Genomic DNA, 56885 nt, shown 5'->3' on the forward strand with positions numbered 1-56885 from the left:
GTCGGCGCGGCGATTGCCCTCAGTGAGCACGACTGGCCGTGGCGCTGGGGCATTACCGGCAGTACCGGTTACGCACTGGCAACTCAGCAACCCACGCTGCATGCCGCCAGCGATCTTGATTTAGTTATTCGCGCGCCAGAGCCGCTGGCGCGCGATGCGCTGCAACGCTGGCAGGCGCAAACCGACACGCTGGCCTGTCGGGTCGATACGCAGATAGAAACGCCGTCCGGCGCGTTTGCCCTCAGCGAGTGGCTGCGTGAAGGCCGCGCGCTGGTTAAAACCGTTACCGGGCCGATACTGACCGCTTCACCCTGGAGCAGGGAGCTACAATGAAAATACTCTTTACCTTTCCCGGCCAGGGCACTCAGCGTGCCGGGATGTTACAGCACCTTCCCGACGGCGACGCCCTGTTAAACAGCGTGCGTGCAGTGCTGGGCGACGAGACTGACCAGCTCGACAGTGCCGATGCACTGCGCCACACGCGCGCCGTGCAGCTCAGTCTGCTGATCTGCGGTGTCGCCTGGGCGCGCGAGCTGATTCGCCGTGGGGTGAAACCCGATATCGTCAGCGGTCTGTCGATTGGCGCGTTTCCTGCTGCGGTGATTTCCGGCGCGCTGGATTTCAGTGATGCTTTGCGGCTGGTGGCACTGCGCGGCGATCTGATGGAGCAGGCTTATCCGGAGGGATATGGCCTGACCGCCATCACCGGCCTGACGCTGAGTCGTCTGGAAAAACTGCTGCCCGGCAGCAACACCTATATCGCCAACCTGAATGCGGAAACGCAGATTGTGATTGCTGGCCGCGACGAGGATATGGCGGTAGTCGCGCAGAAAGCGCTGGATGCCGGTGCCAGCAAAGCGATTAAACTCGCGGTGAGCGTGCCGTCGCACTGCGCGCTGCTGGATAAGCCCGCCGCAGAACTGGCGCGCGCATTCGGGTCCGTCAGCCTTTCCCGTCCCCATTGCGCTTACCTCAGCGGTTCAACCGGACGCGTGATTTGGGAGCCGGAGAAGATTGCCGACGATCTTGCCTTTAATATGGCGCGTACGGTGCAGTGGAATGATGCGATGGTTTCAGCCAATCAGCGCGATGCCCGACTGGCGATTGAGATGCCGCCTGGCAATGTGCTGACCGGCCTGACGCTTCAGGCGGGCTGGCAGGGCGACGCGATTTGTCTGGAGCGCAACAGCGTTGAGGTTGCACTCCATCTGGTTAAACGGCTGAGTCAGTAAGGCTGCGGGCGTACATCCGCCCTTCTGCCGCCAGTGCCAGCAGGTCATTATCCCGTTCGCGGCGATGTGAGTAGACAATCGAGATCTGCTGACGCATCTGGTAAGGCTCAGCGAGCGTCAGCAGCTGAATGTTGTTTTCATACACCTTCTTCATCCGTCCCGGAATCAGCGCCAGGCCGACGCCCGCCTGCACCAGGCTTATCATCGAGAAGATGTCATTCACCTGGGTGACCATGCGCGGTTCAAATCCGGCTATCTGGAACGCCTCCTGCGAACCGGCATAGGTGGCAAACCCTTCAGCCAGCGAGACAAAATCACGGTCGGCATAATCACGCAGATCCACCGGACCGGCTCCGTCCCGCATCTCCCCGGCCGGTGTGGCCAGAAAGATCCTGTCCTCAAACAGCGGAATCACATCAAAATGCGCGTCGCTGAGTTCGCCGTCATCGGTGGCGATCAGAATCGCATCCAGCGCATCATCTTCAAGCATATTCAGCAACATTTGATTGGAACCCATGGTCAGATCGAGCTCCAGCGTGGGCCGACGTAGCTTCATGCCCATGATCAGCCGGGGAATGGTCTCCAGCGTCAGGGAGTAGAGCGTGCCAAGTCGCAGACGCCCTCCGCCGATGCCTGCGACTTTGCGCGCCTCTTCAATGCCTTTGCCCATCAGGGTGGTCACATCGCGACAGTAGTCCAGCAGCGTCCAGGCGGCAGGTAGCGGCACCAGGTTGCGGCCCTTGTGGATAAACAGCGGGCAGTCGATGCCCTCTTCCAGCGTATGCAGTGCGCGATGCACGCTGACGCTGCTCAGCGCCAGCGCTTCCGCCGTACGGGCGATATTGCCCTTGCTCATAAACATCATGAAGACGCTGAGTTTACGGAAGGTAATTTCCTGGTTGATGTTGTCACTCATTGCTGCTGTTGCCTGTAGGGTCATTTTGCTTTCCCGCATAGTAGCGATTCTCAGCCAGGGTGTAATGATCTGGCTCGCACAAGAGGCACTTACGGAGGCAGAGGCGATAAGAGGCTGAACCTTCTGAAAGAGGAGCGGGATAGACGGTGAGCAAAAAGAGCAACGGAGAGTGCGGCCGATCCCTCGGCCGCAAAGAAAGTCAGAAACCTGACTGCACGCGCCTTACAACCTTACTGGCGAGATATTCCAGATCTCATCAGCGTACTCCTGAATCGTACGGTCCGACGAGAAGTAGCCCATTCCGGCGATGTTTTTAGCCGCGCGGCGTTGCCACTCATCCGGTTTACGGTAGAGCGCATCCACTTTATCCTGGGTATCCACATAGCTGCGATAATCCGCCAGCAACTGGTAGTGATCGCCGAAGTTGACCAGTGAATCGAACAGATTGCGGTAGCGGCCCGGATCCTGCGGACTGAACAGACCGGAAGCAATCTGAGTCAGCACCTGATGCAGCTCTTCATCCTTTTCATAATAGTCACGCGGGTTATAGCCCCCTTTACGCAGGGCTTCGACCTGCGGCGTGGTATTACCGAAAATGAAGATGTTCTCTTCACCGACGTGATCCAGCATTTCAACGTTGGCCCCATCCAGCGTACCGATGGTCAGCGCGCCATTCAGCGCAAACTTCATATTACTGGTGCCGGACGCCTCTGTCCCTGCGGTAGAGATCTGCTCAGAGAGATCGGCCGCCGGAATAATGATCTGTGCCAGGCTCACGCTGTAGTTCGGGATGAAGACCACCTTCAGTTTGTTCTTCACCTGCGGATCGTTGTTGATCACATTGGCGACATCGTTGATCAGATGAATGATGTGCTTGGCAACGTAATAGGCCGACGCCGCTTTACCGGCAAAGATATTGACGCGTGGCACCCAATCCGCCTGCGGATCGGCCTTGATACGGTTGTATCGGGTGATCACATGCAGCACGTTGAGCAACTGGCGTTTGTACTCGTGAATACGCTTGATCTGCACATCAAACAGCGCGTTCGGGTCGAGCACCACGTCCAGATTCTTCGCCACCCAGTCGGCCAGCCGACGCTTGTTCTGATACTTGGCGACCGCCACTTTTTCAATAAACGCCGGATAGTCGATCTGCGCCTTCAGCTCGCCCAGCTGGCTGAGATCGGTGCGCCAGTTGCGGCCAATCTCCTCATCCAGCACCTCTGACAGCGCCGGGTTCGCCAGCGCCAGCCAGCGACGCGGAGTGACGCCATTGGTTTTGTTACAGAAGCGACCAGGGAACAGACGGGAGAAATCGGCAAACAGCGACTGTACCATCAGGTTGGAGTGCAGCTCCGAAACGCCGTTTACTTTGTGGCTGACCACCACCGCCAGCCAGCCCATGCGTATCCGGCGGCCATCGTTTTCGTCGATGATCGAAATGCGCGACAGCAGATCCAGGTCATCGGGATAGTGATCCTGAATGGTCTTAAGGAAGAAGTCGTTAATTTCAAAAATAATGCTGAGGTGACGCGGCAGGATCTTGCCGATCATATCAACCGGCCAGGTTTCCAGCGCTTCGGTCATCAGCGTATGGTTGGTGTAGGAGAAGACCTGACAGCAGACGTCAAAAGCGTTGTCCCAGCTGAATTTATGATCGTCGATCAGCAGACGCATCAGTTCGGGGATCGCCAGCACCGGATGGGTATCATTCAGGTGAATAGCGATTTTATCCGCCAGGTTGTCCCAGGTCTGATGCATCCGCCAGTGACGATTCAGAATGTCCTGCACCGTCGCGGAGACCAGGAAATATTCCTGACGCAGGCGCAGCTCGCGGCCTGAGTAGGTCGAATCATCCGGATAGAGCACGCGCGACACGTTCTCGGAGTGGTTTTTATCTTCCACCGCCGCAAAGTAGTCGCCCTGGTTGAACTTGCCGAGGTTGATTTCGTTGCTGGCCTGCGCGCCCCACAGCCGTAAGGTGTTGGTAGCGTCGGTGTCAAAGCCCGGAATGATCTGGTCATAGGCCATCGCCAGGATCTCTTCGGTCTCCAGCCAGCGCACTTTCGCGCCTTCGTGCTGGACGCGGCCACCAAAGCGCACTTTGTAACGGGTATTGAAACGCTGGAATTCCCACGGATTACCATATTCAAGCCAGTAATCCGGCGACTCTTTCTGCTCACCTTCCACAATGTTCTGTTTGAACATGCCGTAATCATACCGGATGCCATAGCCACGGCCCGGCATGCCCAGCGTCGCCAGCGAGTCGAGGAAACAGGCTGCCAAGCGACCCAGACCACCGTTGCCCAGCCCCGGATCGTTCTCCTCTTCCATCAGCTCGGCCAGATCCAGACCCATCTCATCCAGCGCCTGGTTGAGATCGTCATAAATCCCCATCGCCAGCAGCGCATTGCCCAGCGTGCGGCCCATCAGGAACTCCATCGACAGGTAATAGACCTGCCGGACATCCTGAGAAAGCTGAGCACGGCTGGAACGCAGCCAGCGCTCCACCATCCGGTCGCGCACCGCCAGCAGCGAGGCGTTAAGCCACTCATGCTTATTGGCGATAGAGGGATCTTTGCCGATGGTAAACATCAATTTATAGGCAATCGAATGCTTTAAGGCATCAACCGTCAACGTTGGTGAGGCGTAAGTGAAAGGTGCATTCATATCCAGTTTTCCCAATCCGTTACATCAAACGTTGGTAGAGATCGCGGTAGGCTTGTGCTGCCACCTGCCAGCTAAAGTCCATCGCCATTGCCTGGCGCTGAACATAGCGCCAGAGCGAAGGACGGGACCACAACACAAACGCGCGCCGGATAGCCCGAAGCAGTGACCAGGCGTTGGCATCTTCAAAACTGAATCCACTGGCGATGCCGTCGGCCAGGTTCTCCAGTGAGCTGTCATTCACGGTATCGGCCAGCCCGCCGGTGCGGCGTACTAACGGCAACGTACCATACTTGAGGCCATAAAGTTGTGTCAGACCGCAGGGCTCAAAGCGACTCGGCACCACAATCACGTCCGCGCCGCCGACAATGCGGTGTGAGAACGCTTCGTGATAGCCGATCTGCACGCCGACGCTGCCCGGATGCTCTGCCGCCGCCGCCAGGAAGCCCTGCTGCAGTTCAGCATCGCCCTGGCCCAGCAGCACCAGTTGACCGCCCTGCGCCAGCAAGCCGGGCAGCGCCTCCAGCACCAGGTCCAGCCCTTTCTGTTTGGTCAGACGGCTGATCACGCAGAACACCGGCGCTTTATCATCCACCTTTAGTCCCATCGCCACCTGCAGCTGACGTTTGTTCTCCGCTTTCGCTTCCAGCGTGTCGCGGTTATAACGCGCGCTGAGCAGCAGATCGTGCGCCGGATCCCAGATAGAGGGATCAACGCCGTTGAGAATGCCGCTGAGACGGCCTTCACGCATCCGCTGTGCCAGCAGGGTTTCCATGCCGTAAGCATATTCGGCAGAAGTAATTTCATGGGCGTAAGTCGGGCTGACCGCCGTGATATGGTCGGCGTAAAAAAGTCCCGCTTTCAGGAAGGAGATCTGACCGAAGAACTCCAGCCCGTGCATGTTAAAGAACGACCATGGCAGGCCAATCTCTTCCATGTGGTGCGCCATGAACAGCCCCTGATACGCCAGGTTGTGCACGGTGAAGACCGATTTAGCCGGACGACCACGCGCTTCCAGATAGGCGCAGGTCAGGCCTGCGTGCCAGTCATGGGCATGCACAATATCGGGACGCCACATCGCGTCCATGCCGCACGCCAGTTCACAGCCAACCCAGCCCAGCAGCGCAAAGCGCAGATAGTTGTCGACATACGCAAACTGCGATTCGTCATGGTAAGGACTACCCGGACGATCGTAGAGGCCGGGAGCATCAATCAAGTAGATGCCCACACCGTTAAATTCACCAAATAGCAGACGTACATGACCGGCAAATGTTTCTCGCTCTGTCACGACCTGGAGATCAGGTATGCCTTTGCGCAATGCGGGAAAAGCGGGCAGTAGTACCCGCGTATCCGTGCCGCCCGCAATTTGTGCCTGAGGTAATGCCCCGACTACATCAGCCAGTCCGCCCGTTTTTAGCAGCGGGAAAAGTTCCGAACAGACATGTAAAACCTGCATCCTCGACCTCATTAAGTTATCCGACACGCTCCGCGTGCCGATTGCGTAAGTTTCGCTTATCGCTTACAGCCCCGCTTTGGCCAGCCTGGCCAGCATGGCGCGGGTTACCAGTACGATGCCTTCATCCGAACGGTGAAACCGGCGACTGTCTTCATCCGGGTTTTCGCCAATGACCATGCCTTCCGGTAACTCGCAGGCACGATCAATGACGCAGCGACGCAGACGACACGATCGGCCCACTACCACATCAGGCAGCAGTACAGTTGAATCTATATTGCAAAAAGAGTTAACGCGTACCCGCGGGAACAGCACCGAATTGACCACCACTGAACCGGAGATGATGCAGCCCCCCGAGACCAGCGAGTTCATAGTCATCCCGTGACTGCCGGAACGGTCCTGAACAAATTTGGCCGGCGGCAGCGGCTCCATGTGGGTACGAATCGGCCAGGTGACGTCATACATATCGAGTTCAGGCATCACCGATGCCAGGTCGAGATTGGCGCGCCAGTAGGCTTCCAGCGTCCCGACATCGCGCCAGTAAGGCGGCGCATTGTCATCGTTCTGTACGCAGGAGAGCGCAAAGGAGTGCGCATAGCCTTCGCCGCTTGCCACGACTTTCGGCAGGATATCTTTGCCGAAGTCGTGGTTAGAGCCTGGCGTCTGCAGATCCTCTTCCAGCAGTTCATAGAGATAGTCTGCGTTGAAAACGTAGATCCCCATGCTGGCGAGCGCCTGGGTGTCATCACCCGGCATGGTGGGCGGTTTCGCGGGTTTCTCCACGAAGTCGATCACCATATTCTCTTCGTCCACCGCCATCACGCCAAACGCCGTGGCTTCATGCACCGGCACCGGTAAACAGGCGATGGTACATTTCGCCTCGTTGACCACGTGATCCAGCAGCATGCGTGAATAATCCATCTTATAAATGTGGTCCCCGGCAAGGATCACGATGTACTGCGCCTGATAGCGGCGAATCACATCAAGGTTTTGCGTCACGGCATCGGCCGTCCCGCGATACCACTGTTCGGTCGAAAATCGCTGCTGCGCTGGCAGCAAATCGACAAACTCATTCATCTCTTCATTGAAGATCGACCAGCCACGCTGGATGTGCTGAGTCAGGGTATGAGACTGATACTGAGTAATCACGCCAATCCGTCGGATACCGGAGTTGACGCAGTTGGAGAGGGCAAAGTCGATAATGCGGAACTTGCCGCCGAAATGCACCGCCGGTTTGGCACGTTTGGCCGTTAAATCGACCAGGCGCGTGCCGCGTCCGCCGGCGAGGATCAGAGCAACCGTCTGTGTAGGGAGCTGGCGGGCCAGCATCAGGTGATCTGTTCTATCTAACTTAACCATGTCTGACTCCTTATGATTGCTTTTGGAACACGCACACACCGTGTGCGGGACCATGCCAGACAGTTAGCAGGATGGGGTTGTCGTCCCCGGCGAAAGGAGGAAGGGCGCGCCATTCTCCGTCTGGTAACACGATGTCATTCACCGTATCCGTGGCGTTTATTGTTATTAACCAGCGGCCGGACAGCAGGATCTGCAATCTGTGCATCCCCTGTGCCCATTCATCGTGTTGCAGTGGCTGGCCACCGGCATTGAGCCACTGCACATTGCCGTCACCGTCATGCCACCAGCGATCTGCGGTCAGCGCCGGAATGCGCTGGCGCAGCTCGATCAGTGCAGCGGTGAATCCGACTAATCCCTTCTCATCCGCCTGCCAGTCAAGCCAGCTCAGGGCGTTGTCCTGACAGTAGGCGTTGTTATTGCCGCGCTGGGTGTGGCCGCGCTCATCGCCTGCCAGCAGCATCGGCGTGCCCTGTGACAGCAGCAGCGTCGTCAGCAGTGCCCGCACGCTGCGACGGCGACGTTCAATCACGTCGAAGCTGACGTTCAGCCCCTCTTTGCCGTGGTTGTGGCTGTAGTTATCGCCGTGACCATCACGGTTATCTTCCCCGTTCGCTTCGTTGTGTTTACGTTCGAAGCTCACCACATCCCACAGCGTAAAGCCGTCGTGGGCGGTGATCAGGTTAACCGTGGCGTGTGGCGACCGGTCATCATGCTGGTAGAGATCGCTGGAGGCGGCAAAGCGACGGACGAACTCGCCGTTGCTTATGTCGCCGTGCAGCCAGTAACGTCGCGCGGTGTCGCGAAACTGATCGTTCCATTCGGCAAACGGCGGCGGAAAACGACCAACCTGATAGCCGTCAGGGCCGATATCCCAGGGTTCAGCAATCAGCTTGACCTGAGAGAGCAGCGGACAGGCGCGTATCGCCGCAAAAAATGGCGCATCACGCTGGTAATCCGGTGTGCGGCCCAGCACCGGCGCGAGGTCAAAGCGGAAGCCGTCGACGTGGCAGACCCGCACCCAGTAGCGCAGCGCCTCTAAAGCCCACGTCATCACCTGCGGATGATGGATATTCAGCGTGTTGCCGCAGCCGGTCCAGTTCTGATAATCGCCCTGCTCATCGAGCCAGTAGTAGCTGGCGTTGTCGATGCCGCGCATGGAGATTGTCGGGCCAATCTCATCCAGTTCAGCGGTGTGGTTGAACACCACATCCAGCAGCACTTCGATACCTGCGGCGTGCAGGTTTTTGACCGCCTGCTGAAACTCCTGCAACGGCGTCACGTCCGGCTGACCGGAGGCGTAACGGGGATCCACCGCCCAGAGCGCAAAGGGGTTATAGCCCCAGTAGTTGCTGAGACCGAGCTGCAGCAGTCGCGGCTCGCTGGCGAAGTGCGCCACCGGCAGCAGCTCAAGGGTAGTAATCCCCAGACTGCGCAGGTAATTCACCATAACAGGATGACCGAGCGCCGCGTAAGTCCCGCGCAGCGTTTCCGGAATTTCCGGATGCTGCTGCGTCAGGCCGCGCACGTGGGCTTCGTAAATCACCGTGTTACCCCAGGGAATACCCGGTGCGACGTCGTCCTGCCAGTCAAAATCCTCCGCGACGACCCGTGACTTCGGCGCAATCGCCGCGTTGTCATGCGGATCGGGCTGCGCCTCGCCGCCATGAAACAGCGGGTCATCCGGTACATCGCCCTCAACCGCGCGGGCGCAGGGGTCAACCAGCAGCTTCGCCGGATTAAAACGGTGTCCCTGCTGCGGTGCCCAGGGACCATGCACCCGGTAGCCGTAGCGCTGTCCTGGCTTCAACGCCGGAACATAACCATGCCAGATATCCCCGCTGCGGCCAGGCAGGTCAAGACGCTGTTCTGCACCCTGCTCATCAAACAGGCAGAGCTCTACGCGCCCGGCATGCTGTGAGAACAGGGTGAAGTTAACGCCTTTGCCATCGTAACTGGCACCCAGCGGTTCGGGATCTCCGGCAGTGATGGTCATTCAGCCTCCCGCACCAGCCATACCGTTGCCAGCGGCGGCAGATTGAGGCTCAGCGACTGCGGTCGCCCGTGGCTCTCCTGCTCATCGGTATGCACACGATGGTTGCGCACGTCGCTGCCGTGATACTCATGCTGATCGGTATTCAGCACTTCACGCCAGTAGCCAGGCTGGTTAACGCCAAAGCGATAGCCCGGACGCGGCACCGGCGTAAAGTTACTGACCACGATCACTTCGTTGCCTTCACGGTCACGACGGACAAAGGCGAAGACGGAGTGTTCCGCATCATTTACCACCAGCCACTCAAAGCCTGCCGGATCGAAGTCGAGCTGATGCAGCGGCGTGTAGTACTGATAGGTGTGGTTGAGATCGCGCACCAGACGGTGAACGCCGTGGTGCCAGTTGTCGTCCCCTTCCAGCAGATGCCAGTCGAGGCTGACATCGTGGTTCCACTCGCGACCCTGGGCAAATTCGTTGCCCATAAACAGCAGTTTCTTGCCGGGGAAGCCCCACATCCAGCCGTAGTAAGCACGCAGGTTGGCGAACTTCTGCCATGCATCGCCCGGCATACGATCGAGAATCGAGCGCTTACCGTGCACCACTTCGTCATGCGACAGCGGCAGCACAAAGTTTTCGGTGTAGTTGTACATCATGCCGAAGCTCATCAGATCGTGATGGTGCTTACGGTAGATGGGATCGACCTTCATGTAGTCGAGGGTGTCGTGCATCCAGCCCAGATTCCATTTGAACCAGAAACCCAGCCCGCCGTCTTCGGTGGGACGCGTCACGCCAGGATAGTCTGTCGACTCTTCGGCCATGGTCACCGAACCGGATGCCACGGTGCCGAGCGTACGGTTGGTGTGACGCAGAAACTCAATCGCTTCCAGGTTCTCACGGCCGCCATACTGATTCGGCACCCATTCCCCTTCGCTGCGGCTGTAGTCGCGGTAGATCATCGACGCCACCGCATCCACACGCAGGCCATCAATGCCAAAGCGCTCCGTCCAGTAGAGCGCGTTGCCCGACAGGTAGTTGCTCACTTCCCGGCGACCAAAGTTGTAGATCAGGGTATTCCAGTCCTGGTGAAAGCCTTCACGTGGGTCGCTGTGCTCATAGAGCTCGGTGCCGTCGTATCTTGCCAGACCGAAATCGTCGCTGGGGAAGTGGCCCGGCACCCAGTCGAGCAGCACGTTGAGGCCCGCTTCATGGGCGGCGTCAATGAAGGCGCGGAACTCGTCACGGGTACCAAAACGTCGGGTCGGCGCATACATGCCCAGCGGCTGATAGCCCCAGCTGCCATCAAACGGATGTTCGTTGATCGGCAGCAGTTCGATATGGGTAAAGCCCATCTCTTTGACGTAGGGCACCAGCTGTTCAGCCAGCTCTTTGTAGCTCAGCCAGAAGTTGTTGTCGGTGTGACGACGCCAGGAGCCCAGATGCACTTCATAGATGGAGATCGGCGCGTCAAAGGCGTTGGCCGCCTTGCGCTCTGCTTTCATCTCAACCGGCTCTGGCAGACCACAGATCATCGACGCAGTTTGCGGACGCATCTGCGCCTCAAAGGCGTACGGGTCCGCTTTGATGCGCAGTTCGCCATTGGCGTCGATGATTTCATACTTGTAGAGCTGGCCGTTGACCGCGCCCGGTACAAACAGCTCCCAGATGCCCAGTTCCTGACGCAGACGCATCGGATGACGGCGGCCATCCCAGAAGTTGAAATCGCCAACCACTGACACGCGACGGGCGTTGGGTGCCCAGACGCAGAAGCGGGTGCCGAAGACGCCATCGATGACGTCACCGTGCGCGCCCAGCGTCTCATAAGGGCGCAGGTGCGTCCCTTCTGCCAGCAGCCACAGATCCATCTCCTGCAGCAGCGGACCAAAGCGATAGGCATCGTCTACCAGGTTTTGCTGGCCGTGCCAGTTCACCGCCAGCTGATAGCGGAACGGGTTTTTGCGGCGCGGAATAACGCCACTGAAGAAGCCACGTGCATCTTCACACACCAGCTGAGCCAGTTTGCGCCCGGTGGAGGTTTCAATGACCCACACTTCAAGCGCTTCGGGGAGCAATGCCCTGACTTCAAGGCCTTGCTGAGTTCGGTGCATCCCTAGTAACGAAAAAGGGTCGGCATAATTACCCGCAAACAGGGCATTGATCGCATCGCGATCGGGAAGCTCTGACATGACTTTCTTCCTGTGATAATTGGCAGCCGAAATGAACGCGACACAGCCTGTCGCGGTTCACCTGCGCTGCTCTTCATTGAGCCATACGTACAACGACAAAGAAGTCAGGCCATTCCGTGGGAAAAGTGTTTTTGCCGTGTACCACAACCATTTAATCCGGAAAGCACAAGAGTTACCTGTGGCACATCATGGTTAAATCATAGCTTGGTCACGGCACTTGCCATGGACTAAAGCAAAATAATCTTTACCGACCGGCAAAAAAGGGAAGTTGATCACTGAGTAAGCGAAACGGTAGATTGTTTCGTGTACGACAAAAACAAAAAAGGCCGGATAAACTGATGATTATGGTCATTTATGTTGCCTGGAGCGCCCCGACTGATGAAGCTGCATTTTTCACCGGAATGAAACAGAGCCTCTGCCACCGCCAAATCTCAGAGTTCAGGATCGCTGGGTGCAGAGGACGATTGAGAAAAGCTACCTGATAATGTGTTGTAAAGCGATGGTTAGCAGTATGTTTCTGACATGAAATGGATTGAGTCATAAAAAAGTTGAGAATTGAATCTGCTTCACGATCCTAAATTTTGCCCAAAATAGCCGTACATCTGTTTTTTACTTTGAATTAGCATGTAAATTCAAAAATTTTAGAAGTAAAGGACTGCTATGTCTTTACAAGGAAAGTTTGTCATAAACAATGCTGATTACTCTCCTCTGATTTTTCCGGGCTTAGGCACTTTTTTAGCGTTTTCTGGTAATGATATTTACCGTAATAAGGGTGGCTGCGGGATGATAATAAACAAAGGGCCATTACCTGCCGGACACTACTACATAGTCGACAGACCTTCTGGTAGTTGGGTCAATAGCGTCAGAGCATGGGCAATTGACGAAATAAAAAGTGCATTCAAATATCATGTTGATCATTCAGAATGGTTTGCCCTTTTCCGCGTGGATGGGATGATCGACGATAGCACCTTTTTTCGAGGAGTAACGCGAGGAGGCTTCAGGCTTCATCCCGGTCAGGTTTCAGAGGGCTGTATTACGCTGGCCTGGCAATCAGACTTCAACATGCTGAGAAATGCTCTATTAAGAACATCTAAAATCTCGGTTCCTGGCACAGACTTAAAAGCCTATGGCACCATTGAGGTAATCACTTATGGCGACACTTGCCCGTAGATTAGGAAAATTAGCCTTCTTCCTTCTTCTTTTACTTATCGTTGGTCGGGCTATGGGTGAGCCTTATAACTGGATTAATTATGATTTCGCTTTAAAGCTAGGCCATATTTTATATGGCTCCGGTGAAATTGGCGCAGAGGCAATAGATGATACGTATTTCTATATGAGTTTCCTCACTAATATAGTTATCACTGCGGCAATTTTTTTCATAACAATGAAGTTGATCAGAAAAGTAAGGTGATAATAGGATGCCAATTCCTGCTTACATGTGGCTCAAAGATGATGGCGGTGCTCATATTAAAGGTTCTGTTGATGTATGGGATCGTGATGGCAGCATTGAGATTGTTGGTTTCAGTCATGGACTGAACATTCCTGTAGATAGTGCTAACGGCAAGATAACCGGCAAGCGTTCACACTCACCGATGATGATTGAAAAGGAGTTTGATAGCTCCAGTCCATATCTTTATAAGGCGGTTGCTACGGGCCAGACGCTGCAAAGTGCGGAAATCCGCTGGTATAAAATCAATCATGCCGGGCAGGAAGAGTGTTACTTTGTCATGACTATTGAGGGGGTAAAGATCACTGGCGTGAATCCTGGCATGCCAAACGCTAAAATGTCCGGTAATGCGCAAATCAACCATATGGAATCAATATCCATGATGTATGACAAAATCACATGGCGTTATGTTGATGGAAATGTCCAGTATACCGATGACTGGAATATACGAGCATAGAACATCGGATAGAAATGCTTCACTGAAGGGCATGAATGTGTAAATAAACGAATAAAAATATAATAGCCTGAATTTATACTGACTACTACAACTCTAAAATGGCGTACCAGCATCATCGTACAGGTATTTTCTTCCAGAACGAGATTCGCATACATTACTTTCATTCTAAACATTTCCGAATGTAATGGCGCAACTATTTTTTTACGTCATTAACTCTGCAAGCACAGAGGGTTAACATACTAAAGAATGAATAAGTCATTCAATTTTGAACATTGTCACATTTCGAAAATGAAGCGGTAAAAGTTAGCAAAACATGATTGAAAACCAGACAAGTTAGTCGTATTAAAAAAAAGACATCAATTAAGATGTCTATGTGAATAAGGAAATTAACAATGGCAAAACATTGGTCAGGGCAACCATGCCCTAAGACTGGAACTTATGGCCAGTATCAAGATACTGACAATTCATACGCAGGAACTGCATATGATCGCCATGTGAAAAAAGATGATCCATTTCCGCCAAGCAAAAACAATCATCACTTCAAAGAAAAGTGATACTGAATAGAAAAAGCCCCTCGGGGCTTTTTCTTTTTTACCACCGTATTACATCCTTATTGACCACCGTACCATCATTCCCATCCCGTCATTTAAAATGCATTAGCGTCTAAAAAAGCCTGCATTGCGCATGCCTGATAAATGATGATTTTTGGGCGGTTAGGACCTTAATGAAAAGTGTTTGCAGATTCAGTCTGACGAACACAATTTCTAAGACACTATGTACTCCATTGAGCAGCGACAGAATGTGCATATTGCTGTGATGCAAGTCTCTGCCCAAAGCCATCCATCAAGCTCAAAAAACACACCATAAAACGCAAAGAATTTTTTGGCTGAAGTCAAAATTATCCATAGACTGGACTAACAACAAAAAGCCCGTAACCATCAACAATGATTACGGGCTTTCATATAGCTATCAGACAGTTAATCGATCATCTTTGCCTAATCTGATCGGCATTGATCATAAATCCGGCCTTTGGCGATGTTTTCTGTTTAGCTGGTTAACAACCGCAGCATGCGACGTAGCGGTTCGGCTGCGCCCCATAACAGCTGGTCGCCCACCGTGAAGGCGGAGAGATATTCCGGCCCCATATTCAGTTTACGCAACCGGCCAACCGGCGTGGTCAGCGTACCGGTGACAGCGGCAGGCGTCAGTTCACGCATCGTCAGTTCGCGGTCATTCGGCACCACTTTGACCCACTCATTGTGAGAGGCCAGCAGCTGCTCAATTTCAGCCAGCGGCAGGTCGCGTTTCAGCTTCAGCGTAAAGGCCTGGCTGTGGCAGCGCAGTGCCCCGACGCGCACGCACAATCCATCCACCGGAATGACGTTACGGGTGGCGAGGATCTTGTTGGTCTCAGCCTGGCCTTTCCACTCTTCGCGGCTCTGACCATTTTCCAGCTGTTTGTCGATCCACGGGATCAGGCTGCCCGCCAGCGGCACACCGAAGTTATCGGTCGGCAGAGTGCCGGAACGGGTGAAGTCGGTCACGCTACGCTCGATGTCGAGGATGGCGGAGGCCGGGTTCTGCAGCGCAGGCGCAACGTGATCGTGCAGCATGCCCATCTGGGTCAGCAGTTCACGCATGTGGCGCGCGCCGCCGCCAGAGGCCGCCTGATAGGTGGCAACCGAAGCCCACTCCACCAAGTCCTGAGCAAACAGGCCGCCCAGCGACATCAGCATAAGGCTGACGGTACAGTTACCGCCGACAAAGGTTTTGATCCCACTGTCGATACCCTGGCGAATCACCGCATGGTTGACCGGATCGAGGATGATGATGGCATCATCTTTCATGCGCAACGTGGAGGCCGCATCAATCCAGTATCCCTGCCAGCCGCTGGCGCGCAGCTTTGGATAGACGTCACTGGTGTAGTCGCCACCCTGGCAGGTAATAATGATATCCAGCGCCCGCAGCGCCTCAATATCAAACGCATCCTGCAGTGTGCCCTGCTGTTTGCCCGCAAATGCGGGTGCCGCCTGACCATGCTGCGACGTCGAGAAGAAGACCGGATTGATTGCATCAAAATCACGCTCTTCACTCATGCGGGACATCAGCACGGAGCCGACCATACCGCGCCAACCAACAAAACCTACATTCTTCATGTCGTGTCCGTCTAAGGCAGTTACACCTGCTTTTCATTTCAGAGGAGAGAGCGGCGTGCTATTTTCACGCCGCTCTGCGTAATAATAAGATTTACCTGTGTCCCTTCACTCTACAAAATGCAGGCCGGGTAGCAAGTGAATTAATTCGATTACGCTAACTTTTTCAGCAGCGTAACTAATAACTCCGCTTTTTCGTGAACAACATGGCGTAAAACCGATGACTGAAATGATTTCAGCGACAATATTATTGTTGTTAATTATGGATCCGCTGGGCAATCTGCCGATTTTTATGTCGGTTTTAAAGCATCTGGAGCCGAAACGGCGGCGAGTGGTGCTGATCCGTGAAATGTTGATTGCCCTGATCATCATGCTGCTGTTCCTGTTTACCGGTGAACGCATCCTGGCGTTTTTGAATCTGCGCACTGAAACGGTGTCGATTTCCGGCGGGATCATCCTGTTTCTTATCGCCATTAAGATGATTTTCCCGTCGGCGGAAAGCAGCAGTTCTGGTTTACCGGCGGGTGAAGAGCCCTTCCTGGTGCCACTGGCGATCCCACTGGTAGCCGGGCCATCGCTGCTGGCGACGCTGATGCTGCTGTCGCATCAATATCCGCATCAGATGTCGCACCTGGTCGGCGCGCTGCTGATCGCCTGGGGCGTGACGGTGGGTATTCTGCTGATGTCAGGTCTGTTCCTGCGGCTGCTGGGCGATAAAGGCGTGAATGCGCTGGAGCGGCTGATGGGATTAATACTGATTATGCTGGCAACTCAGATGTTCCTGGACGGCATTCGGGCTTATCTGAAGTTATAAGCGCACCTTTGTCCTTTTGCCCTGACAGGCTGGCAGGCAGCCGCATTAATCCAGCCTGTTTATCACAATGTTACGGCATTGAAATGAACAATATTATTTATATAATGCTGTAAAAAAGGAGAGATCTATGGCGGGCAGTATCGAAAATTATGCCGGGACAGGCGTCTTTATTTTCGTTGAGCGGCTTTACAGCAGGGATGCGCCGAACTGGCACGGTGTTGGCGCCTCCATGGTGCAGATTCACAAAATGGTTTACCAACTTTATCATAAGCAAGATGTTTATCTGGAAGGCAAGAAGATCGAACCCGACAGCGCGACGGTTTGGCAGCGTTTAAAAATCCTGTTTGGCGCGGATTTGGTGCAGAAAAATGCAGCCGATAACAGTACCTGCTTTTCTCTCGACTATGCAGGTTCCCGCTTTGTCACTACGCCTTTTTCAGGCGTTGATTCAAAAAAAATCCCGGATTTTTTGACCAGAGAATATACCCTGCCTGGCCGCAACGTGCTGGCCTTTGGCAGCGATCCCTTTCCGCATGTCAGCCTTTATGGCCGTTCAGATGCCCGCTTTGTGATGGCGGAGGGTGGTAAAGGTGACCCGACCGCCGCCGCGAAATACGATGCAAAAAGTAAACAGCTGGTGATGGTGGACCCCGGAAAAGAGCTGCCGCAGCTGATGCAGCGTCTGAAAACCCGGAGGGAAATGCAATGAGGGTATTATTGCCCCTATTTTTTGGCGTGCTCTATCTGATAACAGGTTACGTCTCCCTTCAGGAAGTGCTGCAGTATGCCAACGGCGGCCATTCAGGAGTGATCACCGATATGCGCAGTTATCTGGTTGCCCCGCTACTCTGCGCGTTGCTCTGGCTGCTGGTTTATCTGGTAGCCTGGTGGGGTTTCAGAAAAATTGCCTTCCTGTCTGCGGCTAAAGAAACAGCCTTTCAGGCACTATTCTTTCTGGCAAATATACTCTGCTTGGCTGGCCTGACCGTATTATCCGTCTCGGGCCGGAAAGCGGCGTTGAATGACGTGCAGCTGATCCATGTTGACGTCACTGATTTTGCCTGGGTTTACTTACTTGCCGCCGCCATTACGCTGGTTGTTTTTGCAGTGATAAGAAGAAAATGGGCATGAACAGGCTGCTGCAGATTATCAAAAGCTGTCTGCTGCGTACGTTTAACTATGAGGGGCGCGAAGGAAGGACGAGCTATTTTATTTTCCTGCTGTTTCAGCTGGTCTGGTTCTGCAGTTATCTGCAATGGTTTACCGGGCCACAACATGAAATAGGCTTAATCGCGCTGCTGCTGTTTATTTTGCCTGTTTTTTCCTGTGGGGTGAGGAGAATAAATGACTCTGGCTATTCACGCGGCGTCATTGTCCTTTTGGTAGTGGCGCCTTATCTGCTGTTCCCTTTTTTACTCTTCCCCCGCTCTCGGGAAAAAAACCTGACGGACCGATAGCCCGTCGGGTTAGTCAGGAAAGCAGTTCGAAAGCAATCATACCTACGATAGCCCCGGTAGTGCCGAGAATGGTTTCCATCAGCGTCCAGGTCTTTAGCGTTTCCGCTTCGCTGGCCCCGGTGAAGCGACCAAACAGCCAGAACCCGGCATCGTTCACATGGCTGATAATGATTGAGCCACCGCCGATGCAGATCGACAGCGCCGCCAGCTGAGCGCCGCTGTAGTGCAGCGGTTCAATCACCGGCATGATTAAGCCCACCGTGGTCAGACAGGCGACCGTTGCCGATCCCTGAATCACCCGCACCGCACCTGACAGGATAAAGCAGGCCAGCGCAATCGGCAGTCCTGCGCCGGTCAGCGCATTGCCCAGCACCGGTCCCACGCCGGAGTCCACCAGCACCTGCTTAAACACGCCGCCCGCGCCAATCACCAGCAGGATAATCCCGGCCGGTTGCAGCGCGCTGCCACACACCTGCATTACCCGCTCTTTATCCATACCCTGACGGTAAGCCAGGCCATAAATCGCCACCAGCAGCGCCAGCAGGATTGCGGTGAAAGGATGGCCGATAAATTCCAGCCACTCATACAGGGTGGTGCCTTCGGTCGTGAAGCGTGCGCCGATGGTTTTCAGGCCAACCAGCACCAGCGGAAACAGAATCAGTGAGAGGCTGAAGCCAAACGACGGCAGCTTGCTCTCATCGACATCCGGTTGATGATCTTCCGGCGGCGCGCTGAACGAGACGTGGTTGCCAATGAAGTTGCCAAACAGTGGCCCGGCAATCAGCATGCCCGGGATCGCCGCACAGAGACCCAGCAGGATCATCCAGCCAAAGTCTGCGTGCATCTGCGAGGCCAGCAGCATCGGGGCCGGTCCGGGCAGCAGAAACGCCGCCGCTGCGGCCACACCAGCAAACAGCGGGATCACCAGCTTCACCAGATTGCCGCCGGTACGCCGTGCCACCGCAAAAGCGATGCTGATCAACAGCACGACTGCCACCTCAAAAAAGAGCGGCAGCGCGCAGATCAGACCGGCAATGCCCATCGCGTAATGGGCACGGCTCTGACCAAAGGTTTTCAGCATCCGGATGGCGATCTGATCAACTGCGCCGGTTTCATGCAGGATTTTGCCGAACATCGCGCCCAGCGCGACCACAATCGCGAGGAAGCCGAGCGTGCCGCCCATCCCCTTCTGCATGGTTTCAGCGATTTGATTCAGTGGCATGCCGGAGAACAGCCCGGCACCGATGGACACTAACATCAATGCGACGAAGGCGTGCATACGGGCCTTCATCACCAGGAAAAGCAGCAGCAGGACGGAGCCCGCTGCGGTCAAAACGAGTGTTGCGGTATTCATCTCTAACCCTGGCTGATAGCGTCCTGGATAGTCGCAACCGTAGCCGCCACCACATCGTCCAGTGAATGCGCGATATCCACCACCAGTACATCCGACTCGTCCCGCCCTGGCTCTTCCAGCGTCGCAAACTGCGTCACCAGCATCTGCGGCTTGAAGAAGTGGCCTTTACGCGCTTTCAGGCGGGCTTCGATGGTGTCGAAGTCGCCCTTCAGGTAGACGAAACGGAGGTTGTCATTTCCCTGACGCAGGATGTCGCGATAACTTTTCTTCAGGGCTGAACAGACAATCACGGAAATCGCCTGGGTGCGCTGCATAGCAAACGCGGCGTCGTTCAGTGCCTGTAACCACGGCTGGCGATCGTTGTCATCCAGCGGATGACCATCGGCCATCTTCAGGATGTTGGCGCGGGGGTGGAGAAAATCACCGTCAAGAAAGGCTGTATTCAGCTGGTGAGAGACCTGATTGGCGACGGCAGACTTTCCGCTGCCTGAAACGCCCATCAGGATAAAAACGTGATGCGACGGGGATTGCGTTGTCATTTTTCTGCTCCGGCAGGTGAGAATTTGCCAATGTTACCGATAACAATGTCGTTTCTCATTCTCCTGGCCGCTTAACAGCCTGGCAACCTTTTTACCAGGAAATGCATGAAAGTGTGAGCTGACTCATAAAAACGCCACAATCAGATGCTGCCACCTTCACTGATCTCAAAACCGACATCCAGCGGCTGGCAGGTGCTGGTTTCTCCGGCAATGCGCGCCAGCAGCAGCGCCGCAGCTTCACGACCCATGCGGTCGCGTGGCGTCAGCACTGTCGCCAGTTGTGGCGTGACAACCTGACTAATGTCATGGCCGTGGAAACCGGCTATCGCCATCTGAGAGGGCACCTGCAATCCCTGGCGCTGGCACTCAAACATCGCGCCGACCGCCAGATCGTCATTGGTACAGAACAGGCTATCTGTTTCGGGGTAAAGGCGCTGCGCCTCACGCAGCAGATCACAACCAGCGCTGAATGAAGAGGCATCTTCCATCATCACACTGCGTGGCGTCAGCCCCGCTTCGCGCATCGCGATTTCGTAACCGCGCTGCTTCTGCAGCGTACGTTCATCCAGGCGTGCGCCGAGGTAGACGGTATGACGATGACCTTTGCTGAGGATCGCCTGCGTCATCTGCCGGGCCGCTTCAACGTTATCAAAGCCTACCGCCATATCCAGGCAGGGCGTGACGCTGTCCATCACCTCAATCACCGGGATACCGGCCACTTCCAGCATGCGCAGCGTGCCTGGTGTATGGGTGCGTTCGGTGAGGATAACCCCATCAATGTTCCAGCCCAGCAGCGAGCGCAGTTGCAGCTCCTCTTTTTGCGGGTTGTAACCAAAGTGGGCGACCAGCGTCTGATAGTTGGCTTCGTCAGTGACGGCTTCGATGCCGCGCAATACGTCAGCAAAAACCTGGTTTGTGAGTGACGGCAGCAGTACGCCAATGGCGCGGCTGGTGGCGTTAGAAAGCATATCGGGGGCGCGATTGGGGATATAACCCAGCTCATCCAGTGCCACCGCAATCTTATCCCGCAGGGCAACGGAGACCTGCTCTGGATTACGCAGGTAACGGCTGACGGTCATTTTAGTAATGCCGACGCGATCGGCAACGTCCTGTAATACCGGTCTTTTCTTCTTCATCGTAGCGCCTGGGATCGCCCTTAAAGCTAAAGTACGATGAGTCTATCACTTTTCTATCATAAAATTGCCAACCGGGCGCGACGATGCGCGCCCGTTATCTGCTTAGACCGGTGGCAGATCAAACAGCAGGACTTCTGCAGCCGAGCTGGCTTCAATGGTCAGCGCGCTTTCGTCCCAGATCGCCAGGGCGTCGCTGGTGGTGATCGCGTTGCCGTTAACGGTAACATCACCTTTCACCACCTGAATCCAGATACGACGTCCCGCATCAATCGCGACATTGTCCTGTTCGCCGGCAGCCATTACCCAGCGCGATAAGGTCATGTCCTGAAAGACTTTCAGCGATCCTTCACGGGCATCCGGGCTTAACACCAGCTGACGCCCCTGCACATCCGGGAAGCGGCGCTGATCGTAACGTGGCTCGATACCGGTACGCTCAGGAATGATCCAGATCTGATAAAGGTGCAGCGGCTCGCTTTCGCTGGCGTTGTACTCAGAGTGACGTACGCCGGTTCCGGCGCTCATAATCTGGAACTCCCCTGCCGGGATCTGCTCTTTGTTGCCCATGCTGTCCTGATGCTCAACCGTACCGGAGAGCACGTAGGTCAGGATTTCCATATCTTTGTGAGGATGGGTACCAAATCCCTGACCGCCATCAATCACATCTTCGTTGATGACCCGCAGCGCGGAGAAACCCATAAAGTTCGCATCGTGATAGCTGGCGAAAGAGAAAGTGTGCCAGCTATCCAGCCAGCCATGGTTTGCGTGACCGCGTTCTTCAGCTTTGCGTACATAAATCATGTTCAAATCTCCTCAATGTTTTTTATAGTCTGTCCCTGAGGCGGTCTGATTGATAGCTGAAAAACTTCACGTCTCTGTTCAAAATAGTTGAATGAGCATTGAGCAGTGGCTGAAAAGCACTGAAGAAGGGCAGGCAAAAAAAAAGCCAGCGGATAAGCTGGCTAAATAATACTGGAAGCAATGTGAGCAATGTCGTGCTTTCTCAGGCTGTCGGGCGACCTCCCGAGAACGCATGACAATAATAATCATTATCATTCGCGTCTGTAAAGTCATTTTCACATTTTTTACCCTGATTAACGCGGTGAATACCTTGATGTTTAAAGGGTTTTAATGGGCTAAAGGAGAAACCATGAGTGAAATAGTTGTCCGCCACGTCACGCCTGAAGATGCTGCTGCGCTGCACAGGATCTACGGTCAGCCAGATACCCAGGCCAGCACACTCCATTTGCCCCACTCATCACTCCAGATGTGGCATACCCGTCTCGCGACGCCTCAGCCCCATGCGCATCTGCTGGTGGCCTGTATCGATGATGTCGTCGTCGGTCAGTGTGCGCTGCATGTGGAAGAGCGCGCCAGACGCCGTCATGTCGCCTCACTGGGTATGGGCGTGGATGAACGCTATCGTCAGCGTGGCGTCGGAACCGCACTCATGCGTGAAATGGTCGCGTTGTGCGACAACTGGCTACAGGTGAGCCGAATGGAACTGACAGTATTCGTCGATAATGGCCCGGCTATCGCCCTTTATCAGCGTTTCGGTTTTGAGATTGAGGGAACGGCTAAAGGCTTCGCAATGCGGCACGGTGAACTGATCGACGCGCATTATATGGCGCGGGTTAAAGCCTGACGTGTGGAAGCAGAAAGAGCACCGAAGGCGCCCTTTCTGCTGATAAACACTGACAAGGTTCGCTGTCAGCTAGCGCCTGCGCAGGAAACAGGGTCAGATCGGAAAGACGCAAAAGCCGTCATCCATGACATGCTCGGCCCGCGCCGTCCTGGCGCGGGACGCTTTCCTATTCTGACCCAGTTCCCTGCGCGTTAAGCTTATTTATTGCTGTCAGATTCACCCGGGTTTGAGTTTGTCAGCAGTTTTAAATCTCAATAACCCGCACTCAAATCATCGATGCTGCGCGGATCGGAAGCGCCATAGAGCATGCCATCCGGCCCGATCATGATGCTCTGCGTACTGCCCATCGACGGCAGTACCTTCACATGCTGACCTTTGGTTTCCAGCAGACGCAGCGTATCGGGACTGAAGCCCTTCTCCACCCGCAGCTGATCCGGCAGCCACTGATGATGGAAGCGCGGCGCATTGGTGGCTTCCGCCACGTTCATCCCGAAATCGATGCTGTTAACCACCATCTGCAACACCGTGGTGATAATGCGGCTGCCGCCAGGACTGCCGGTCACCAGCCATGTTTTGCCCTCTTTGGCGACGATGGTCGGCGACATCGATGACAACGGACGTTTCGCCGGTTGCACCGCATTCGCTTCCCCGCCGACCAGTCCATAGACATTGGGCGTGCCGGGCTTGGCTGAGAAGTCATCCATCTCGTTATTCATCAGGATGCCGCTGTTGCCCGCCACAATTCCGCTGCCGAAATAGGTGTTAAGCGTGTAAGTCACCGCGACCGCATTCCCCTGCTTATCCACCACCGAGAAATGGGTAGTCTGATTGCTTTCATAAGGTTCGAGCTTGCCCGGTTTGATCTCGCTGGAGGGCCGCGCCTTCGCCACATCGATCTGCTGCGCCAGGGTCTTGGCATAGGCTTTACTGGTCAGCGCCTGCCACGGCACTTTCACGAAATCGGGATCGCCGAGATATTCCGAGCGGTCCGCGTAGGCATATTTCTCCGCTTCCGCCGTCACCTGCATGGCATCAGCACTGCCAAAGCCCATCTTCGCCAGATCGAAGTTCTCCAGGATATTCAGAATCTGCACGATGTGGATGCCACCGGATGACGGCGGCGGCATTGAGAAGACTTCATAGCCACGGTATGTCCCACTAATTGGCTTACGCTCGACCGCACGATAGGCCGCCAGGTCAGCTTTGTTGATCAGGCCGCCATGCTGCGCCATCTCTCCGGCGATCTCATCCGCGATTTCACCTTTATAAAAAGCATCCGGCCCCTGACGGGCAATCAGTTGCAGGCTATGAGCGAGGTTTTTCTGCACCAGCCTATCGCCCTTCTGCCACGGCGTACCGTCCGGTTTGTAGAAGATCGCTTTGCTGTTGGGATGGGTGATCAGCACTTCTTTGCCGTAAGTTTTCAGATCGTCCGCCAGCGCGTCGTTGACCGGAATACCGTCACGCGCCAGTTTGATCGCCGGGGCCAGCAGCGTGCTCAGCGGCAGAGTGCCATATTTCTGCGCAGCCAGCGCCAGTCCGGCCACGGTGCCCGGCGTGCCGGAGGCGAGATGTGATGTCAGCGACAGCTTGCTGTCGGCGTTGCCCTGCTTATCCAGGAACATGTCACGCGACGCGTGTCCCGGGGCCATCTCACGGAAATCGACAGCCGTGGCGCGGCCAGAGGCAGTGCGCAGCAGCATAAAACCGCCGCCGCCGAGGTTGCCCGCCTGCGGATGGGTCACGGCCAGCGCAAAGCCTACCGCCACCGCGGCATCCACCGCATTGCCGCCCTGACGCAGGATCTCGACGCCAACCTGCGTCGCCATCGCATCCACTGACGCTACCATGCCGTGCTGCGCTTTTACCGGGTGAAAAGTGTCACTGTCCACACCGTAGGAGACCGGAGGAGCCTGCGTTGGCGCGGCGTTAGCGCCTGCCACGACGGTGAAACTCATCACCAGCGACCAGCTAAGCTGACGCACTGTTTGCTGCATTTTCATCCTGCCACCATCCCATATTGTTATTTACATTTTTTTATCATTTCTGCAAGTGCCTACAAATACAGCAAAATAACCGGGGTTAAGTCAAATCAGGAATAGATCGGAAAGTAAGGTCTGTGATATCGGGTAAACTTATGGCTACGACCCTGATATCGGTGTACGCCGTTGTGCACCCAAAACCCTGTCGCTTTAAGGAAGGAGGAGTGATGAAAAAGTGGATGATTATTCTGGCCGCTCTGCTGCCTTTCGCCAGTCAGGCGAACACGCTGAACAGCACTAACGATCCGAATAAACCTGGCTATAACCCCAGCCAGCAGCGGATGCAGTCGCAGATGCAGACCCAGCAGCAGCAGCAACAGCTGAAGCTGCGCCAGGATCAGCAGCGTCAGACGCAGGACACGCAGCGTAAAATGCAGGAACAGCGGAACAGCGCCCAGCAGCGGGTGATTACCACGCAGCCGGGCCAGCAGAATCAGAATCTAAACCAGAACTAATGAAAATCGGGGCCGATGATGTCGATGGCATCAGTACAGATGGCATCGACGCCCCATTTCAGCAATTCCCGCGCCCGATCCGGGCTGTTCACGGTATAAACCAGAATCTTCAGGCCTGCGGCTTTCAGTTCGGCGACCCGCTCTGCGGTCAGCACCTTATGATTAAGATGAATTGAGACGCACGCCAGCGCAGCCGTTTTCTCCTGCCACTGCGGATCCCAGCTGTGCGACAGCAGGCCACGCGGCAACTGCGGCTCTGCCTTCATCGCGGCTTCCAGCGCCTCAAAAGAGAACGAAGAGAGCAACGGTGCGACCTGATCCTGCCACAGTATCGCGGCAGCCTGTGCCACGGCGCGTCCGGTTTCAGCATCGCTGCCGGTGGTCGGTTTGATTTCGATGTTCGCCATCATCTGATGCTGACGGCAGCGTGCCGCCACCTGATCCAGCCGCGCCAGCTTTTCACCGGTAAACGCGTTGCCAAACCAGCTGCCCGCATCAAGCTGCGACAGCTTCTCCCACGGCAGCTGACCCGCCACGCCCCAGCCGTTGCTGGTGCGATCGAGCGTGTCGTCATGCAGCAGGAAGATCTGCGCATCGGCCGATAATTTGGCATCAAATTCAATCATCTGATGACCATATTTCGCGCCGGTGTCGATCGCCGCCAGCGTATTTTCCGGTGCCAGTTTACCGCCGCCGCGATGGGCGACGATGCGGGGATAGGGCCAGTGTTGTGTGCTCATTCCAGACGCTTTCCATGGGTTGAATCGAAGAAGTGTAACGCATCTGACGGCAGATGCAGCCACAGCGTACTGCCTGGCTGCGGACGTTCACTGTGGGCTAAGCGTACCACCAGTGGCGTGTCACCGATGCGGCCATGTGCCAGATTATCAGCCCCCAGCATCTCCAGCGTATCGACCCGCAGCGGCACGCCGCCCTGCTCGCGGCTACTGAGCCGGATGTGCTCTGGCCGGATACCCAGCACCACCGGCCGGTTAGCCCATTTCGCTTTACTGTCGCTGAGCGGCAGAGCGTGCGAGGCGTCGAGGTCAAAGCGTGATCCATCGCTGCTGAACTGCCCTTTCAGCAGATTCATGGCGGGCGCGCCAATAAACGAGGCAACGAACTGGCTGGCGGGACGCTCATACACCTCGACCGGCGTGCCGAGCTGCTCGACCACCCCTTTGTTCATCACCATCACCCGCTGCGCCAGCGTCATCGCCTCCACCTGATCGTGGGTGACATAGAGGCTGGTAGTCTGTAAGCGGCGATGCAGCTGCTGCAGTTCCAACCGCATCTGCACCCGCAGACGGGCATCAAGGTTGGAGAGCGGCTCATCAAACAGAAAAACTGCCGGTTCACGCACGATCGCGCGGCCCATCGCCACGCGCTGGCGCTGTCCGCCGGAGAGTTCGCGAGGCCGACGCATCAGCAGATGATCCAGTTCCAGACTGCGCGCCGCGTCGAGCACCCGCTGGCGGACCTGCTCTTTGCCCATACCACGGATTTTCAGGCCATAGGCCATGTTCTCCTCCACCGACATATGGGGATAGAGCGCGTAGTTCTGGAACACCATTGCAATCCCGCGATCTTTTGGCTCTTCCTGAGTAACGCGCCGGTCGTCGATATAGATATCGCCGGAGCTGACGCGCTCCAGTCCGGCCACCATGCGCAGCAGGGTCGATTTACCGCAGCCGGATGGCCCGACCATCACCATAAATTCGCCGTCATTGATGGTGACATTCAGCGGCTGAATGATCTGATTTTTGCCATCGTAGGATTTGGTTACTGCCTGAAGGGTTACGCCTGCCATCTTATTTCTCACTCTCAACCAGACCGCGCACAAAGGCACGCTGCATGACTAACACCACCACCAATGGTGGGATCAGGGTTAATAACATTGCCGCCATCACTTCATTCCACTGGGTCGGCGATCCGCTGGAGGAGATCATGCTTTTAATCCCCGCCACCGCCGTGCCGAGGCTGGCGTCGTTGATGATCAGTAGCGGCCAGAGATACTGGTTCCAGCCGTAGATAAAGGTGATCACAAACAGCGCCGCCAGATTGGTTTTCGACAGCGGCAGAACAATGTCGATAAAGAAGCGCATCGCGCTGGCACCATCGATGCGTGCCGCCTCCACCAGCTCATCCGGCAGCGACATAAAGAACTGGCGGAACAGGAAGGTGGCGGTTGCTGAGGCCATCAGCGGCAGGGTTAATCCGCTGTAGCTGTCGAGCAGGTTGAGATCGGCGATCACCTGTACCGTCGGGAAGATACGCACTTCAACCGGCAGCATCAGGGTGATGAAGATCAGCCAGAAAAAGAGCGTACGCAGCGGAAAACGGAACCAGACCAGCGCAAACGCCGACAGCATCGACACCGTGATTTTGCCGAAGGTGATGCCCAGCGCCATGATCATGCTGTTGAGCAGCATCAGGCCAAACGCCGGCCCGTTGCCGTTGACGCCATGCGTCCAGATGCGCGAGATGTTCTCCCACAGGTGCGTGCCGGGCACCAGCGTCATCGGCACCTGATAGACCGCTTCGTTATCCAGCGTCGCCGCCACAAAGGCGACGTAGAGCGGAAACAGGATGGTGAGCACGCCCAGCACCAGCACGATGTGGCTGAAGAGATCCAGCCCGCGTCGATTCTCAATCATTGGTATTGCACCTTACGTTCAACAAAGCGGAACTGGAGCACCGTCAGCCCGATGACCAGCAGCATCAGCACCACCGACTGCGCAGCGGACGAGGAGAGATCCAGACCGGTAAAGCCTTCGCGATAGATTTTGTAGATCAGCGTGGTGGTCGCCTGTACCGGCCCGCCGCCGGTGGCGGCATCGATCACCGGGAAGGTATCGAAGAAGGCGTAGATCAGATTCACCACCAGCAGGAAGAAGCTGACCGGCGTAATCAGCGGCAGCGAGAGGTTGAAGAAGCGACGCACCGGTCCGGCACCGTCAATGGCGGCGGCTTCCACCAGCGATTTGGGGATCGATTGCAGCGCAGCGAAGAAGAACAGGAAGTTGTAGCTCATCTGCTGCCAGATCGATGCCAGCACAATCAGGAACATCGCCTGACCGCTGTTTTGCGCATAGTTCCAGTTGTAGCCGATGTGGTTCAGCAGATAGCTGAACAGGCCCAGGCCCGGATTAAACAGGAACATCCACAGTACCGCGGCCACGACAGGCGCAACGGCGTAGGGCAGCAGCAACAGCGTCTGATAGAGACGGCGCAGCCGCACCACATAATCCACCAGCGCCGCCAGCAGCAGCGAAAAGACCATGCCGAACACCGTGACCATGCCGCTGAATTTTATGGTGGTCCAGAACGAATCCAGATAGTAAGGATCGGCAAACAGGCGTCTGAAGTTTTCCAGCCCGACAAAGCTGCTGGAGATGCCAAAGGGATCGAGGCTTTGCAGCGAGTACCACAGCGCTTCACCGGCAGGCCAGAGAAAGAAGATGGCGGTAATCAGCAGTTGCGGCAGCACCAGAAGATAGGGCAACAGACTGGTGCGAAAGACCGGACGAGATGAAGACATGGTGTACCTGGCGTCAGAGAGAGGGGCCAGCCTGAGCTGGCCCGCAAGGAGAGATTACTTCACCTGCTGCTGGAAGCGGCGCAGCAACTCGTTACCGCGTTTCACTGCGTTATCCATCGCGTTCTGCGGCGACTGCTTGCCGGTCCAGACGCTTTCCAGCTCTTCGTCGATCACGGTACGAATCTGCGGCATATTGCCCAGACGCATGCCTTTGGTGAACGGCAGTGGCGGCTTGTTCATCATCTGACGGGTGGCGATATCCGCACCCGGATTCTTATCGTAGAAGCCCTGCTGTTTAGTCAGCTCGTAGGCGGCGGTGGTAATCGGCAGATAACCCGTTTTCTGGTGCCATTCCGCTGCGATTTCTGGTTTAGCGAGGAACTGCATAAACTCGGCCACGCCTTTGTAGGTTGTCGCATCTTTGCCTTTCATCACCCACAGGCTGGCACCGCCGATCAGGGCGTTCTGCGGCGCATTCGGCACGGTCTCGTCATACGGCATCATGCCAACGCCGAAGTTGAATTTGGCGTAATGACGGATATCAGCCAGCGAACCGGATGAGGCGGTAGTGATACCGCAGTCGCCGTTGTAGAACTTGGCGGTGGACTCATCTTTGCGGCCAAAGTAGGTGAAGTCCCCTTTCTTGTTCATCGCTTCCAGCAGCTCGATATGACGAACCAGTACCGGCTTGTTGAACTCCAGCACCGCATCAAGTCCGTCAAACCCGTTGTTTTTGGTCGCTACCGGCAGAGCGTGCCAGGCACTGAAGTTTTCAATCTGGATCCAGCCCTGCCAGCCGCTGGCGTAGCCACAGCTCATGCCCGATTTGCGCAGTGCGGCGGCATCCGTCGCCAGCTCCTGCCAGGTTTTCGGTGGCTGATCCGGGTTCAGACCCGCTTTTTTAAAGGCGTCTTTGTTGTAGTAGAGCACTGGCGTCGAGCTGTTGAACGGCTGAGAGATCAGCTGACCTTTGCTGTCGCTGTAGTAGCCCGCCACCGTTGGCACGAACTGCTTTTCATCAAAGGGGATACCGGCGTCTTTGAAGACCTGATGCACCGGCACAATCGCCTGCGAGGCCATCATGGTCGCCGTACCGACTTCATAAACCTGCAGCACCGCAGGGGCTTTGCCGCTGCGCACTGCCGCAATTCCTGCTGCCAGGCTCTGCTCGTAGTTACCTTTGTAGGTCGGAACAATTTTGTAATCGGGATGCGTCTGGTTAAAACGCTGTGCCAGCGAATCCACTTCTTTGCCTAGCTCGCCTTCCATAGAGTGCCAGAAAGGGATCTCAGTGGCGGCCATGGCATGGCTGCTGAGCGTCAGACCGAGCAGCACGCTCATCAGGCTACGACGAAAGGTAACGACGGACATAGAATTTTCCTGTGCAGGTAAATACGCGTGAAATCACGGATTTCTGTTTCGCGAAGTAACATGACACGGGGGAATGAAGGATTAATAACAGAAAGATGACAGCCGGGTGACAGACCGGTATGCGCAAAAGAGGAGGCTGGCAGCGCAGCGGTAACGCGTCACTGCTGCCAGGTTTTGGTTACATAATTTGCAGAGCGGTTGGGCAGTAAAAAAGCCCGCAGCGGATTCTACCTCACCAAATGCAAAAGGCGATGGCGGCCCCTCTAACACCGACACTCAAGGCCGTCTGCGCCGCATCACACACCCATTTTGAAGGCCGTCGGCGGCGCAGGCAGGTTGCGGGCGGACAGCGCGCAGCCACCGGAGCGTACACGTAGTACGTGAGGATGGCGAGCACTGCCCAACCGCAACCTGACCAGTAAGCCAGGCCTCTGAATGTTAAGCTCCGAGGTACGCGCTGCGGACGGCTTCGTTGGAAAGAAGTGCTGCACCTGTGTCTTCGAGCACCACATGCCCGTTCTCCAGCACATAGCCCCTATCCGCCAGCTTCAGCGCCTGATTCGCATTCTGCTCCACCAGGAAAATCGTCATTCCCTCGCTGCGCAGCTGCTCAATGGTGTCGAAGATCTGCTGAATAATGATCGGTGCCAGTCCCAGCGACGGCTCATCCAGCAACAGCAGGCGCGGCTGGCTCATCAGCGCACGGCCAATCGCCAGCATCTGCTGTTCGCCGCCCGACATCGTCCCGGCGCGCTGGATTTTACGCTCCTCCAGACGCGGGAAGAGTTCATAAACGCGCTTGATCCGCGTCAGGTAGTCCGGACGGCTGGCAAAAAAGCCTCCCATCGCCAGGTTCTCTTCCACCGTCATGCGCGAAAAAACCCGTCGGCCTTCCGGCACGATGGCGATCGCTTCACGCATAATGCGCGAGGTTTGCCAGTCGGTGATGGTTTTGCCATCAAAGGTAATGGTGCCCTGCGTCGCGCGCGGCTCGCCGCACAGCGTACCCAGCAGCGTGGTTTTCCCGGCACCGTTAGCGCCAATCAGGGTGACGATTTCGCCCTGATTGATATAGAGGCTGACGTTGTGCAGCGCCTGAATTTTGCCGTAATGAGCGCTGACGCTCTCAATGGTTAACATCGCATTTGCCATCTCAGGCCTCTCCTAAATAGGCACGAATGACATCCGGGTTATTACGAATCTCTTCCGGCGTTCCGTTAGCCAGCGGCGTTCCCTGATTGACCACATAAATACGGTCAGAAATCCCCATCACCAGCTTCATATCATGTTCAATCAGCAGCACCGACACCTTGTGTTCGCCACGCAGCTCCGCAATCAGCGCGTCCAGCTCGTGCGTCTCTTTGGGATTAAGGCCCGCCGCCGGTTCATCCAGCATCAGAATTTCCGGGCGCGTCACCATACAGCGCGCAATCTCCAGTCGACGCTGCTGACCATAGGCCAGATTGCCTGCCTGACGGTTAGCCAGATCCAGCAGCCCCACCCGCTCCAGCCAGGTCGCCGCACGATCCAGCGCCTCGTTCTCACTGCGGCGAAACGCCGGGGTTTTCAGCAGACCGGAAAATACGCCGCTTTTCAGATGCTGATGCTGCGCCACCAGCAGGTTCTCAATGACCGTCATCTCACGGAACAGACGCACGTGCTGGAACGTCCGCACGATGCCCATCCGCGCAATCTTCTGGCCCGGCAACCCTTCCAGATGCTGCTCACGCAATGTGATCGTCCCGCCGGTTGGCTTGTAAAAGCCGGTCAGGCAGTTGAACACGGTGGTTTTACCGGCACCATTGGGGCCAATCAGCGAAACGATCTCCTGCGGACGCAGCTCCAGCGCCACATTGTTCACGGCTAACAGACCGCCGAAGCGCATCATCAGGCCTTCAACGGCTAATAAAGGCTGAATCATGCCTGCTCTCCTTGTTTACCGGTTCTGAGCTTCAGATGCGGACGCTTCATCGGCAACAGGCCCTGCGGACGCCAGATCATCATCAGCACCATCAGGCCACCCAGCACCAGCATGCTGTACTCATTGAGATCGCGCATCAGCTCGCGTGACACCACCAGCAGAATGGCGGCCAGAATCACCGCAAACTGCGAACCCATCCCGCCCAGCACCACAATCGCCAGCACAAAGGCGGATTCGACAAAGGTAAAGGATTCCGGGCTGACAAAGCCCTGACGTGCCGCGAACAGGCTGCCGGCAAAACCGGCAAACGCGGCACTGATGGTAAAGGCGGTCAGCTTGATGCGGGTCGGGCTGAGGCCCAGTGAACGACAGGCAATCTCATCCTCACGCAGGGCTTCCCAGGCTCGGCCCAGCGGCATCCGCAGCAGCCGGTTGATCACAAACAGCGTCAGCACCACCAGCAGCAGCGCCACCAGGTAGAGGAAGATAATGCGGTCGCTGGGATCGTACTTCAGACCAAAGAAGTTATGGAAGGTATCCCAGCCGCCTTCCCGCGGCGTACGGCCAAACTCCAGACCAAACAGCGTCGGTTTCGGGATCTGGCTGATGCCGTTCGGCCCGCCGGTCAGGGCGGTATTGTTCAGCAGCAGAATACGCACGATCTCACCGAAGCCCAGCGTCACTATCGCCAGATAGTCGCCGCGCAGTCGCAGCACCGGGAAGCCCAGCAACAGACCAAACAGCGCGGCAACTATGCCGGAGAGCGGCAGGCACTGCCAGAAGCCGAGACCGTAATAGTGGTTCAGCAGCGCAAAGGTGTAGGCACCGATGGCGTAAAAGCCGCCATAACCCAGCACCAGCAGGCCAGAGAGGCCGACCACCACGTTTAAGCCCAGACCGAGCATCACGTAGATCAGCGTCATGGTGGCGATATCGACGGTGCCGCGTGACACCAGGAATGGCCAGGCAACGGCGGCGATAATCAGCACCGCCATCACCAGTTTCTGCTTCGGCGTCGAGCCATCCAGACCCGGTAACACCAGCGCCGGACCGGAAATTTTCTTCAGGCCGCTTTGCCATACCGGACGCAGCAGCTGAAACAGAAACACCACCGCACAGCCTGTGGCGATCCAGTTCCAGCGCACGCTACCGGCGTTCTGCACCACCAGATTAGTGCCGTCCAGATTCAGGCGCAGCCCCATAAAGAAGGTGGCGAGTACCAGCAGCATCACCGAGGAGATCAGGGCATTGATAAAGGAAGTCTTCATACTTTTTCGACCTCCGGGCGGCCCAGAATCCCGGTCGGCATTACCAGCAGCACCACAATCAGCAGGGCAAACGAGACCACATCTTTATATTCCGTACTGAGATAGGCCGAGGTCAGCGCCTCGGCGATGCCCAGCACCAGGCCGCCAATCATCGCGCCCGGAATACTGCCAATCCCGCCCAGCACGGCGGCGGTGAACGCCTTCATGCCTGCCATAAAGCCGATGAAGGGGTTGATTGAACCGTAGAACTGTCCCAGCAATACGCCCGCCACCGCGGCCATCGCGGCACCGATAACAAAGGTCAGCGAGATCACGCGGTCCGTGTTTATCCCCAGCAGGCTGGCCATTTTCAGGTCTTCTGCGCAGGCGCGGCAGGCGCGGCCCATGCGTGAATAGCGGATAAAGGTGGTCAGCGCCAGCATCGCCAGGAACGTCACCACCCAGATCACTATCTGCATGGTGGAGATGGTAGCGGCAAAGCCGTTGCTCTCGCCTACCGTCCACTGTCCGGTAATCAGACTCGGCAGCGCCAGGTCACGTGAACCCTGCGTCAGGCTGACGTAGTTTTGCAGGAATATCGACATCCCGATGGCGGAGATCAGCGCAATCAGGCGCTTGGACGAGCGCACAGGCCGGTAGGCGACGCGCTCAATGCTCCAGCCGTAGGCGCTGGAGATAATTACCGCCATCACAAAGCCGGCCGCAATCATCAGCCAGGTGGTGTCGATGCCCATCATCATCAGGGCGGCAATCACGATAAAGGAGACATAGCTACCGATCATGTAGACCTCGCCGTGGGCGAAGTTGATCATGCCGATAATGCCGTAAACCATGGTGTAACCGATGGCGATCAGCGCGTAGGTGCTGCCCAGGGTCACACCGTTAAACATCTGCTGAATAAAATAGAGAAACTGCTCGGACATACCTTGACCCTTACTTAACCGATCATGGGCGATCGGGGTACAAAAAACGCCTGGCAGACCAGCACCAGGCGTTCGTGTCGCTGGTCAGGGGAAACCGGTTAACCGGTCTCCCGCTCACCACAAAACAGCCTGGTTTACTTCACAGCAGTCGAGGTGCCATCGGCATGCCATTTAAAGACGCCGAATTCAAAGCCCTTAAGGTCACCCTTCTCATCCCAGTTAAGGTTGCCCATCACGGTTGGCACCGCGGCACCTTCCTTGAGGTTTTTCACGATAGCGTCCGGCTCAGCGCTCTTGCTGCGCTCCATGCCGGTTGCCAGCGACTGCAGTGCGGCATAGGTGGTCCAGACGAACGGTCCGGTCGGATCCAGTTTCTTCGCTTTCAGCGCTTCCACGATCGGTTTGTTGGTTTCAACCTGGTCATAGCGTTTTGGCAGGGTCACCAGCATGCCTTCAGAAGCGGCACCGGCGATGTTCGACAGCGAGGCGTTACCCACGCCTTCCGGTCCCATAAACTGGGTTTTCAGGCCCGCAGCACGTGCCTGACGCACGATCTGGCCCATTTCCGGGTAGTAACCGCCGAAATAGACGAAATCGACGTTCTCTTTCTTGAAGCGCGCGACCAGCGTAGAGAAATCTTTATCGCCAGCGGTGATACCTTCAAACATCACGATATTAGCGCCCTGCTTTTTCAGGCTCTCCTGTACGGAGCGCGCCAGGCCTTCGCCATACTGCTGTTTGTCATGCACTACGGCGATGCGCTGCGGTTTAAGCTCGCTCATCACATATTTCGCGGCGGTCGGCCCCTGATCGGAGTCGAGACCGGTGGTGCGCATAATCAGTTTATAGCCGCGGGAAGTCAGGTCAGGGGCGGTCGCCGCCGGGGTAATCATCAGCACGCCTTCATCTTCATAGATGTCAGAAGCGGGCTGGGTGGATGAAGAGCAGAGATGGCCGATCACGTAGCGGATGCCGTCGTTAATCACCTTGTTCGCTACCGCAACCGCCTGTTTCGGGTCACAGGCGTCGTCATATTTCACCGCAACCAGTTTGTTGCCGTTAACACCGCCTTTAGCGTTGATATCTTCAATCGCCTGAGTCGCACCGGCGAACTGCATGTCGCCGTACTGCGCCACCGGGCCAGACATTGCGCCGACAATCGCCACTTTGATATCTTCAGCCAGCGCCGCATGGCTCATCGCCAGTGCTACACATCCCGCCAGTAATGCGCGACCTTTCATTTTCATCCTGACTACCCCATTTGTTTTGTCGTGTATGTTGTGAGTGTTTGTGCTGTCAGATAAAGTCGAAAACTGATTAAGCATGAATGAGTTAGCGTACTTTTCTGACATTTTTTATTAATAAGGCTTTATTTTTCAGGTTATTAAACAGGAAGTTTCTTCTGTAAATCAACTGACATATTCAGAATTGACTGAGTGAAACAGCATAATACACTGGAGGCAACGGCCGGTTTTTCACCGCTTTGCCAGCGCGTTATGCTGGATTGATCGCACGCTCTCCCTGTTTACAACTATCATCCTGGCATCCCGACCATCTTTTGACCTGTTTTATTGATGAAAATGTGGTAGCACTCTGGTTGTACATTTTCGCTGCACTTTCCCCTGTTACAGAGGTTTTTGTTATGAAGCTCACTATCCAGCGTTTAACCACGCTGACCGCGCAGGACCGCATCGATCTTGGCAAAGTCTGGCCGGATCTGGAGATTGAACAACTGGAGCAGCAGCTGGATGAGCGCCATCGTCTCTATGCTGCCCGTTTTAACGACCGGCTACTGGCGGGTTTGCAGCTGGAAATCGCCGGAATCCACGGCAAAGTTCACCGGCTGTCGGTGCGCGATGTCACGCGCCGACGCGGGGTGGGACAATATTTACTGGAAGAGACGATCAGGCAGAATGGGTCGATAGCGGACTGGTGGATTGCCGATGATGGCAGTGACGATCAGCAGGTGCGGGCAGCCTTTATGCAGGCGTGTGGCTTCAGGGCGCAGAGTGATGGCTGGATAATGGCGGTAGAATAGTCAGGCGCAGAAAAACAAAAAGGGCGACATAAAGTCGCCCCTTAAGATGTCGAAGTGCGTTACGCTTCGATCGCCATACGCAGTTTCTTCATGGCGTTCTTTTCCAGCTGCCGGACACGTTCGGCTGACACGCCGTACTGATCGGCCAGCTCCTGCAGCGTGGTTTTATTGTCTTCGTCCAGCCAGCGGGCGCGAATGATGTGCTGACTACGCTCATCCAGACCTTCCATCGCATAGCTCAGCTTGTCAGCCGCGTGCGCATCCCAGTTATCCTCTTCAATGCCGTCAGCAAAGTCAGAGGTTTTATCCTGAAGATAAAGCACGGGTGCCATAGATCGGCCTTCGCTGCTCTCGTCGTCGGCAGACATATCAAAGGTCATATCCTGCGCGGCCATACGCGATTCCATTTCACGCACATCTTTGCTGCTTACGCCCAGCTCACGCGCAACCATCTCGACTTCGTCCTGATTGAACCAGCCCAGACGCTGCTTGGTTTTACGCAGGTTAAAGAACAGCTTACGCTGTGCTTTGGTGGTCGCGACTTTCACGATACGCCAGTTACGCAGCACGTATTCGTGAATCTCCGCTTTAATCCAGTGCACGGCAAACGAAACCAGACGCACGCCCACTTCTGGGTTGAAGCGACGTACCGCTTTCATCAGGCCGATATTGCCTTCCTGGACCAGGTCAGCCTGTGGCAGACCGTAGCCGGAGTAATTACGAGCGATATGAACTACAAAGCGTAGGTGAGACAGGATCAGCGTCTTTGCCGCATCCAGATCGCCCTGGTAATGCAGCCGTTCAGCCAACGCTTTTTCCTCTTCTGCCGAGAGCATCGGCCAGGTATTCGCAGCCCGGACGTAAGACTCCAGGTTGCCAAGAGGAGCAATAGCTAAAGTTTGCATTTCTTTGGTCATTCAAACCCTCACAAATTCAGTGGAATTGCCGCACATTTCCCTGCGCAGACGATACATTACGTTAACGTCGCGCGAAATCCGAAAGCAATCTGTGCTACTTAGAGTGGTAAAGTTATCCACAAGTTCAATTATAGCGGTGAATATTTTACACACAGATGACAGGAAGGGAAGAGGGGAAATATCCTCTGCACCCACCATCGGTAGCAGAGGACCATTATAACAAAAAAATGTTGCAGGCGTTTACTGCGGCGTAAATCGACGTAAATGTTGTACCGTTGCCAGCCACGCAGCCACCCAGCCGATGATCGCCGCAATCAGTAACAGCAGCAGCGCCTCATCCCAGGAGAAGCCTTCCAGCGAGAAGGTGGTACCAAATACCGTCGCTACACTGGCAACAACGGACTGCAGACGCAGCACCAGCACTTCCGACAGCAGCAGCGACAGCACCGCCCCGCTGAAGCCCAGCAGCGCCCCGCCATAGAGGAATGGACGCAGGATAAAGCCGTCAGTGGCGCCAATCAGCTTCTGCACGTTAATGGTGTCGCGTCGGGCAAAGATGCTGAGCCGGACGCTGTTACCGATCACCAGGAACACCGCCACGATCATCAGCACGCCAATCATTGAGGCGATCTGCCCCACCAGCCCGGTCAGCGCCGCCAGCCGCGCAAACCAGCTATCATCCATCCGCACTTCATCCACGCCCTGCACTTTAGTTACCCGATCGCGCAGGCTTTGCATGGTGTCTGAGTTCTGGAAATTGAGCTTAGGCGTGATGATGGCCACCGCAGGCAGCGGATTCTGCTCCAGCATATCCATTGCGCCGCCAAAGCCTGACCAGTTGCGGAACTCGTTCAGCGCCTCTTCACGCGTCAGGTAGTTGACGTTATCCACGCCTTCGACCTGCTTGAGCTGCGCCACCACGTTTTCTGCCGCCGTGTCATCCAGCGTTTTGGAGAGATAAACGGTTAACTGCGGCGCCGGATACCACTGCGTTGCCGCCTGGCTCACGTTTTTCCATACCATGTAGCAGACGCTGGGCAGCGTCAGTGAAATGGCGATGACCATCACCGTCAGCAGGGTTGCCAGCGGCTGACGCCACATATCAGAAAGCGTGCCGCGCAGCGCATAGCGCCACTGCTCCTGCCAGCCGCCTTTCAGCGCTTTGCTCTTCGACTGCTGCTTCGCTTTCGGCGCAGCCGGACGTTTAATGCGTTTATTGACCATCGTGGCCTCCGTGCAGACGTCCCTGATTCAGCGTCATCATCCGGTAGTTGCGTCGGGCGATAAGACCGCTGTCATGCGTCGCCATCAGGACGGTGACGCCGACGCGGTTAAACTCTTCGAACAGGCGCAGAATATCTTCTGACAGCGCGTCGTCAAGGTTACCGGTCGGTTCATCGGCCAGCAGCACGGCAGGCTTATTCACCACCGCACGGGCGATGCCCACACGCTGCTGTTCACCGCCAGAAAGCTGAATCGGATAACTTTTCGCTTTGTCGAGCAGACCCACTTTATCCAGTGCCGCCGAAACGCGACGACGAATATCTTCGCCGCTGGCACCGGAGATAATCAGCGGGATCGCCACATTTTCATAAACCGAACGATCCATCAGCAGGTGGTGATCCTGGAAAATCATGCCGATCTGACGACGCAGGAAAGGCACCTCGCTGTTACGCAGGCGGGAAATGTCATGGCCGCTGAACCAGATTTTTCCGGCACTCGGGCGCTCAATGCCACAAATCAGCTTCAGCAAGGTACTTTTACCGGCACCGGAGTGGCCGGTCAGAAACGCCATTTCGCCGGGACGCAGACGGAAATCTACCCCCTGCAGCGCCTGACGTCCGCCGAGATATGCCTTACTGACCTCTTCAAAGCGAATCATCCTAATTAGTCCTCTCGGGCAAACAGTGCCTCAATAAAATCTTCCGCCTTAAACGGCCGTAAATCTTCAATGCCTTCACCGACGCCAATGTAGCGAATCGGAATACCGAACTGATCGGCCACCGAGAAGATCACGCCGCCTTTGGCGGTGCCATCCAGCTTGGTGAGCGCAATCCCGGTCACGCCAACGGCTTCATTAAACAGTCGGGCCTGGCTGACCGCATTCTGTCCGGTGCTGGCATCCAGCGTCAGCATCACTTCGTGTGGCGCTGAATCATCCAGTTTCTTCATCACGCGGGTGATTTTTTTCAGCTCTTCCATCAGATGCGATTTGTTCTGCAGACGACCCGCGGTATCGGCAATCAGCACGTCAACGCCACGCGATTTCGCGGCCTGAATAGCATCGAAGATCACCGAAGCGGAATCTGCACCGGTGTGCTGAGCAATCACCGGAATGTTATTGCGCTGGCCCCACACCTGCAGCTGCTCAACAGCCGCGGCGCGGAAGGTATCACCAGCCGCTAACATCACGGATTTGCCTTCAGCCTGATACTGGCGCGCCAGTTTACCGATGGTGGTGGTTTTACCTACACCATTGACGCCAACCATCAGGATCACAAACGGCGTTTTGCCTGAGACGTCCAGTGGCGCATCCACTTTCGCCAGAATCGAGGCCATCTCCGCTTTCAGCAGGCCAAAGAGCGCTTCCGCGTCACGCAGCTGCTTGCGGTTTGCCTGCTGGGTCAGATGCGTGATGATGCGGCGAGTGGTATCCACCCCCACATCCGCAATCAGCAGCTGCTCTTCCAGCTCGTCAAACAGCTCATCATCAATCTTTTTGCCACGGAACAGGCTGATAAAACCGGAACCGAGGTTCTGACGGGTTTTCACCAGGCTGCGCTTCAGGCGGGCAAAGAAGCCCTCTTTGCTGGGACGCTCCTGCTCCTGCACGATGAGTGGCGCGGCGGCCAGCGGGAGATCGCTGACGGTATCGGATAATGTCTCTGCCGGTTCCGCGTCGGTGACTTCGGCTTCGCCCAGTGCCAGTGCGGTCAGCTCTTCCTCGGTGAGCGGTGCTTCCGTTTCGCTGTCCGATATTTCAACGATCGCAGCCTCGTCCGGCGTCAGCGCTTCATCGCTTAACGGCGCTTCGGTTTCGCTGTGCAGGGTTTCAACGATCCCGGCGTCATCCAGCGCCAGCGCGGTCAGCTCTTCTTCGCTTAACGGCGCGTCCGCTTCGCTGTCCGGGGTTTCAACGATCGGGGCGTCGCCCAGTGCCAGCGCGGTCAGCTCTTCTTCGCTTAACGGCGCATCGGCGGGTTCCGCATCAACGGCTGGTTTTACCACGTCGTCGGCGTCAATAACCGGCGTCGCGTCATGTTCAGGTGCGGTGATTTCCAGTAGCGCTTCAGGATCGGCCTCAATCGGCGCAGCTTCATCCAGCACCATGGGTGCTGACTCGTGCGGCGCTGCCGCGGTGACTTCCGCCTCACGCTGCTGCCCGGCCACCGTTTCGGTGATAACGACAGTCTCTTCCGCTTGCGCTTCAGCCTGGCTTAATGCCGGGGCGTCCTGCTCTGCCTGCTGCTGTGCGGGTTCTGCGACCTCTTGTGTCTGCTCCTCCGCTACAGGTTGTTTCTCTTCCTCTTTGCCAAATCCCAGCCAGGAAAAAAAGCCACGTTTTTTCTCTTTTGCCATTGTGTGACGACACTCCTCGATGGCTTTGTCCCGGTCGCGCGTGGTTTCCAGGGGTAAATCAATGAAAGTTGGTCAGCGCCAGACCGGCGTAAACCGCAGAATAATGCATGACTTCAGCAACTCAGTAGTCTAACACTTTCCAGCCAGCTCACCACAGCACCCTTTTTTAACGTTTCTTCTCACCGATTCGCCCGTTAAACTACGCAACAAATTATGACGAGTTGTGAGCAAGATGAATAAAAACCCCCGCAGTACAGGCGGTGCCGGGCAGATTCGCATCATTGGCGGCCAGTGGCGCGGACGCAAACTGCCGGTGCCGGACAGCGCCGGACTGCGCCCGACCACCGATCGGGTACGTGAGACGCTGTTTAACTGGCTGGCCCCGGTGCTGCCAGAGGCGCGCTGCCTCGACTGCTTTGCCGGTAGCGGCGCATTAGGACTGGAAGCCCTGTCGCGTTACGCGGGATCGGCGACGCTGCTCGAGCTGGAACGGCCGGTGGCGCAGCAGCTGACAAAAAATCTGCAGACGTTGCGCGCCAGTAATGGCACCGTGATTCAGACCAATGCGTTAAACTGGCTGGCACAGCCAGGTGAACCCTTTGATGTGGTGTTTATCGATCCGCCGTTTCGTCAGGGATTGCTGGAACAGACGTTACAGCTGCTGGAGCAGAATCACTGGCTGGCCGATCAGGCGCTGATTTACGTCGAAAGTGAAGTGGAAAATGGCGCACCGCCGGTGCCGCCAGAGTGGGATCTTTATCGCGAGAAAATAGCCGGACAAGTGGCTTATCGTTTGTATCAACGTCAACAGGAGACGCAGGATGTTACTTAATTTGGGGCGTCTGTTGATGCTATGCGTGTGGGGATTTCTGCTGGCTAACCTGGTTCATCCCTACCCGAAACCGCTGACTTATTTTATCACCGTTGCGCTGATTTTCATGATCCTGATGCATGGCCTGCAGCTGGTGTTACTGCGCACCACGCAGACCAAAGATGCGCCGCCGATTGACCGCGTCACCCAGGCCAAAGTGTTTCTGTTCGGAGTGTTCGAACTGGTCGCCTGGCAGAAGAAAAACTTCCCACGCAAGAAATAATTCCGGGCGGGCGCAATGCCCGCCGGTTACTGCCGGGGTGTGAAGCTGATAAAGCGCGTGCCCTGCATCTTCAGTTCACCTCTGGCGCCCTTGTCCAGCTGATGATATTCCGCCTCTTTAAGCTGCACTTTGATGTCGCTGGCACCGTTCAGCGGGTGAAACAGCACCTCGTAGCGCATCTCTTCCCCGGCGATCACTTCCCGCTGCCGCGAACGGCGATTGGGTGCAGGAAATTCACGTTTGGTTTTGACCTCAGCCTGCAGAGAACGCTCGGGTGAAGCGTCATTCACCGCCACTTCCCGGCGTTGCTTAATGAACTGACGGGTCGCCAGCACGGCGATAATCGCCAGAACGATGATAAAGATTAGCGGCGGTTTGCTCATAGCGTTCTTGTGCCTGCAGGATGATTAATCAGGCGGCAAAGCATACAACCAGAGTTGCCTGATTGTCACATCTCAGAGGCTTAACCTAAACTGGAAGGGATATTTTGGGATCTTTCACCATTTTGAACAAAAAAGGGAGAAACAATGCTCTGGTCTTTCCTCGCTGTACTTTTCTCCGGCTGGCTCTATGTCGACGCCACCTATCGCGGCCCGCAATGGCAACGCTGGTTATTTAAGCCGGTCACGCTGCTGCTGCTTGTCGGGCTGGCCTGGCAGGCACCGGTGCTGCAGACTACGGACTACCTGATTCTGGCCGGTCTGGTCGCGACGCTGGTCGGTGATGCGTTAACGCTGCTGCCGCGTCAGCAGATGCTCTATGCCATCGGGGCTTTCTTCCTGTCGCACCTGCTTTATACCCTCTGCTTCGCCGCCAGCATGACCATGACCTTCTTCTGGCCGATTCCGCTGACGCTGCTCATCATCGGTGCCGCCCTGATTGGCATCATCTGGAGCCGACTGGAAGATCTGCGCTGGCCTGTCTGCACCTTTATCGGCATGACGCTGGTGATGACCTGGATAGCGACCGAGCAGTACTTCTTCCGCCCGACCGATTACAGCTTCTCGATTATGGTTGGTGCCGGTCTGCTGCTGCTGGCAAACGCCGTCTGGTTTATCTCACACTATCGTCGCCGCTTTACCGCCGACAGCGCGATTGTCGCCGCCTGCTACTTCGCCGGTCACTTTATGATCGTGCGCTCGTTGTGGGTCGTCTGAAAAAATAGCCTTGACTCTGGAGTTCACTCCAGAGTGTAGGATAAGGGATGGGCTGCGTTGCTCATCCCACTATCCTTACACTCTGGAGGTCATATGCATCAACATCACGCCTGTGGCTGCGGCAAACCCCGTGCCAGTCACGCCGCAGCAAAACCGCTGTGCCAGGTTCGCCAGGCCCGCCCCCTCTCCCTTTCTATTCACGCCGCGACGCCTGTCCCTGCCGAGACGGCAGGCTGTTGCTGTGACAGTCACTGCAGCCCTGGCAACGACGCCGACACCGCTGAGGAAAGCGACCGGCGAGGCGCCGACAGTTATCCCTTTAGCTGGCAGGTCAGCGGGATGGATTGCCCGTCGTGTGCCCGCACCATTGAAACCGCTGTCCGTCAGGTAAGTGGCGTGACCGACGCCCGTGTCTTGTTCAGCAGCGAGAAACTGGTAGTCAATGCTGACCAGGATGTACAAAACGCCGTTGAACAGGCGGTGAAAAAAGCCGGGTTCCAGCTCGCAACCCCATCAGCCACGTCGGCCACACCCCCCGCTACGCCGGGCTGGCAGCATAACCGAATGCTGATTTTGCTGGCGCTGCTGGTGCTTGCCAGTAGCATTCTCAGCCAGTTCGCGCCCGCCTGGGGCGATCGGCTGTTTGTGCTGACCACGCTGGTCGGCCTGGTCCCGGTGGCGCGCGGCGCGTGGCAGCGTCTGCGCAGCGGATCGCCTTTTACTATTGAGACATTAATGACGCTGGCGTCAGCTGGCGCGCTGATTATTGGCGCACACGCTGAAGCCGCGATGGTGCTGGTGCTGTTTCAGCTGGGCGAACAGCTGGAAAGCTATGCCGCTTCCAGGGCGCGCAGCGGCGTAACCAGCCTGATGGCGTTGCGGCCTGAATCGGCGATTCGCCTTGAACAGGGCAAACGTACTGAGGTACCACTCGCAGCGCTGCAACCCGGCGATGTGATTGAAGTCGCGGCGGGCAGTCGCTTGCCGGTCGATGGCAGCTTAATCAGTCCGCTTGCCAGTTTCGATGAGAGCGCGCTGACCGGTGAATCGCTGCCGGTAACGCGGGCCAGCGGCGAAAAAATCCTCGCCGGAGCCACCAGCGTTGATCGGCTGGTGATGCTGGAAGTGGTGTCGAAGCCGGGTGAAAGCGCGATCGACCGTATCCTGCAGCTGATTGAAGAAGCGGAAACGCATCGTGCGCCGGTCGAACGCTTTATCGACCAGTTCAGCCGTATTTACACGCCGCTGGTCATGCTGCTCTCGCTGCTGGTGATGGTGGTGCCGCCACTGCTCGGCGCAGGCGACTGGCAGCCGTGGATCTACAAAGGGCTGACACTGTTGTTGATTGGCTGCCCCTGTGCACTGGTGATCTCCACGCCTGCCGCCATTACCTCCGGGCTGGCCGCGGCGGCGCGACAGGGCGCACTGATTAAAGGCGGTGCGGCGCTGGAGCGGCTGAGTTCGGTGCGCAGAATGGCGTTTGATAAAACCGGTACCCTGACGCTGGGCAAGCCGCAGCTGACGCAGATCCTGCGCTTTGGCACGGCCAGCGAGTCAGAGATGCTGGCGCTGAGCGCCGCTGCGGAACAGGGTGCCACCCATCCGCTGGCCAGCGCTATCGTGGCGGCCGCGCAGGCGCGTGATCTGGTGATTCCTGACGCGCAGGATCAGCTGGTGCAGGCGGGACGCGGCGTCAGCGCGAAAGTCGCTGGCCAGCAGATTCAGCTGCTGACGCCCGGCCATGCACCCGATCTGACGCCGCAGCAAAATGCGCAGATAGCGCAACAGGAAGCTGAAGGTGAAACCCTGGTGGTGCTGATGCGCGATGGCGAAGCGCTGGGTGCGCTGGCTCTGCGCGATCAGCTGCGCGACGACGCCGTTGAGGCGTTAAAGGCGCTGAAAAAGCTGGGTATTGAGAGCCTGATGCTGACCGGCGACAATCCGCGCGCTGCGGCGACCATTGCCCGCCAGCTGGATATTGATTATCGCGCCAGTCTGCTGCCCGCCGATAAAGTCGCGGCGATCCGCGAACTGAGTCAGCAACAGCCGCTGGCGATGGTCGGGGATGGCATTAACGACGCGCCGGCAATGAAAGCGGCAACGCTGGGCATTGCGATGGGCAGCGGCACCGATGTGGCACTGGAAGCGGCCGATGCTGCCCTGACGCGTAATCAGCTCAGCAATCTGGCTCCGATGATTGCGCTGGCACGCCGGACACGGCGTATCATCCGCCAGAATATCGGTATTGCGCTGGGGCTGAAGGCGATTTTCCTGGTTACAACCCTGCTGGGTCTGACCGGACTCTGGCTGGCGGTGCTGGCGGATTCGGGTGCGACCGCGCTGGTCACCGCCAACGCGCTGCGGTTACTGCGTCGCCGCGCCTGAGCAGGCGACTTCTGATCTGAAGAGTGAGGTTAACGGCGGCCTGTACGGCTGTCGTTAACCCGCCATGCCTTTGCGGATCAGAAACTGATAGGGCAGCGTGTCGGTTTGCTGCGCCAGCAAGCCATGTTCCATAAAGCGGCAGAAGCCGGGAATATCGCGCGTGGTGGCCGGATCATCGGCGATGATCAGCAACGTCTCGCCATCCTGCAGGCTGCGTACGGTTTTGCGCACCATCATCACCGGCTCCGGGCAACGCAGGCCACGGGCATCCAGCTGATGGTCGGCAGAGGAAAAAGCATCGCTCATAATCAACTCGGTTCAGGTAAGGGGCGCTCATTCTAGCGCGTGCTGGCGGTGAAGCAAGGCGATAACGATTGCGCTAAAATTAACCATTGCATAAAAAGCACAACGCGGTAAGATGCCGCCGCTTTTTGCTCATAAAACTGCCAGGCGCTGCCCGAACGGCGTCCCGCAATGGGTTCCCTCACCCCAACATTAAAAAGGTTGAATATGCTCGCATTTTCTTCGCGTCAGCGCATGCATGCGCTTTTCTGGTTATCGCTGTTTCACCTGCTGGTGATCACTTCCAGTAACTATCTGGTTCAGTTGCCTATTTCAGTGTTTGGCTTCCACACCACCTGGGGTGCATTCAGCTTCCCGTTTATCTTCCTGGCGACCGATCTCACCGTGCGTATTTTTGGCGCACCGCTGGCCCGACGCATTATTCTGGCCGTGATGATCCCGGCGCTGTTTATCTCTTACAGTGTCTCGGCGCTGTTCTATCAGGGTGAATGGCAGGGCTGGCAGGCACTGGAAGTGATGAATCTGTTTGTTGCCCGTATCGCCTGCGCCAGCTTTATGGCTTACGCGCTGGGTCAGATCCTCGACGTTCACGTGTTCAACCGTCTGCGTCGCCTGCCACAGTGGTGGATTGCGCCGGGCTGCGCCATGTTTCTCGGGAATATCAGCGATACGCTGGCCTTCTTCTTTATCGCCTTCTATAAAAGCCCCGATGCGTTTATGGCGCAGCACTGGGTTGAGATTGCCCTGGTGGATTACAGCTTCAAAGTGCTGATCTGCATGGTCTTCTTCCTGCCCGCCTACGGCGTGCTGCTCAATGCGGCGCTGAAACGTCTGGCTGAACGCCAGACCGCCCGCCAGGTCAATTTCGGCTAAGCGCCCATACGGTTTCCACTACTATCCGCTAAGATCTTCTGACAATCATCAGGTTGCGTTTGCAACCTGATTCCTGTTGTATTAATGCCTGACTGGAAACTTAAAAAGGGATTCTGATGCGCAACCTGGTGAAATATGTAGGAATGGGTTTACTGGTACTCGGCTTAGCAGCTTGTGACCAGAAGAAAGATGAAGCGGCGAATGACAACGGCGTCAGCGCCAGTCAGTCGGCGCAAACCGTCACGCTGATGGATGGCAAACTGAGCTTCTCGCTGCCACCAGGCATGTCCGATAAAAGCGGTAAACTGGGTTCGCAGACCACTAACATGCACGTTTATGCGGATGAAACCGGTGCCCGCGCCATTATTGTGATTGCCGGCGACCCGACCAATGATGGTCTGGATGTGCTGTCGCAGCGTATGGAACAGCAGCAGCGTAACCGCGATCCGCAGTTGCAGGTGGTGTCGAACAAATCTGTGACGCTGAAAGATCAGCCCGCACAGCAGCTGGATACGGTGATTTCTGCCAACAACCAGACCTCATGGTCTTCAGTGGTTCTGGCGAAAGTAGATGGCAAACTGGTGACGCTGCAGATTACGCTGCCAGGTGATAATCAGCAGCAGGCGCAGAGCGATGCTGACAACATCGTGAAAAGCATTACGCTGAAGTAAAACAAAAGGCTGGCTTCCCTGCACGGGGAAGCCAGCCTTCGTTCAGAAGGGCTTTTTATAAACCTGCATTCTCGCGAATATATTTCCGCGCTTTCACCGCATATTCAAACGGATTGGCCAGTGCCGGATCCTGCTCCGCTTCAACCACCATCCAGCCTTTATAGCCGTAATCATCCAGGATTTTGAACACCGGTCTGAAGTCGATCACGCCATCGCCCGGTACGGTAAAGGTGCCCTTTTTCACTCCTTCCAGGAACGAAAGATGGTTCTCACGCACCTCGGCGACCACCTCATCACGCACATCCTTAAGATGAACGTGGAAGATGCGCGGCAGATATTTCTCCAGTACCGCCAGCATTTTCTGCTGGGAGCCTTCGGAGTAGTAGACGTGGCCGGTGTCATAGAGCAAACCGACCTGCTCGTCGGTCATCTCCATAAACCGGTCAATCTCTTCAGTGGTCTGAATGCCGGTGCCCATATGGTGATGCAGCGTCACGCGCATCCCCTTCTCCGCCGCGATGCGGGCCAGTTCGTTGTAGCCTTCCGCGGTTAACTGCCACTCTTCATCGCTGAAAATGGCTTTCTCTTCAAACACCGCAAGCCCGGTGCCCTGAATACTTTTACTCTGTTCAGAACAGCCAATCACCCGCGCGCCCATCGCATGCAGGAAGTTCATATGCTCGATGAACTGTTCGATAGTTTTCTGTTTGTCGCCGTTGGCGAAAAAGGTGCTGAACCAGGCGTTGCAGATCTCGATGCCGCGAATGTCGAGCATCGGTTTCAGGATCGCCGGATCGCGGGGATATTTGCTGCCCACTTCACTGCCGGTAAAGCCAGCCAGCGCCATCTCACTGACGGTCTGCTGGAAGGTATTCTCACTGCCGAGATCCGGCATGTCATCGTTGGTCCAGCCGATCGGGGCGATCGCCAGTTTTACATTCTCTTTGTTCATTATCTTATTCCCAGGCGGAGAGCGGCCATGCCGCATAGACAGCTAAATCAGTTATAGAAAGCAGGACGCGGCGGCATCTCTACCGGCTCAATCGCACCACTGTTCTGCGCTTTAATGCAGGCATCGGCGGCGACTGAGGCGGCAAAGCCATCCCAGGCAGAAGGACCGGTCAACTGGCCCGCTTTGATGTCGTTGATAAACGCCTGCAGCTCAACGTCATACGCTTCGATAAAGCGATCTTTCCAGTCCACCAGAATGGTGTTCGACAGGCGGGCCTCTTTGCGCAGCTGCACCGAAGAGGGCTCTGGCAAGCGCGCAATCCCCTCTTCACCCACCACTTCACACTGGATGTCATAGCCGTAAGCGCAGTTAACGAAGATCTCGACATCAATGCGAACCCCTTTCTGGGTTTCAAACAGCACGATCTGCGGATCTTTCAGCTGACTGTGTGACTTCGAGGTGACGCGCGGGAAGACTACCTGCACCGTTTTATAGTCATCGTTTGTCAGCCAGCGCAGCACATCCAGCTCGTGGATCAGGGTGTTGGTGATCGCCATCGGCGTGGTGTAGTTCTCCGGCACGGTCGGGTTGCGGTGCGCACAGTGCAGCATCAGCGGCTCACCGATATCGCCATCGGTGATCACTTTTTTCAGTGCACGGTAGCCCGCATCGTAAGGACGCATAAAGCCGACCTGCACCAGGCGTTTACCCGCCTGAATCTCTGCATCCACGACCCGGCGGCAGCCCTCGGCGCTCATCGCCAGCGGCTTTTCACAGAACACCGGTTTACCGGCGGCAATCGCCGCTAAGGTGAACTCTTCATGGGTCGGATCCCATGAGGTGACCAGCACCGCATCAACATTCGGGGACTGAATCACGTCGTGTCCATTTTCGAATACCTCCGCCTCAATATTCAGGCGTTGCAGTGCGGCACGCGCGCCTTCGACATTAATGTCAGAGACGGCAACCACCTGTGCACCCTGCAGCACATGGCTGCAGCGACGAATATGTTCCTGACCAATTGCACCTGTACCGATGACGCCAAGTTTCAAAGTCATAATTACACCTGTGTAGGGTTCGTACGGAGAAGAGCAAAACGGGCCGTGGCACGGCCCTGAAATTAATATTTTCGCGCCTGATCCAGATGGCTGTTGAGCTTGTCCGCCACCGCCTGAGAACGTTCGGTCTTCGAGGCCTGCGCCACGCCGACGTGCCACCAGCTGAAATATTTGTGGATCATGGTTTTTGGCAGCACTTTGATGTCGATAAGGGTGGAAACCGTCTGGGTGCGGGCATCTTCCAGCGCCGCCTTAAGCTGCTCCAGCGTGGTCACACGATAGGTTTTGCAGCCATAACCGGCGGCAATAGCGGCGAAATCGACCGGGATAAAGCCGCCGTCCAGCTTGCCGCCTTCCGCATTACGGAACCGGAACTCAGTGGTAAAGCTGTCCATGCCGTGTTCCATCTGCAGGTTATTGATGCAGCCGTTGGTCATGTTATCCAGCAGCACTACGTTGATCTTCGCCCCTTCCTGAATCGAGGTGACCAGCTCTGAGTGCAGCATCATAAAGGAGCCATCACCGACCAGCGCATAGACCTCGCGCTGCGGCTGCGCCAGCTTCACACCCAGCGCGGCATTCACTTCATAACCCATGCAGGAGTAGCCATATTCAACGTGATAGGCGTTGTAATCTTTGGTGCGCCAGACGCGCTGCAGGTCGCCCGGCAGACTGCCCGCCGCTGCCACTACCACTGCGTCTTTTGGCAGTTGCTCATTTAAGGTGCCGAGCACGCTGCTTTGCGTCAGCAGCGACTGGGTCAGGCGGTTAAACTCAGCGAACACCGCTTTACGGTCGAGATGATCCGCAATCTCCGGCACAAAGTCGCCATCGTGATATTCCACCTGGTAGACACGCTGCGTCTCTTTCAGCAGTTGGCTCTGTGCCTGCTCAATCTGGTTGCCCCAGTCGTTGCTGTAGTGCTGCGAGGCCAGACCGGCGGTGAGCGCGGTCAGCCCTTCGCGGGCATCGGCCAGCAGCTGCACGCCATCGAGCTTGTAGCTGTCAAAGTTGCTGACGTTGATGTTCAGGAAGCTGACATCGGGATGCTGGAAAATCCATTTCGACGCGGTAGTGAAGTCGGTGTAGCGGGTGCCGATGCCGATCACTAAATCGGCCTCTTTCGCCAGCAGGTTAGCCGCCAGACAGCCGGTTTCGCCCACGCCGCCGACATTCAGCGGATGGTCAGAGACCAGCGTGCCTTTGCCCGCCTGCGTCTCCGCAAAGGGAATCTGATAGCGCTCGGCAAACTGGCGCAGCGCCTCGCCCGCTTCGGAGTATTTCACTCCGCCGCCGCAGATAATCATCGGCTTGCGCTTACGGTTAATCAGCGTCAGGGCATCTGCCAGCTGCGCCGCCACCGGCAGGCGGCGATCCAGACGGTGCACCCGTTTCTGGAAGAAGTAGTCCGGGTAATCCCAGGCTTCGCCCTGCACATCCTGCGGCAGCGACAGCGTGACCGCGCCGGTTTCTGCCGGATCGGTCAGTACGCGCATGGCGTTGATACAGGCGGACATCAGCTGTTCCGGGCGGCTGACGCGATCCCAGTATTTGCTGACGGCGCGGAAGGCATCGTTGGTGCTGATGCTGAGATCGTAGCTCTGCTCAATCTGTTGCAGTACCGGATCGGGCTGGCGGGTGGCAAAGACGTCGCCTGGCAGCAGCAGCAGAGGAATCCGGTTGGCGGTAGCGGTCGCCGCGGCGGTGATCATATTGGCCGCACCAGGCCCCACAGACGAACTGCAGGCGATAATCTGGCGGCGCAGCGACTGGCGCGCAAAGCCGGTGGCTGCATGAGCCATGCCCTGCTCATTACGGCCCTGGTAGACCACCAGATCGCCGCTATCCTGTTCCAGCGCCTGGCCCAGCCCCAGCACGTTGCCATGTCCGAAAATGGCGAAGATGCCTTTTACGAACTTCGTCTCAACGCCATCAACATCAATGAATTGATTATCAAGAAATTTAACCAGCGCCTGTGCCGTGGTCAGTCTGATAGTGCCCATATTCTTCCTTACATGCTGGTGGACCCCGACTTCCGCGACAGCACGCCAGGCGTTGTCATCGGCGGAAAAGGCGACCTGAATAACTGAAACGTGAGGCGATTATAAACAAATATATTTTTCATAAAACACGATTACAGAAGAAACATTTCATTTTGCGAGTGAGATCAAATTTAATGACGGCAACAGGTCTGGCGGGCGATTACAGTGGGGAAATCTGGAACGTTTAACAGAGAGTGGTGCCTGATGAAAAAATTCATTTCAATGCAGCAGCTTGCCTGACTGGCGTGCGGATTCCTGCGATCCCCTTCACAACCCTGACATACCGCACATCACGATGGCAGAGTTCGCTCAGGCGGGCGGCAATCAGGAGTTTTACCTGGTTCACAAAATTGCGATGGATATTTCATTTCGTATTGAATATGGAATTTTTATTCCTCATACTCCCCTCATAGCCAGTCAGACACCTACAGACCCGGAAGCAGAGCGAAACTGGTGTCGGTCTTTACGCCCGCCAGCGCTGCTAATCACAGAAGGAAACCACAGGTATGAGTACACAACAGAAACCGCTTGATGTGATTTGTATCGGGCGCATCGCCGTTGATTTTTATGGCCAGCAAATAGGGGCGCGACTGGAAGATGTCACCTCCTTTGCTAAATATCTGGGCGGCTCGTCGGGCAATGTCGCCTATGGCACCGCGATTCAGGGGCTGAAATCGGCGATGCTGGCGCGGGTGGGAGATGAGCATAATGGTCGCTTTCTGCGTGAAGAGTTGCAGCGCGTAGGCTGTAACACCGATGCGCTAATCACCGATCCGCAGCGTCTGACCGGACTGGTGATCCTCGGCATCAAAGATGAAGAGACTTTTCCGCTGATTTTCTACCGCGATAACTGCGCCGATATGGGCCTGGTTCCGGACGATATCGACGAAGCCTTTATTACCTCTGCGCGCGCCGTGGCGGTTACTGGCACCCACTTATCCCATCCTCAGACCCGCGAAGCGGTGCTGAAAGCGCTGGATATCGCCCGCCGCAACGGCCTGCGCACGGCGCTGGATATCGATTATCGTCCGGTGTTGTGGGGACTGACCTCTCTGGGCGACGGTGAAACGCGTTTCATTGAGTCGTCACAGGTCACGCAGCAGTTACAGGAAGTGGTGCACTATTTCGATTTGATCGTCGGCACCGAAGAGGAGTTTCATATTGCCGGTGGCAGTACCGACACCCTGACGGCGCTGAAAAACGTGCGTCAGGCGAGTCAGGCGACGCTGGTCTGCAAACGTGGACCGCTGGGTTGCGTGGTGTTTGAAGGCGAGATCCCGGATAGCTGGGAACAGACTGAGCTGCACACGGGCGTACGCGTCGAGGTTCTCAACGTGCTGGGCGCGGGCGATGCCTTTATGTCTGGCCTGCTGCGCGGCTGGCTGAATGATGAGGGCTGGACTCAGGCGTGCCGTTACGCCAACGCCTGCGGAGCGCTGGTGGTATCACGCCACGGTTGCGCACCCGCCATGCCAACCAAAGCGGAGCTGGATGATTTCCTGAGTCGCGACAAAGAGGTGAAGCGTCCCGATCTCGACAGCCGTCTGAACCATCTGCACCGCGTGACTACCCGCAAGCAGCAGTGGCCGGAGCTGAATGTCTTCGCCTTTGACCACCGCAAACAGCTGGCGGATATGGCGCAGGAAGCGGGCGTGGACGAGAGCCGCATTCCGGAACTGAAACTGCTGCTGCTGGAAGCCGCTCAGCAGGCTGCCAGAGAGGCAGGATTAGAGAATAAAAGCGGGATTCTGGCGGATACGACCTACGGTCAGAAGGCGCTGAACGCCATTACCGGTAAGAACTGGTGGATTGGCCGCCCGATTGAGCTGCCGAGCTCGCGTCCGCTGCGCCTGGAGCATGGCAACATCGGCTCGCAGCTGATCGACTGGCCTGCCGAACACGTGGTGAAATGTCTGGTCTTCTATCATCCACATGACAGTGCTGAACTGCGTAAAGAGCAGGATGAGCTGGTGCTCGACGTCTGGAACGGCTGTAACAAAAGCGGTCATGAGCTGCTGCTGGAAGTGATTCTGCCTGACAACAACCCGGATAAGAATGAAACGTATTACTTTGATATGTTGAGCCATTTCTACAGTCTGGGCATCCAGCCTGACTGGTGGAAACTGCCACCGCTGTCGGCGGAAAGCTGGCAGGCGATCAGCGGTCTGATTGAGCAGCAGGATCCCCACTGTCGCGGCATTCTGTTACTCGGTCTGGATGCGCCCGAAGAGAAGCTTAAAGCGGGCTTCGCCGCGGCGGCCAAAGCACCCTGGGTGAAAGGTTTTGCGGTAGGCCGCACTATCTTTGGTCAGCCTTCCCGCCAGTGGTTACAGGGGGAGCTGGACGATCAGGCGTTGATTGACACGGTTAAAGGCAACTATCTGCGACTGATTGAGTACTGGCGCGCTGCCCGCGCCTGATTTGCAGCTCTGTCAAAAAGCCGCTTTTAGACCGTGCAGTCACAGGGAACACGGTCAGATCGGAAAGACGCGAAAGCTGCCATCCATGGCATGCTCGGCCCGCACCATCCTTGGTGCGGGACGCTTTCCTCTTCTGACCGTGTTCCCTGCTCGTTTAGCTAATGTGTTGCTGCCAGACCCGATTTTTCAGCAATCTGCAGCCATTCCAATCTGAATGGTGAAAGACTGCATACTTCCATCCCTGCTGGCATTTCATCCCGGCTTTCATCCTGACATTGCCCGCGAAAAGTCATGCATCGGGCGCTAAAGCTAATCTGTGAACCATTTCATAAAGCCATGAAATAAACCGCGTCGTTGACGCAAAGAAATGAAATTTTCCATCCATCTGATACTATAGCGCTCATTATGCAGCCATTATTCTAATTATACGGGCAGAAGTGATGAACAATAATCCCACCCAACTTTCTCTCTTGCAGGACGATATTCGTCGCCGCTACGAAACGCTGAGCAAGCGTCTTAAACAGGTTGCGCGCTACATCCTTGATAACAGTAACAGTATTGCTTTCGATACCGTCGCCTCGATTGCTCAACAGGCCGATGTGCCACCGTCGACGCTGATCCGCTTTGCGAATGCTTTTGGCTTCAGCGGCTTCAACGAAATGAAACAGGTTTTTCGTCAGCATCTGATGGAGGAGACGGTCAACTATACCGAGCGCGCTCGCCTGTTTCGCCAGACCTCCACGGACGACAGCGCCAGTGCGCCTGAAAGTCCGGCGGAAATCCTCAACGTCTTTACCATGGTTAACAGCCAGGCGCTGCAGCAGCTGGCGATGCAGGTTAATCCTGAGCAGCTGAACAAAGCGGTGAAACTGCTGAATGAGGCTGAGAATATCTATGTTATCGGCCTGCGCCGCTCTTTCAGCGTCGCCTCCTACCTGGTCTACGCGCTGCGTCATCTTGAGCGCCGCGCTTTCCTGATTGATGGCCTGGGCGGGATGTTTACCGAGCAGCTCAGCCTGGTAAACCCGAAAGATGTAGTGATTGCGATTAGCTACTCGCCTTATGCACGTGAAGCGGTCGAGGTGGTTGAAATGGGTGCCAAACGCGGTGCGCATCAGATTGCCATTACCGACAGTCAGGTCAGTCCGCTGGCCGCCTTCAGCGATGTCTGCTTTGTGGTACGTGAAGCGCAGGTCGATGGCTTCCGTTCGCAGGTCGCTTCACTCTGCCTGGCACAGACACTGGCGGTTTCGCTGGCACTGAACAACGCAAAGACCAGCTGAGTTCCACACACAAAAAAGGGCAGCGCGACAGGCTGCCCTTTTTACTGATATGAACGCGGCTTATAAACCGTGATTGCTGTTTATTTTTCAGCGAAGACTTACGCTTTCCGCGGATAGCTGTCGCTGTTCACCCAGGCGTGATCTTTCTCCCAGGTAAATTTCCACAGCCGCACCGGCCCCGCCATCACGTTCAGATAGTAGTTATTGTATCCCGCCAGCGTCGCTACCGGATGATAGCCGCGCGGTACCATCACCACGTCGCGATTATAGGGTGCCATACAGACATCAAGGGAACGGTCGTCGGTGTAGACGCGCTGCATGGCAAAGCCAGGTTCCGGATCGAAACGGTGATAGTAGGTCTCTTCCAGGTAGGTTTCGTTTTCACTCTCCTCCTGGTCGTGCTTGTGGCTGGGATAAGAGCTGGTATCGCCCTCGTTGGTATAGACTTCCACCACCAGCAGGCTATCAGCCGGTTCATTGTCAGGCAGGATATTGTGAACCAGGCGCTGGTTGCGCCCTTTTCCGCGATGCTCAACGCCGACATCGGCTGGCGCAATCAGGCGCGCAGGCAGATTCCCCTGACCGGGCGCATTACAGACCGCCAGCTCAAGATCGCTGTCAGCGTAAACCTCTACTTCATCATCATGCGGCACATAAACGGAATAAGGCGGTACGCGCTCAAAAGGCGACATGCGCTGACCGATACCGGGAAAATCAGCATGGCGGGTTTTTACCGAGGCCAGCCCGGCCACCAGCACCAGACACAGCTCTTTGTCACCACTACTGAGGCGCAGGGTTTCCCCTTTCTTCAGCAAATAGGCATCAAATCCCACATAACGCCAGCCGGCGCGCTCAGGCGTCACATGCTGAATACGACCCTGCGCGTCAGGGGCTTGTGCTTTCGACAGTAAAGACATCCTGATACTCCTCTCTGTCATGATTGACGCTGCGGTGGGCTCGCGGGCGCGGTGCCAGCGAACAAAGCGACCGGCAGATTATCCTGCCGGTCGCGCACCGGGATCAGCGTTGAAATGAATCAGCCTAAGGTTGGCATACTGAATTCAGACACAGTCTGCTGACCGGATGGCCAGCGTACGGTGGCCGTTTTCATGCGGGTATAGAAACGCACGCCATCCGGTCCATGAACATTGAGCGCGCCAAACACTGAACGCTTCCAGCCGCCGAAGCTGTGGAACGCCATCGGCACCGGAACCGGCACGTTGACACCGACCATACCCGCTTCAACGTTCTGCACAAACTCACGTGCGGTGTGACCGTTGCTGGTGAAAATCGCGCTGCCGTTGCCGAATTCATGGCTGTTAACCAGTTGCAGCGCACTGTCGTAGTCCGGCGCGCGCATGATGCTCAGCACCGGCCCAAAAATCTCTTCACGCCAGATCACCATCTCAGAGGTGACATGATCAAACAGCGTGCCGCCGACGTAGTAACCTTCGGCGTGACCCGCAACCTGCACGTTACGACCATCGACCACCAGCTTCGCGCCTTCCTGCTCGCCTTTGTCGATGTAGCCCAGCACTTTCTTCTGGTGCGCCGCCGAAACGACCGGTCCCATCTCATTTTCATCAGCGCCCTGATTAATGCCAGGGCCGATGCGCAGCGCGTTCACCAGCGGAGTCAGACGGGCGATCAGCTTGTCGGCGGTATCATCGCCCACGGCGACCACAACCGGCAGCGCCATGCAGCGTTCACCAGCAGAGCCAAACGCACCGCCCATGATGGCGTTGACGGTGGCATCCAGATCGGCATCCGGCATAACGATAGCGTGGTTTTTC

The 56885-nt window shown here is 56.3% G+C and carries 54 protein-coding genes (2 of these 54 only partly in view); 21 read left to right on the forward strand and 33 right to left on the reverse strand.

The genetic code is table 11. The features are described 5' to 3' along the window. On the forward strand, window positions 1-333 hold the 3' portion of the coding sequence (locus ACK13D_RS16595; RefSeq protein WP_064691034.1) for a malonate decarboxylase holo-ACP synthase. The gene continues 288 nt to the left of window position 1, outside the view; only the last 333 of its 621 coding nucleotides appear in the window; the start codon falls outside the window, past its left edge; it ends in the stop codon at window positions 331-333. Next, window positions 330-1232 carry a malonate decarboxylase subunit epsilon gene (mdcH, locus tag ACK13D_RS16600; protein ID WP_010253234.1) on the forward strand — a complete coding sequence of 301 codons (903 nt, stop codon included), beginning with the start codon at window positions 330-332 and terminating at the stop codon, window positions 1230-1232. Before ACK13D_RS16595 ends, mdcH begins: the two co-directional genes overlap by 4 nt. Here the strand turns inward: mdcH and ACK13D_RS16605 are convergent. The 6 genes from ACK13D_RS16605 to glgB form a co-directional block, all read right to left on the reverse strand. Continuing rightward, a complete protein-coding gene (locus ACK13D_RS16605; protein WP_033768056.1) occupies window positions 1213-2148 on the reverse strand; it encodes a LysR family transcriptional regulator in 936 nt (311 codons plus the stop codon). The two genes, mdcH and ACK13D_RS16605, sit on opposite strands and share 20 nt — an antisense overlap. A gap of 222 nt (window positions 2149-2370) precedes the next feature. Beyond that, entirely contained in the window at window positions 2371-4818 is a 2448-nt protein-coding gene (gene glgP / locus ACK13D_RS16610) for a glycogen phosphorylase (protein ID WP_010253240.1), read from the reverse strand. 19 nt (window positions 4819-4837) lie between these two features. After that, entirely contained in the window at window positions 4838-6271 is a 1434-nt protein-coding gene (gene glgA / locus ACK13D_RS16615) for a glycogen synthase GlgA (RefSeq protein ID WP_010253243.1), read from the reverse strand. A gap of 63 nt (window positions 6272-6334) precedes the next feature. Continuing rightward, on the reverse strand, window positions 6335-7627 hold the full coding sequence (gene glgC, locus ACK13D_RS16620; RefSeq protein ID WP_064691033.1) for a glucose-1-phosphate adenylyltransferase: 1293 nt from the start codon (window positions 7625-7627) through the stop codon (window positions 6335-6337). 10 nt (window positions 7628-7637) lie between these two features. Next, on the reverse strand, window positions 7638-9620 hold the full coding sequence (gene glgX, locus ACK13D_RS16625; protein WP_064691032.1) for a glycogen debranching protein GlgX: 1983 nt from the start codon (window positions 9618-9620) through the stop codon (window positions 7638-7640). Continuing rightward, window positions 9617-11800, reverse strand: a complete 2184-nt coding sequence (gene glgB, locus ACK13D_RS16630; RefSeq protein ID WP_010253252.1) for a 1,4-alpha-glucan branching enzyme — start codon at window positions 11798-11800, stop codon at window positions 9617-9619. Before glgB ends, glgX begins: the two co-directional genes overlap by 4 nt. Before the next feature lie 660 nt (window positions 11801-12460). Between glgB and ACK13D_RS16635 the strand changes: the two genes are divergently transcribed. The 4 genes from ACK13D_RS16635 (at window position 12461) to ACK13D_RS16650 (ending at window position 14258) form a co-directional block, all read left to right on the forward strand. After that, window positions 12461-12970, forward strand: coding sequence for a DUF2778 domain-containing protein (locus ACK13D_RS16635; protein WP_010253255.1), 510 nt, complete (start codon window positions 12461-12463; stop codon window positions 12968-12970). After that, window positions 12951-13211: a hypothetical protein gene (locus ACK13D_RS16640; RefSeq protein WP_010253258.1), complete on the forward strand. Its 261-nt coding sequence runs from the start codon at window positions 12951-12953 to the stop codon at window positions 13209-13211. Before ACK13D_RS16635 ends, ACK13D_RS16640 begins: the two co-directional genes overlap by 20 nt. 7 nt (window positions 13212-13218) lie before the next feature. Next, on the forward strand, window positions 13219-13704 hold the full coding sequence (locus ACK13D_RS16645; protein ID WP_010253261.1) for an Hcp family type VI secretion system effector: 486 nt from the start codon (window positions 13219-13221) through the stop codon (window positions 13702-13704). Window positions 13705-14096: 392 nt separating this feature from the next. After that, window positions 14097-14258 carry a hypothetical protein gene (locus ACK13D_RS16650; RefSeq protein ID WP_418796900.1) on the forward strand — a complete coding sequence of 54 codons (162 nt, stop codon included), beginning with the start codon at window positions 14097-14099 and terminating at the stop codon, window positions 14256-14258. Between the two features lie 492 nt (window positions 14259-14750). Here ACK13D_RS16650 and asd read toward each other — a convergent pair whose 3' ends face one another. Beyond that, on the reverse strand, window positions 14751-15860 hold the full coding sequence (gene asd / locus ACK13D_RS16655; RefSeq protein ID WP_010671542.1) for an aspartate-semialdehyde dehydrogenase: 1110 nt from the start codon (window positions 15858-15860) through the stop codon (window positions 14751-14753). 217 nt (window positions 15861-16077) lie between these two features. On the opposite strand from asd, the gene ACK13D_RS16660 reads away from it, so the two are divergent. From ACK13D_RS16660 to ACK13D_RS16675, 4 genes are all read left to right on the forward strand, one after another. Continuing rightward, window positions 16078-16671: a YhgN family NAAT transporter gene (locus ACK13D_RS16660; RefSeq protein WP_003853054.1), complete on the forward strand. Its 594-nt coding sequence runs from the start codon at window positions 16078-16080 to the stop codon at window positions 16669-16671. Between the two features lie 229 nt (window positions 16672-16900). Further along, window positions 16901-17380, forward strand: coding sequence for a hypothetical protein (locus tag ACK13D_RS16665; RefSeq protein ID WP_235528067.1), 480 nt, complete (start codon window positions 16901-16903; stop codon window positions 17378-17380). Then, window positions 17377-17802, forward strand: coding sequence for a hypothetical protein (locus tag ACK13D_RS16670; RefSeq protein ID WP_033768048.1), 426 nt, complete (start codon window positions 17377-17379; stop codon window positions 17800-17802). The genes ACK13D_RS16665 and ACK13D_RS16670 overlap by 4 nt, the downstream gene beginning before the upstream one ends. Beyond that, window positions 17799-18128 (forward strand): DUF805 domain-containing protein, encoded by a 330-nt coding sequence (locus ACK13D_RS16675; protein WP_010671539.1) that lies wholly within the window; start codon window positions 17799-17801, stop codon window positions 18126-18128. Before ACK13D_RS16670 ends, ACK13D_RS16675 begins: the two co-directional genes overlap by 4 nt. Window positions 18129-18141: 13 nt before the next feature. On the opposite strand, the gene gntU is transcribed toward ACK13D_RS16675, so the two are convergent. From gntU to ACK13D_RS16695, 4 genes are all read right to left on the reverse strand, one after another. After that, a complete protein-coding gene (gene gntU, locus ACK13D_RS16680) occupies window positions 18142-19482 on the reverse strand; it encodes a gluconate transporter (RefSeq protein WP_010671538.1) in 1341 nt (446 codons plus the stop codon). 2 nt (window positions 19483-19484) lie between these two features. Beyond that, entirely contained in the window at window positions 19485-20021 is a 537-nt protein-coding gene (gntK, locus tag ACK13D_RS16685; RefSeq protein ID WP_086906596.1) for a gluconokinase, read from the reverse strand. Between the two features lie 140 nt (window positions 20022-20161). Then, on the reverse strand, window positions 20162-21157 hold the full coding sequence (gene gntR / locus ACK13D_RS16690; protein ID WP_010253274.1) for a gluconate operon transcriptional repressor GntR: 996 nt from the start codon (window positions 21155-21157) through the stop codon (window positions 20162-20164). 102 nt (window positions 21158-21259) lie between these two features. Beyond that, window positions 21260-21955: a pirin family protein gene (locus tag ACK13D_RS16695; RefSeq protein ID WP_010671535.1), complete on the reverse strand. Its 696-nt coding sequence runs from the start codon at window positions 21953-21955 to the stop codon at window positions 21260-21262. Between the two features lie 349 nt (window positions 21956-22304). On the opposite strand from ACK13D_RS16695, the gene ACK13D_RS16700 reads away from it, so the two are divergent. Continuing rightward, entirely contained in the window at window positions 22305-22799 is a 495-nt protein-coding gene (locus ACK13D_RS16700; RefSeq protein ID WP_033768045.1) for a GNAT family N-acetyltransferase, read from the forward strand. Between the two features lie 251 nt (window positions 22800-23050). Here the strand turns inward: ACK13D_RS16700 and ggt are convergent, their stop codons facing one another. Next, window positions 23051-24802: a gamma-glutamyltransferase gene (ggt, locus tag ACK13D_RS16705; protein WP_418796903.1), complete on the reverse strand. Its 1752-nt coding sequence runs from the start codon at window positions 24800-24802 to the stop codon at window positions 23051-23053. A gap of 206 nt (window positions 24803-25008) precedes the next feature. On the opposite strand from ggt, the gene ACK13D_RS16710 reads away from it, so the two are divergent. Continuing rightward, entirely contained in the window at window positions 25009-25296 is a 288-nt protein-coding gene (locus ACK13D_RS16710) for a DUF2756 domain-containing protein (RefSeq protein ID WP_022624015.1), read from the forward strand. On the opposite strand, the gene ugpQ is transcribed toward ACK13D_RS16710, so the two are convergent. The 10 genes from ugpQ to ACK13D_RS16760 form a co-directional block, all read right to left on the reverse strand. After that, entirely contained in the window at window positions 25293-26036 is a 744-nt protein-coding gene (ugpQ, locus tag ACK13D_RS16715) for a glycerophosphodiester phosphodiesterase (RefSeq protein WP_115387097.1), read from the reverse strand. The two genes, ACK13D_RS16710 and ugpQ, sit on opposite strands and share 4 nt — an antisense overlap. Continuing rightward, window positions 26033-27106, reverse strand: a complete 1074-nt coding sequence (locus ACK13D_RS16720; protein WP_010253289.1) for a sn-glycerol-3-phosphate import ATP-binding protein UgpC — start codon at window positions 27104-27106, stop codon at window positions 26033-26035. Before ACK13D_RS16720 ends, ugpQ begins: the two co-directional genes overlap by 4 nt. 1 nt (window position 27107) lies before the next feature. Then, window positions 27108-27953: a sn-glycerol-3-phosphate ABC transporter permease UgpE gene (ugpE, locus tag ACK13D_RS16725; protein ID WP_010671530.1), complete on the reverse strand. Its 846-nt coding sequence runs from the start codon at window positions 27951-27953 to the stop codon at window positions 27108-27110. Beyond that, entirely contained in the window at window positions 27950-28837 is an 888-nt protein-coding gene (gene ugpA, locus ACK13D_RS16730; protein WP_010253295.1) for a sn-glycerol-3-phosphate ABC transporter permease UgpA, read from the reverse strand. Before ugpA ends, ugpE begins: the two co-directional genes overlap by 4 nt. A 54-nt stretch (window positions 28838-28891) precedes the next feature. Then, window positions 28892-30208 carry a sn-glycerol-3-phosphate ABC transporter substrate-binding protein UgpB gene (gene ugpB / locus ACK13D_RS16735; RefSeq protein ID WP_010253297.1) on the reverse strand — a complete coding sequence of 439 codons (1317 nt, stop codon included), beginning with the start codon at window positions 30206-30208 and terminating at the stop codon, window positions 28892-28894. A gap of 438 nt (window positions 30209-30646) precedes the next feature. Beyond that, the gene (gene livF, locus ACK13D_RS16740; RefSeq protein WP_052270767.1) at window positions 30647-31360 is read right to left on the reverse strand and encodes a high-affinity branched-chain amino acid ABC transporter ATP-binding protein LivF; all 714 of its coding nucleotides are present in this window, start codon (window positions 31358-31360) and stop codon (window positions 30647-30649) included. A 1-nt stretch (window position 31361) separates the two neighbouring features. Continuing rightward, on the reverse strand, window positions 31362-32129 hold the full coding sequence (gene livG, locus ACK13D_RS16745) for a high-affinity branched-chain amino acid ABC transporter ATP-binding protein LivG (protein ID WP_022624012.1): 768 nt from the start codon (window positions 32127-32129) through the stop codon (window positions 31362-31364). Further along, window positions 32126-33397 (reverse strand): high-affinity branched-chain amino acid ABC transporter permease LivM, encoded by a 1272-nt coding sequence (locus ACK13D_RS16750; protein WP_010253305.1) that lies wholly within the window; start codon window positions 33395-33397, stop codon window positions 32126-32128. The genes livG and ACK13D_RS16750 overlap by 4 nt, the downstream gene beginning before the upstream one ends. Next, window positions 33394-34320: a high-affinity branched-chain amino acid ABC transporter permease LivH gene (livH, locus tag ACK13D_RS16755; RefSeq protein WP_009087789.1), complete on the reverse strand. Its 927-nt coding sequence runs from the start codon at window positions 34318-34320 to the stop codon at window positions 33394-33396. The genes ACK13D_RS16750 and livH overlap by 4 nt, the downstream gene beginning before the upstream one ends. Window positions 34321-34454: 134 nt before the next feature. Continuing rightward, window positions 34455-35567 (reverse strand): branched-chain amino acid ABC transporter substrate-binding protein, encoded by a 1113-nt coding sequence (locus tag ACK13D_RS16760; protein ID WP_010253311.1) that lies wholly within the window; start codon window positions 35565-35567, stop codon window positions 34455-34457. Between the two features lie 395 nt (window positions 35568-35962). Between ACK13D_RS16760 and panM the strand changes: the two genes are divergently transcribed. Next, window positions 35963-36358 carry an aspartate 1-decarboxylase autocleavage activator PanM gene (gene panM, locus ACK13D_RS16765; protein ID WP_010253313.1) on the forward strand — a complete coding sequence of 132 codons (396 nt, stop codon included), beginning with the start codon at window positions 35963-35965 and terminating at the stop codon, window positions 36356-36358. A gap of 59 nt (window positions 36359-36417) precedes the next feature. Here panM and rpoH read toward each other — a convergent pair whose 3' ends face one another. The 4 genes from rpoH to ftsY all read right to left on the reverse strand — a co-directional run bounded on the left by rpoH (window position 36418) and on the right by ftsY (window position 40854). Continuing rightward, window positions 36418-37275: an RNA polymerase sigma factor RpoH gene (gene rpoH, locus ACK13D_RS16770; RefSeq protein WP_010253314.1), complete on the reverse strand. Its 858-nt coding sequence runs from the start codon at window positions 37273-37275 to the stop codon at window positions 36418-36420. A 240-nt stretch (window positions 37276-37515) separates the two neighbouring features. Next, a complete protein-coding gene (gene ftsX / locus ACK13D_RS16775; protein WP_010253316.1) occupies window positions 37516-38499 on the reverse strand; it encodes a permease-like cell division protein FtsX in 984 nt (327 codons plus the stop codon). Then, a complete protein-coding gene (gene ftsE / locus ACK13D_RS16780; RefSeq protein ID WP_010253318.1) occupies window positions 38489-39157 on the reverse strand; it encodes a cell division ATP-binding protein FtsE in 669 nt (222 codons plus the stop codon). Before ftsE ends, ftsX begins: the two co-directional genes overlap by 11 nt. A gap of 5 nt (window positions 39158-39162) precedes the next feature. Then, window positions 39163-40854 (reverse strand): signal recognition particle-docking protein FtsY, encoded by a 1692-nt coding sequence (gene ftsY / locus ACK13D_RS16785; RefSeq protein ID WP_187494997.1) that lies wholly within the window; start codon window positions 40852-40854, stop codon window positions 39163-39165. Window positions 40855-41086: 232 nt separating this feature from the next. Between ftsY and rsmD the strand changes: the two genes are divergently transcribed. Both rsmD and ACK13D_RS16795 read left to right on the forward strand, forming a co-directional pair. Further along, a complete protein-coding gene (rsmD, locus tag ACK13D_RS16790; RefSeq protein WP_010671526.1) occupies window positions 41087-41686 on the forward strand; it encodes a 16S rRNA (guanine(966)-N(2))-methyltransferase in 600 nt (199 codons plus the stop codon). Beyond that, the gene (locus ACK13D_RS16795; RefSeq protein WP_192073256.1) at window positions 41676-41948 is read left to right on the forward strand and encodes a DUF1145 family protein; all 273 of its coding nucleotides are present in this window, start codon (window positions 41676-41678) and stop codon (window positions 41946-41948) included. The genes rsmD and ACK13D_RS16795 overlap by 11 nt, the downstream gene beginning before the upstream one ends. Before the next feature lie 26 nt (window positions 41949-41974). Here the strand turns inward: ACK13D_RS16795 and ACK13D_RS16800 are convergent, their stop codons facing one another. Further along, complete coding sequence (locus tag ACK13D_RS16800) at window positions 41975-42331, reverse strand: DUF2500 domain-containing protein (RefSeq protein ID WP_022624010.1); 357 nt, start codon at window positions 42329-42331, stop codon at window positions 41975-41977. Between the two features lie 144 nt (window positions 42332-42475). Here ACK13D_RS16800 and ACK13D_RS16805 point away from each other — a divergent pair, with 144 nt between their 5' ends. Beyond that, a complete protein-coding gene (locus tag ACK13D_RS16805) occupies window positions 42476-43105 on the forward strand; it encodes a lysoplasmalogenase (RefSeq protein WP_010253326.1) in 630 nt (209 codons plus the stop codon). A 93-nt stretch (window positions 43106-43198) separates the two neighbouring features. Beyond that, a complete protein-coding gene (locus ACK13D_RS16810) occupies window positions 43199-45490 on the forward strand; it encodes a zinc/cadmium/mercury/lead-transporting ATPase (protein ID WP_187512153.1) in 2292 nt (763 codons plus the stop codon). 54 nt (window positions 45491-45544) lie between these two features. Here ACK13D_RS16810 and tusA read toward each other — a convergent pair whose 3' ends face one another. Then, window positions 45545-45796, reverse strand: coding sequence for a sulfurtransferase TusA (gene tusA, locus ACK13D_RS16815; RefSeq protein WP_010253330.1), 252 nt, complete (start codon window positions 45794-45796; stop codon window positions 45545-45547). A 204-nt stretch (window positions 45797-46000) separates the two neighbouring features. Here tusA and ACK13D_RS16820 point away from each other — a divergent pair, with 204 nt between their 5' ends. Beyond that, entirely contained in the window at window positions 46001-46666 is a 666-nt protein-coding gene (locus tag ACK13D_RS16820; RefSeq protein ID WP_010253331.1) for a 7-cyano-7-deazaguanine/7-aminomethyl-7-deazaguanine transporter, read from the forward strand. Between the two features lie 116 nt (window positions 46667-46782). Beyond that, window positions 46783-47337 (forward strand): DcrB family lipoprotein, encoded by a 555-nt coding sequence (locus ACK13D_RS16825; RefSeq protein ID WP_010253333.1) that lies wholly within the window; start codon window positions 46783-46785, stop codon window positions 47335-47337. Between the two features lie 55 nt (window positions 47338-47392). On the opposite strand, the gene iolE is transcribed toward ACK13D_RS16825, so the two are convergent. The 3 genes from iolE to iolD all read right to left on the reverse strand — a co-directional run bounded on the left by iolE (window position 47393) and on the right by iolD (window position 51350). After that, a complete protein-coding gene (gene iolE / locus ACK13D_RS16830) occupies window positions 47393-48289 on the reverse strand; it encodes a myo-inosose-2 dehydratase (RefSeq protein WP_010253335.1) in 897 nt (298 codons plus the stop codon). A 47-nt stretch (window positions 48290-48336) separates the two neighbouring features. After that, window positions 48337-49347, reverse strand: coding sequence for a Gfo/Idh/MocA family protein (locus tag ACK13D_RS16835; RefSeq protein WP_033780961.1), 1011 nt, complete (start codon window positions 49345-49347; stop codon window positions 48337-48339). A gap of 62 nt (window positions 49348-49409) precedes the next feature. Next, on the reverse strand, window positions 49410-51350 hold the full coding sequence (gene iolD / locus ACK13D_RS16840; protein ID WP_033768026.1) for a 3D-(3,5/4)-trihydroxycyclohexane-1,2-dione acylhydrolase (decyclizing): 1941 nt from the start codon (window positions 51348-51350) through the stop codon (window positions 49410-49412). A gap of 545 nt (window positions 51351-51895) precedes the next feature. Between iolD and ACK13D_RS16845 the strand changes: the two genes are divergently transcribed. Together ACK13D_RS16845 and ACK13D_RS16850 are read left to right on the forward strand one after the other, a co-directional pair. Further along, entirely contained in the window at window positions 51896-53809 is a 1914-nt protein-coding gene (locus ACK13D_RS16845; protein WP_033768024.1) for a bifunctional 5-dehydro-2-deoxygluconokinase/5-dehydro-2-deoxyphosphogluconate aldolase, read from the forward strand. Between the two features lie 440 nt (window positions 53810-54249). After that, the gene (locus ACK13D_RS16850) at window positions 54250-55092 is read left to right on the forward strand and encodes a MurR/RpiR family transcriptional regulator (RefSeq protein ID WP_010253340.1); all 843 of its coding nucleotides are present in this window, start codon (window positions 54250-54252) and stop codon (window positions 55090-55092) included. A 98-nt stretch (window positions 55093-55190) separates the two neighbouring features. Here ACK13D_RS16850 and iolB read toward each other — a convergent pair whose 3' ends face one another. Then, window positions 55191-56009, reverse strand: a complete 819-nt coding sequence (iolB, locus tag ACK13D_RS16855) for a 5-deoxy-glucuronate isomerase (protein WP_010671521.1) — start codon at window positions 56007-56009, stop codon at window positions 55191-55193. 119 nt (window positions 56010-56128) lie between these two features. Then, window positions 56129-56885, reverse strand: the 3' portion of a protein-coding gene (locus ACK13D_RS16860; RefSeq protein WP_010671520.1) for a CoA-acylating methylmalonate-semialdehyde dehydrogenase. 749 nt of this gene lie beyond the right edge of the window; only the last 757 of its 1506 coding nucleotides appear in the window; the start codon falls outside the window, past its right edge; its stop codon occupies window positions 56129-56131.

Source organism: Pantoea sp. K16 (assembly GCF_048452805.1).
GTDB classification, from domain to species: Bacteria; Pseudomonadota; Gammaproteobacteria; order Enterobacterales; family Enterobacteriaceae; genus Pantoea; species Pantoea agglomerans.

Bases quoted from the DNA above. Each gene is read 5' to 3' on its own strand.
- tusA (WP_010253330.1), bottom strand. From the start codon at position 45,796: ATGAGCGATGCTTTTTCCTCTGCCGACCATCAGCTGGATGCCCGTGGC.
- ACK13D_RS16720 (WP_010253289.1), bottom strand. From the start codon at position 27,106: ATGGCAGGCGTAACCCTTCAGGCAGTAACCAAATCCTACGATGGCAAA.
- mdcH (WP_010253234.1), top strand. From the start codon at position 330: ATGAAAATACTCTTTACCTTTCCCGGCCAGGGCACTCAGCGTGCCGGG.
- ACK13D_RS16850 (WP_010253340.1), top strand. From the start codon at position 54,250: ATGAACAATAATCCCACCCAACTTTCTCTCTTGCAGGACGATATTCGT.
- ACK13D_RS16640 (WP_010253258.1), top strand. From the start codon at position 12,951: ATGGCGACACTTGCCCGTAGATTAGGAAAATTAGCCTTCTTCCTTCTT.
- ACK13D_RS16650 (WP_418796900.1), top strand. From the start codon at position 14,097: ATGGCAAAACATTGGTCAGGGCAACCATGCCCTAAGACTGGAACTTAT.
- ACK13D_RS16820 (WP_010253331.1), top strand. From the start codon at position 46,001: ATGCTCGCATTTTCTTCGCGTCAGCGCATGCATGCGCTTTTCTGGTTA.
- livF (WP_052270767.1), bottom strand. From the start codon at position 31,360: ATGGCAAATGCGATGTTAACCATTGAGAGCGTCAGCGCTCATTACGGC.
- livH (WP_009087789.1), bottom strand. From the start codon at position 34,320: ATGTCCGAGCAGTTTCTCTATTTTATTCAGCAGATGTTTAACGGTGTG.
- ACK13D_RS16635 (WP_010253255.1), top strand. From the start codon at position 12,461: ATGTCTTTACAAGGAAAGTTTGTCATAAACAATGCTGATTACTCTCCT.
- ACK13D_RS16845 (WP_033768024.1), top strand. From the start codon at position 51,896: ATGAGTACACAACAGAAACCGCTTGATGTGATTTGTATCGGGCGCATC.
- ugpE (WP_010671530.1), bottom strand. From the start codon at position 27,953: ATGATTGAGAATCGACGCGGGCTGGATCTCTTCAGCCACATCGTGCTG.
- ACK13D_RS16645 (WP_010253261.1), top strand. From the start codon at position 13,219: ATGCCAATTCCTGCTTACATGTGGCTCAAAGATGATGGCGGTGCTCAT.
- ugpQ (WP_115387097.1), bottom strand. From the start codon at position 26,036: ATGAGCACACAACACTGGCCCTATCCCCGCATCGTCGCCCATCGCGGC.
- glgA (WP_010253243.1), bottom strand. From the start codon at position 6,271: ATGCAGGTTTTACATGTCTGTTCGGAACTTTTCCCGCTGCTAAAAACG.
- ACK13D_RS16665 (WP_235528067.1), top strand. From the start codon at position 16,901: ATGGTGCAGATTCACAAAATGGTTTACCAACTTTATCATAAGCAAGAT.
- glgB (WP_010253252.1), bottom strand. From the start codon at position 11,800: ATGTCAGAGCTTCCCGATCGCGATGCGATCAATGCCCTGTTTGCGGGT.
- iolD (WP_033768026.1), bottom strand. From the start codon at position 51,350: ATGGGCACTATCAGACTGACCACGGCACAGGCGCTGGTTAAATTTCTT.
- ACK13D_RS16795 (WP_192073256.1), top strand. From the start codon at position 41,676: ATGTTACTTAATTTGGGGCGTCTGTTGATGCTATGCGTGTGGGGATTT.
- ggt (WP_418796903.1), bottom strand. From the start codon at position 24,802: ATGAAAATGCAGCAAACAGTGCGTCAGCTTAGCTGGTCGCTGGTGATG.
- rpoH (WP_010253314.1), bottom strand. From the start codon at position 37,275: ATGACCAAAGAAATGCAAACTTTAGCTATTGCTCCTCTTGGCAACCTG.
- iolB (WP_010671521.1), bottom strand. From the start codon at position 56,009: ATGTCTTTACTGTCGAAAGCACAAGCCCCTGACGCGCAGGGTCGTATT.
- gntK (WP_086906596.1), bottom strand. From the start codon at position 20,021: ATGACAACGCAATCCCCGTCGCATCACGTTTTTATCCTGATGGGCGTT.
- glgX (WP_064691032.1), bottom strand. From the start codon at position 9,620: ATGACCATCACTGCCGGAGATCCCGAACCGCTGGGTGCCAGTTACGAT.
- ACK13D_RS16825 (WP_010253333.1), top strand. From the start codon at position 46,783: ATGCGCAACCTGGTGAAATATGTAGGAATGGGTTTACTGGTACTCGGC.
- ACK13D_RS16750 (WP_010253305.1), bottom strand. From the start codon at position 33,397: ATGAAGACTTCCTTTATCAATGCCCTGATCTCCTCGGTGATGCTGCTG.
- ugpB (WP_010253297.1), bottom strand. From the start codon at position 30,208: ATGTCCGTCGTTACCTTTCGTCGTAGCCTGATGAGCGTGCTGCTCGGT.
- ACK13D_RS16760 (WP_010253311.1), bottom strand. From the start codon at position 35,567: ATGAAAATGAAAGGTCGCGCATTACTGGCGGGATGTGTAGCACTGGCG.
- asd (WP_010671542.1), bottom strand. From the start codon at position 15,860: ATGAAGAATGTAGGTTTTGTTGGTTGGCGCGGTATGGTCGGCTCCGTG.
- glgP (WP_010253240.1), bottom strand. From the start codon at position 4,818: ATGAATGCACCTTTCACTTACGCCTCACCAACGTTGACGGTTGATGCC.
- gntR (WP_010253274.1), bottom strand. From the start codon at position 21,157: ATGAAGAAGAAAAGACCGGTATTACAGGACGTTGCCGATCGCGTCGGC.
- ftsE (WP_010253318.1), bottom strand. From the start codon at position 39,157: ATGATTCGCTTTGAAGAGGTCAGTAAGGCATATCTCGGCGGACGTCAG.
- glgC (WP_064691033.1), bottom strand. From the start codon at position 7,627: ATGGTTAAGTTAGATAGAACAGATCACCTGATGCTGGCCCGCCAGCTC.
- ugpA (WP_010253295.1), bottom strand. From the start codon at position 28,837: ATGTCTTCATCTCGTCCGGTCTTTCGCACCAGTCTGTTGCCCTATCTT.
- ACK13D_RS16710 (WP_022624015.1), top strand. From the start codon at position 25,009: ATGAAAAAGTGGATGATTATTCTGGCCGCTCTGCTGCCTTTCGCCAGT.
- ACK13D_RS16660 (WP_003853054.1), top strand. From the start codon at position 16,078: ATGACTGAAATGATTTCAGCGACAATATTATTGTTGTTAATTATGGAT.
- ACK13D_RS16675 (WP_010671539.1), top strand. From the start codon at position 17,799: ATGAACAGGCTGCTGCAGATTATCAAAAGCTGTCTGCTGCGTACGTTT.
- ACK13D_RS16835 (WP_033780961.1), bottom strand. From the start codon at position 49,347: ATGACTTTGAAACTTGGCGTCATCGGTACAGGTGCAATTGGTCAGGAA.
- panM (WP_010253313.1), top strand. From the start codon at position 35,963: ATGAAGCTCACTATCCAGCGTTTAACCACGCTGACCGCGCAGGACCGC.
- rsmD (WP_010671526.1), top strand. From the start codon at position 41,087: ATGAATAAAAACCCCCGCAGTACAGGCGGTGCCGGGCAGATTCGCATC.
- ftsY (WP_187494997.1), bottom strand. From the start codon at position 40,854: ATGGCAAAAGAGAAAAAACGTGGCTTTTTTTCCTGGCTGGGATTTGGC.
- gntU (WP_010671538.1), bottom strand. From the start codon at position 19,482: ATGAATACCGCAACACTCGTTTTGACCGCAGCGGGCTCCGTCCTGCTG.
- ACK13D_RS16670 (WP_033768048.1), top strand. From the start codon at position 17,377: ATGAGGGTATTATTGCCCCTATTTTTTGGCGTGCTCTATCTGATAACA.
- ACK13D_RS16800 (WP_022624010.1), bottom strand. From the start codon at position 42,331: ATGAGCAAACCGCCGCTAATCTTTATCATCGTTCTGGCGATTATCGCC.
- ftsX (WP_010253316.1), bottom strand. From the start codon at position 38,499: ATGGTCAATAAACGCATTAAACGTCCGGCTGCGCCGAAAGCGAAGCAG.
- ACK13D_RS16695 (WP_010671535.1), bottom strand. From the start codon at position 21,955: ATGATTTATGTACGCAAAGCTGAAGAACGCGGTCACGCAAACCATGGC.
- iolE (WP_010253335.1), bottom strand. From the start codon at position 48,289: ATGAACAAAGAGAATGTAAAACTGGCGATCGCCCCGATCGGCTGGACC.
- ACK13D_RS16810 (WP_187512153.1), top strand. From the start codon at position 43,199: ATGCATCAACATCACGCCTGTGGCTGCGGCAAACCCCGTGCCAGTCAC.
- ACK13D_RS16805 (WP_010253326.1), top strand. From the start codon at position 42,476: ATGCTCTGGTCTTTCCTCGCTGTACTTTTCTCCGGCTGGCTCTATGTC.
- livG (WP_022624012.1), bottom strand. From the start codon at position 32,129: ATGATTCAGCCTTTATTAGCCGTTGAAGGCCTGATGATGCGCTTCGGC.
- ACK13D_RS16700 (WP_033768045.1), top strand. From the start codon at position 22,305: ATGAGTGAAATAGTTGTCCGCCACGTCACGCCTGAAGATGCTGCTGCG.
- ACK13D_RS16605 (WP_033768056.1), bottom strand. From the start codon at position 2,148: ATGAGTGACAACATCAACCAGGAAATTACCTTCCGTAAACTCAGCGTC.